This is a genomic window from Acinetobacter sp. ANC 3903 (genome assembly GCF_002135315.1).
Lineage (GTDB): Bacteria > Pseudomonadota > Gammaproteobacteria > Pseudomonadales > Moraxellaceae > Acinetobacter.
Window position 1 is genome coordinate 1 of the sequence record NZ_NEGA01000024.1, and the last position, 57,671, is coordinate 57,671.

Consider the following 57,671-nt stretch of genomic DNA (forward strand, 5'->3'; position numbering starts at 1 on the left):
AATTGCAAATAGGTTGCTTCGAATTTCTGAAAAAAGTCATCGATCATGCAGAAGAAATATGTAAAATCGAACATGGTGGCTGAAGGTGTAGGAGGTGTGGTAACTCCCTAATGGTTTTCAGCCACCTTTTTTTCAAGTTAATTTCTTATCCGCGATTCAGGTTAACTAAAATAATGCCATTAAAATAAAAATTAGTATTTTTAACATTTAGTATTTGTTGTAATGAAATGGAATGATTCAGCACAAATTATTTTAACTTATCAAGTTTAAATAAGCCCCTTCCATATCGAAGAAAAGGCTTATACGGTAGTGTTGTGCCTTGCTTAAGCCGCAACCCAGTGACTTTTGACTTCTTCAGCATCTACATTGAGCATAACCTGATTTTCTTTAATTTCACTCACCCATGAAAGTGGAATAAGGTGATGACTACCTTCTTCATTTCTTGTTAACTTGACTTGATCTGTGCCTTGAAGGTGATCTACTGTTCCTACTTTTTTACCATCTACGGCAATTACGTCAGCATGTTTAGTAATGTCATTTACATTGATAGTAGCCATTTCATACCTCTCCTGTTAGCGGTAATCTTGCACCCTCTAATTTAAGGCATTCTCGAATCTTTGGCGCTATATGTATGCAAAAGGGAACAAATCTTTAAGCAACTTTACTTTAGTGCATAAAGATCATGCTTTAGAAAGAAATTTTTGCGTTATAGCTGTTTAAAAAATTGCAGCAGAATTTAATATTTAATCCTTTTCCTTATTGATGATTTTTATATTTTATATATGCAGATCAATTCTGAATTAAAATGGGATAGCCTTATTAAAATGGGATAGCCTTGTTTTTTTATCATTTTAAATAATAGAAATGCTGTGCTACCAGCAAATAATAAATAATAAATATTAAAGTTGAGTTGCTGCTGTACGATTTTTGGGTACAGCAAGATATTCATCCTGCATTTCAAAGAAGAATTGATTTGCTTCATCAGCGTTGCTATTCAACCAATCCATCCTGGCATTTTCTGGAATGACGATGACCGAGCGCTTTTCATCTTTTGGTGTGTGAAATTGCTTCATAAAGGGATGATGGTCAGCATTGATAGTGAGCAGGCTCATGGATCGAACCGGTTTATTCTCAATGACTGCATTTTCATAAATGGCGGCGAGGGTAAAAGGCAATCCATCTTTGCGGAAAATCGCATACCAGTGCGGTTTGCCATCTATATATTTGGGCTCGAAGATGGCATCGACAGGCACCAGGGCAAACTGATTTTTATGCCATGCATGACGAAAACTGGGTTTGCTTGCCACAGTTTCAGTTCTGGCATTATAGGTGTGACGTGCATATTTCAATTCTTTTGCCCAAAAAGGAATAAGACCAAATTTGGCAATATCCCATTCAGGTTGATCTGCACCATGCATTAAAATAGGGGCATCATATAATGGATAAATATGATCAGGATATTCAAACTGAGGCTCGGAAAGGCCTAGAAGAAATGCTCTATTTCTTTTAATTGCTTCAAAATTTGCGCACATGGAGCTATCTCTGAATTTTTTCTTGATTATCATTACAGCAAAAAAAATTCCTCCTCATGATTAATCTTACAAATTTAGCACCATTCATATTAAAACTAGTAATACGCTGTTTTAAGGTGTGAACAAGTCGGGACGCAAACTGAGCAGCCAGTCATTAAAGCGCTCGGACAGATCAATATGCCTGGTCTAAATTAAGATGAGTCATATTCATATCTATATAAGTCTATTTCGGCATGGATAAATAACTCTCCATAATGCGTACTTAGAAAAGTTTCCGCTTCAGTTTGAGTAATGAAAATTTTTGCCATATTTATATCAGTTGACCAATACCAAGGGCTGGCAAAGGCCAAATCCAGATCCGACATTTGCCAATTATGGCAGTCATCAAATTGATCTCGATAAGCGAGAAAGCTTTGATTTTTTCTAATGCAATAGAGTGTCATGGTATTCACCCCTTTCACGGGTAAATTGTGATTTTAAAGAAGCAGATTCATTGACACTTTTAAAAATTGTGAACAGCGAAAGCACATATCTTAAAAGCCAATGATAATCATGCTGTTATATTTTTTTGTAATGACATTATCCGACAAGCGGTAAAATAGCTCGGCTAGATGTGCCAATGAATCAAATAAAGCCCTCATGAGAGAGCTTTATGAAATTGCAGGATCAATATTTTTTAATGGTGTCTTTTTTTCTTGCCGCCACCATCTTGCTTATTTACGGTAGCCCAAGCAATGCGTTCCGCATCATCTTCGGCAAGTCCACGTTCTTTTTCACTGTCCTCAATATGTTTCGCTTGTCGCTTCTGCTTCTCTGTATAAGCTGATTTATCGCCTCTAGGCATAATGTATCCCTCTTTAGATTTACAGCTTTATTCATTTAAGCAAAAAAAAAATTATGCTGGGTAATAATATGTCGAGCTTTGGTGTGGGATTTGATTCATCATGATTCAAATGATATACAACGTTCTAACTGTTTAAATAGTTCAGCCATTAATAATCGTACCACCATTTACATGAATGACTTGACCTGAAATATAGCTGGCCTCATCCGAAGCAAGAAATAAATAAGCTGGAGCGACTTCGCTGGGTTGTCCCATTCGTCCCATGGGTGTTTTTTTACCAAAATTTTTTAATTGCTCTTCATCAAAACTGCTCGGAATGAGAGGCGTCCAGATTGGACCCGGCGCTACTGCATTGACTCGAATCCCGGTTTTATTTTTCAATAAATTTGTGGATAGGCTGCGGGTAAATGAAGTAATCGCGCCTTTGGTACTGGCATAGTCAATCAGCAGGTCATGGCCATGATAACTGGTGATACTGCTGGTATTGATGATTGAATCACCTTGGGTCATATAAGGGATCACTATCTGAGTTAAGTAAAACATGGATAAAATATTGATTTCAAAAGTTTTAAAAAGCTGTTGGGTGTTGATGTCGGTAATATATTTTTGTGGGTATTGCACGCCGGCATTGTTAATTAAGATATTGATTGTTTTAAATTTTTGAAGTGTTTTTTCGACTATCCTGCTTATTTCATCGTGATGCTGTAAATCGCATTTCAACAGCAGGCAACGGCGACCTTCTTTTTCTACCATTCTCTTGGTTTCTTCGGCATCTTGATCTTCCTCCAAATAGCAGATGGCAATATCTGCACCTTCGCGTGCAAACAACACTGCAATTGATCTGCCAATACCGCTATCACCGCCAGTGATCAGGGCAATTTTGTCTTTTAATTTATTGCTTCCTTGATAGTTGGGTTTGATGACTTCTGGTTGAGGATGCATTTGCGATTGAATACCCGGTTGATGGGCTTGGACTTCTATTGATGGGCTTTTTGGATATTTATACATATTCTTTCTGCTCCACTATTTTTTAAAATGCTTAAAATATATTAGGAGCTTTATAAGAGGGAGTTAGATGGAGCAAACATTAAATAACACAATCCATGAGAAAAATATCAATGCTTATATAAAGTACCTTTTACATTTAAATTCAGTTCAGAAATAGATCTCTTTCATAAATCAAAAAACGAGCACCTTTTTGATTGATATTTGTACTCTAACTTTCTTAGCATTCATGCATAATCTGCGGATGAAATACATTGATTCAAAGATGAAGCTTTCTGAAACACAGTTTAAGCGATATACCGGCATCTCATGGTCAACCTTTTATTTAATGGTTGAGCAATTGCAGAAGCATGTTCCAGCTAAAGGCAGACCACCCAAGTTAAGTGTGGAGGATCAGGTTCTGCTCTGTCTGAGCTATTGGCGGGAATACCGAACTTTATTTCACGTTGCTACGAGTTACGGGGTTTCAGAGTCAACAGCCTCAAGAATTGTACGTCATGTTGAAGATTGCTTGATTCAGTCCAAGCTGTTTAATTTACCGAAGAATTTGCCCGAAGGCGCAGGCATAGACTGGAATGTGGTGATCGTGGATGCCACAGAAATTCCAATTCAAAGGCCTAAAAAAACAGAAGAAAAGCTATAGTGGCAAGAAAAAGACGCATACCTTTAAAGTACAGGCCATCATTCATTATAAAACTCAGCAAATTCTGAGTTTATGCACTGATCGCGGTACGGTGCATGATTTCGAGCTATTCAAACGCAATTTAAAGCAGATTCCTTCATGAGCTTTTATCCTTGCAGATAAAGGCTATCAGGGAATTTATGCTGTGTACCCTAATAGCCTATTGCCGTTAAAAGCCAAAAGACGCTGTAAACTGGATTCTGAACTCAAAATCTATAATCAGGCAATCAACAAAAGAAGAATCGGGATCGAGCATGTATTTGGTCGCCTGAAGACCTTTAAAATTCTTGCTGAACGTTACCGAAATAGAGGTAAAAGGCTGGGTTTGAGATTCAGTTTAATCGCAGGAATCTATAACTCGGAATTGAGTAAAAAATGATTTATGAAAGAGGTCTAATATCATCTATTTAATAACCATTTTAGAGATCAAGTCATATTTTAAGTTTTGGCTTTGCCACTGATCAGGGGAATATCATTTCTAAAATCAAAGACCATTCAAGTTACATTAGAGCTAATAAAGTAAGCCATATATTAACATTTGATTCCTTATGATAGAGATCAAATGATAAGTCAAAGGCTAGAATATTATGATCAGAATTAAAAATCCGGCATCAGGTGAAGAACGAATGATTAACAAGGTTTTGGGAGATAAAGTCACCTTGGCCAAGGCCGAAGATCGTGCAGGTTATTATGATATGGAGAATAATCAGTTTATTCCCCGGCTGAATGAAACCCATGAGCTGATTGGTTTTGTGACACACTCGGATCATGCTGTTTTATGGGAAATTGTGAGATAACTTTTTTAAAATTTTCTAAGAGAATTTTCCAAGATAACTTATCCAGTCTGAGCGCTGTATTGCCTAAAAACGATGCTTTATAATGCTGCGCATGAATAGAGCATACCGAAACAAAGTTGAATTTTCTCTCATCCATTGGACTGTAGAACAGGATGGTTATTTAATAGAAAACCATTCTCTGAGCTTAGCCGAGTTACAAAAACGACTTCCATTTACTGAAGATCAGATCATCCAGCGAAAAGAAAGACTGGGTTTGTTTAGAAGAGAAAGGCAGTTAAAAAGACTTTAATGCTTATCATAAAGCCAATAAATGGAGATGACTGAAAATCTATTTAGTCTATTATTCAATGATCCCGATCATCGGGGTAATCCTCAAACACATAATTTCATTTCTTAAGCCTTTTTACATTTTTGCTGTAAATGTTGAACGGTGAAAATGTGTCATTCTTATATTCTGAATGATCCAACGACACAAGGATAAGACATGAAAAAAAATAGTATTAATAGGGTTGGTCGTCATGGTTGGCTTAACTGCATGTCAACGGGATACCGATAATGATCAGCAAGATCAAACTACATCTACAAGCTCCATGGATAAAGACAAATAAACCTTAAGCCTGCTGACCAAGTGGGCTTTTTACATACCGCTCTGTCGAAATAATAGAATGATTGTAATTTTGCATTTTGATATATTTTGCTAATGTCACGGTGCTTCAATTTATAGAAAATAACGCCCCAGCAATTGGCTGTCGTTTCTACGCTCACTCAGCGTATTCGTATTTTTGCCTACCGATTATGTAGGTATTTTTTTATCTTTTTATTTTGATATTTATCATCTTAGCACCCATATTATTAAGTAGAGATAGTTTTTCTCAACTAAGTGGGTGAGGTTAAATCTATGTTTAATTCTCTTCGTAAAATTTTCTGTCTGCATGTGTATGAGTACAGCTGGGATCATAAGCATGGATATGTTCAGGAATGCCGTAAATGTGGAAAAAATGATTAGCTTCATTTAATCCCAAAGGAACTGTTATGCCTTTTAAAATCTGAAAAAATTTAGATGATAGATTTAGGCTGAAAAAATGCAGTTTATATGTCTAACTTGAACAAAAAGCCAAGTTAGACTGTGTCGAGCTTGGGACTAAATAAAGAAATCATATCGCCTTTTATAAGCGTTGAGTAATCAATGTTAATGTGCTTGAGACTGTCTTTTTATAGATCAACCGCATAGATGAATGCAATTTACATTGAATGAAATTGACACAAAGTTAAGATTGGCTCATAAAAATTAAATAGTAAATTAATTAAATTATATAGACTAAACAGAGGGTGAAAATAAGATGGCTACTCGAGAACCCATGCAATTCAGTCAACATAATCAAGAACGCGAAAAGCCCAATCAGCAGCAACAAGAAAACCCAAAAACCAATCAACAAAATCAGCAACAAAATCCCCAAAAGCAACCCAATCAACAAAACGACCATCAACAAGAACATTTCCGCAGACAACCGAAATAAAATTGAGCTTTCATCTTCCTAAACTTTTGCATAAGAAGAGAAGATGTAGCTTCAATTTTTTGCAGATATTGTCTTATGGCTATTTTCTTTATGTATAAAGGTAACGATTATGGATTCAAGACAAATAAAAATGATCCTGGGTGTGATTGCAGTTATTGTTATTGCTTTAATTCTTTATTCTATGTACGAAAAAAATAAAGATGAAATGGGAGGCATGCCGGACAGACAGGGTAGCTCAATGTTGATTCCTGACAATGAACCACTCATCAATGTGTAAACTAAGATAAGCGTAAAGCAACTCGCAAAACTTTAAATCAATAATAAGCCCTCAACTGAGGGCTTATTTATATCTATTTCACATTCTTAAACTTAAGTACCATACGATGATTGCTATCGAATAACTTTAATTCATGGTCGGTCGCCTCGTAGCTGACAACCTGATTTAGGGCTTGTGCAAACTTTTGCGGTAAGTCGGTTGGATTTAAACAGGCTTTCTCTGTAGTGGCTAAATTGGAAAATTTAATTTGGGTATCTTGTACAGCATAGCCTCCCATAAATTGGTTGCAGCCATCACTACCACTGAGTTGGCTATTATCAAAACTGAGCATTGGAGCGGCAGGTGATAAAGTAGGATCAGCTTTATACTTAACTTGATTGATTTCGGTCATGACCCAGTTTTTGTTTTGCAATTTTGCTAAATGCCTTTCAGTAGAAGGATTTGGCATGGAGGATGTACAACCTGTCAAAACCATAGAGGCAGCTAGGCTGGTTGCTATCATCATTTTACTTAACATTTGCTTTCTCCAATTGATTTACTTTTTGTATTGTGAGGCAAACAACAGATGATGATTTTATAAAAATTTTCTTAATTCATTTGATTATTAACCAATAATCCACACAAATTGATCGAAAAACAAACATGGGTGATTTCAAAATAATCGGCAATAGATAATTAGTTTATTCCTTGAATTTTAATAGGGTATCTGTTTTAGTGATTGAAGCTTTTTGTTTAGATTTCTGCGATAGACATAATTCGCATCTAAGCTTGTTCTTCATATATGATTGAAGATAGCATCTCTCTAAAACTACAATGAGAGTACCCCCACACGATTATCAAAGGAGATAATGTCATTCACAACCTTAGTATTTTTGAACTGACGAGCTTTGATACAGACAACTTTAAGGTTTTGATTATGTTTTTCCATGCTGCCTCTAAGTTGACTTGATAATCTAGTATTCTTCGAATATTCTTTTAGAAACTCATTTTCTAATAACTTTTTTTAGTATGCAATTTGTTCATTACGTTTCTTTCTTAGGTGATCTGAATAATCTCTTATCGCTGAGACCACTCCATATTTAACAATAAAATAATATATGCCACAATAGTTCCTATAATTAGCAAGGCATATATAAGTTTAAAAGCATAGCTTGTTTCTAATATCTTTAGGATAATTTGAGTTGGATCTCATTCCCCATTCAAATTAGCTGCTATTTTATGGTTTCTCTTTTACTTTCAATACATCAGTTGCAGCTTTGACCATCTCTGTTGTGCTTTTCATTTGGTCAGAGATTAGGTTACTCATATCTTTATGAGCAGCTCCATCTATTTCACGCCCAAAGTATTTCAGCGCAAGTTCTTTACGCACTGAAGCAGCTTCTGCTGTTGGTATACTTTCCATAAAACTTGGGTAGGCTTGAAGCTCGACTTGGGTTTGATAGTTTTGGTCGGCAAGACGTTGATAGTGGGTGGATTGCTTTAAGAAATAAGTTATCAACGTAATACCAACTGCAAGGATTGAAAATTTGAAAATCCAAAACTCTATATTTTCTAAGCCCCACATAAATTGAATGGCTGATTTGAATAGGAAAAGATACGTGGCAACACCAAACACTGTAACAATACTGTAATAAAAATAATCTCTATATTGGACTTCTAACGCCCTATATTTGGCTACCGCTTCATTATAAATATCCTCTGTTCTAGCATTATCTGAAATATTTCTTAAGCGTCTGAATTCATTTAATTCCTGCTCAACATCTTTAATTGTATTCTTTAAAGGATCTTGAATAATCGAATTAAATCCACTCTTAATACTTTCAAATTCTTCTAGAAAAACAAAACAAGAATAAATATCTGCTTGTATTTTATCGGGATATTCTGATATGGTTCTTTTGGTATTTTCATCTAAATTTTCTTTTGGATTTTTTACTTTTTCAAGTGCAGTAAATATATATTTTAGCCTATTCTCTATCCCCTTAAGAAGATGAATTTCATCAGCTGATGTTAAGTCGTGTACTCTTTTTTTCATGGATTCAATATATATCTTCAAATTTGTGTCTGGTGTTTTTAGAATTGTTTCCCAATTTTCAATTTCTAACTTTGAAAGATCATTTATAGTTTTTTCTTTTTGGTTTTTAAATAACTCACTCTTCTCCTTTTTTGATTGAGCACTTTCAATTCCAGTTAAATCCACCCCAACCACCATATTTTTTATAAAGTATTGACGTACATATAATATCTGCGTTACTTTAATTTTTCTACAATAAAATCAATACTAAATCTTAACCAGTTATTTGAATGGCATCGAGAAAATCTCTAATACACATTAAAGTAGTCAACAAATCTTATGGAAAAATATTTTTTAGATTTTGTAGACTGTTAAATTGCAACTGGGAATAATTGAATGCAACTAGATGCAACTTTAAATGAATTCAAATTCTTGATAATGCAAGGATATGCAAACTAATGCAAGCTATTGCAATACAGCATAAACTAAGTGGATTCTACTTCTTCTACTATTCCATCGTCGGTACGTTCATGCCTTTTTGGAATTTGTATCTAGAAGATCAGGGCTTTAATTATCAAGAGATCGGATTATTATCTTCAATCGCAATTATTACCCGCTTTTTTGCGCCGTTCATTTGGGGATGGATTGCCGATAAGTCAGGCAAAAGAATGTTGTTGGTACGAATTGCGACATGGATGGAATGCTTTATTTGGTTCATGATTTTTCTGGTTCCAAATAGCTTCCAGTCGGTGGCACTGCTAATGCTGATTTTCAGCTTTTTTCAAAATGCCATTTTGGCGCAATTTGAAGGGGTAACCTTGTTCTGGTTGGGCGACAAGCGCACTCAGCTGTATGGAAAAGTAAGAAAATGGGGCTCTGTTGGTTTTATTGTTGGGGTGTTTGGGATTGGGGCTTTACTCGAAATTGTTCCGATTTCTATGCTTCCCCTGATGTTGTTGTGCATTGCATTTTTGGCTTTCCTCTGGTCTTTTAGCATTAAAGAGCCCAGCAGCGCTCCACAGTCTCAACAGCAATTAGAGCCACTCTTGCCCATATTAAAACGACCCGTAGTCGCTGCATTTTTTGCCATAGAGTTTGTTTTATTATTTTCTCATGCGCCATTTTATAGCTTCTATAGCAACTACTTGCATCAGGTTGGTTATAGCACCACTGAAATTGGCCTGTTGTGGTCAGTTGGGGTGGTGGCAGAAATCATCATGTTTGCCTTTGCGCATATTTTCCTCACTCGATTTTCATGGCGTAGCCTGGTCAGTTTGTGTCTGGTTTTAACGGGTGTGCGTTGGGTTGTGGTGGGATTGTTGCCTGACTTATTTATGGCACAGTTTTTAGCCCAGAGTATTCATGCTTTTAGTTTCGGCCTGTTTCATATGATTGCCATGCGCATTATCTTTCAAAATTTTTCAGCAGGTCAGCAAGGCCGTGGCCAGGCCATGTATAGCACCATGTGGGGCTTGGGGGTCGCCCTGGGAAGTATTTTGGCTGGAAGATATTGGTACGTGATTTCAGGAGAGATGGTGTTTGTGCTCGCCGGGCTTTCAACTGTTGTGGGTTTGCTGTTTGTACGCTGGCTACCGAAATATATTCAGCAAGCCTAAAAAGTCTTTAAAGAAAAGTCAGTATTCTATGCCCATGTTCAAGATGGTTCCCATGATGCCTCCTGTGATGGTTTTAGTCAGCTAGGCAAGGGTTTCATATCAAGAAGCAATGGTGATCTGATTACGCCCCAAAGCTTTTGAGCGATACAGGGCACGATCTGCCAGATTAATAATATTTTGCAAGCTCAGCTCGGTGGGTAAGCTCTGATGGGTAATGCCAATACTGGTGGTAATAAATAATAAATCTCCCTGAGGAAGTTGCATTGGGGTTAATTCAATTTTATTTCGAATTCGTTCAGCAATGGCCTGGGTTTCTTGCAGGGTGGTATTCATCATTAAAATCAGGAATTCTTCACCGCCTACACGTGCAAAAAGTTCATTGGCACGGATATTATCTTCAACCAATTGCGAAAAATGTTTGAGCACCAAATCACCGGTATGATGTCCATATTGGTCATTCATTCTTTTAAAATGATCCAGATCAAGCATGACCAGCGAGACTGAGTGGCTTTTAGCTTCACTCAGATATCGTTCACCTTTTTCAAATAGATGGCGTCGGTTAATGGTATTGGTCAAACTGTCGTGATTGGCCAGATACAACACTTTTTTATACAGTTCACGGCGGTTACTGGTAATAATGCACAGAACGAGTGGGGCAAAACCAAGCATACATAAACCAATACGCACAGAAATAGTGGTTGATAAATATGCCGAGGAGGAATCGGATAAATAAAAATAAGTCAGACTATGATAAGTCACCAAACATACAATGCTGTTAATGACGGCAACGATGAAAATAGGATAACTTAAAGCAGCCCAAATTAAGGCAGCCAGCGGATAAAGCAAGGCACCCGGTCCAGTGAAAATATGGGTAAAAGTCACTGAAATAACAATCGCAATCAGTGGTAGCAATTTGGTCAAATGAAATTGATTCAGCCTAATATCTTTTAAATATTTTCCCATTTCCTTTAATGTGGGGAAAAATAAAATAATCGGCAGAATGGTAATGCAATTGACGATTTCACCCGCCCACCACATGCCAAAATCAACCCCCCAGACGTTGCGTAGACATAAAGGTATCAGAAAGATAAGGAACAGTCGCAATGGCAAACAAGGCACTGGCCAAGCAACCGCCCAAGGCACAAATGGTAAATAAATATAAGAAGGTAAAACCTTGATTATAGTTTCGATAATTTAATTTCCAGTATTGGATAAAAAAGAACGAAATTATCACGTTAATCAGATTTGCGAGGCTAAGAACAAAGGTCAGTAGCAAGAAATTACCAGTCAGCAGATCTGCCAGCATGTAACCACTAAACGCACCTAACCATCCACCTAGGGTTCTTAAATGCTTAAAACGTAAAAATAATCCCAGCAAAACTGCATTTGCAGGCCATAAATAGGCTAAAAAGGTAACAGGTCTGGATAGAATCCCGCACAAACAGCAGCTCAGGACCACAGCGCCAATAATGAAAAAGGCAGGGGTATGTTGCCGTAACGAGGATAATTTAGATGAGGTTAGCAAAGTATGCAAAGATCACGTCCTTGTCACTCTAACATGGCGACTTAGTCAGAAGGATTAAAAAATTATTTTGCTATACTCTTAATTAAATAGAAATATTTTTAAGACGGATGAACATTTATTATACAACTGTATCATTATAAGTGGAGATCGTTATTTCGGTATTAGTCGGAAAGAATTGATTCTTTGCAGCTTGGCCGATGACTTTCTTGGGTAAATTCAGCCTGAAATTATATTGTTGCAATATGGTGATAAATACTGGTTTTTCATAAAAATATGCTAAGTTATAGCAAAGGATTCTTAGCACTGAATTGATGTATGAAAAAAACATATTTTACAATTTTACTTACATTGTGCTCATCTGTTGCGATGGCAAATGATAATCAAGCGGTAGTGGCAACAGAAGAAACGGATCGAGCTGAAAATTCGAATACCATTCGTATTGTGACTCGTCCAGAAATTGTTGGCTTATGGGGAATGCAAGTGGCCAACAATAATAAATGTATTGAATATTATAATTTTAAAAGTAATAACAATGTCATTATCAAAAGTGGTCAAGAGTGGTCATCTGGAATTTATGACTTTCAGCCGGCTCAAGAGGAGCGCTCTTTATTGTCTGCACTGGTTTTGCAGGTAAAGTATGACAATAATGAAAAAGATTGCTCGGGTCTGCAGGAAGACCAAACCGGTGAAATTTCCCAATATTTTGTGCAATGGAAGAATCCATCGACCATTAATTTCTGTAGTAATGACAAGGCAGAACAATGCTTTGCCACATTACACCGTGTGCTGCCTTAATGACTATTTATATTTTTTATACATAACTTTCAGCATATTAAAAAACCGCTCATAAAGAGCGGTTTTTTAGTCTTAAAGCTTTGTTCAAGAAGCTTCTTTATAGGCTTCCAGTTTTTTCAATAAGTGTTTTTCCAGATAATGAATATCCATCGCTTCTTTACAGAAATTCTCATCTTCCAGAATCAAATCTCGATGCAGCGGAATGTTGGTTTTAATTCCGGTCAAGATCATTTCTTCTAATGCCTGTTTCATACGGGCAATGGCAGTCTCACGATCTTTACCATGGGCAATGAGTTTAGCAATCATTGAATCATAGTAAGGTGGAATACTATAGCCTTCGTAAATATGTGAATCTAAACGAATACCGGCACCACCTGGAGTGTAGTAGTGCTCGATTTTGCCTGGAGATGGAAGGAATGTGGTTGGATCTTCCGCATTGATACGGCATTCAATAGCATGACCACGTACTTCCACTTGATCTTGTTGAATTTCAAGGCCAAGTCCGCCAGCAATACGCAATTGCTGCTCAATAATATCAATACCAGTGACCATTTCGGTAACAGGGTGTTCAACCTGAACACGGGTATTCATTTCAATGAAGAAGAATTCACCATCTTCAAACAGGAATTCGAATGTACCCGCACCACGGTATTGCATGAGCTTACATGCATTGACGCAGGCTTCTAAAATTTCAGCGCGTGCTTCTTCTGGTAAGCCTGGTGCAGGTGCTTCTTCCAGTACTTTTTGATGGCGACGTTGCAGTGAACAGTCACGATCATACAAGTGAATCGCATGGCCATTACCATCTGCCAAAACCTGAACTTCGACGTGACGCGGTTTTTGCAGGAAGCGTTCCATATAAACCGTGTCATCACCAAACCACATTTCAGCGTCACGTTGTGCCGCCTGAACGGATTCAAGTAAGGTATCTACACGTTCAACAATACGCATACCACGACCACCACCACCAGAAGCAGCTTTAACAATCAGCGGGAAGCCAATTTCTTTTGCTTCTGCGAGGGCGTTGTGAATAGTCACTGCATGGTCACAGCCTGGTACTGTTGGCACGCCGGCTTTTTTCATGGCAATAATGGCAGAGACTTTATTCCCCATCAGGCGAATATGTTCTGGACGTGGACCAATAAAGATAAAACCAGAATTTTCTACAATTTCTGCAAACTCGGCATTTTCCGACAAGAAGCCATAACCTGGATGGATGGCATCTGCACCGGTAATTTCAGCAGCAGTAATAATTGCCGGGATGTTTAAATAGCTTTCGCTACTTGCACCCGGACCGATACATACAGCTTCATCACAAAAGCGTAAATGCATCAGGTCTTTATCGGCATCGGAATAAATACCTACGGTTTTAATTCCTAAAGTTCTGCAAGCCCGGGTGATGCGTAAGGCAATCTCACCACGGTTTGCAATCAAAACTTTTTGCAACATTGTAAGTCCCCGTGGTCTTAGGCGCGATAGCGGAACAAAGGTTGACCGAATTGAATTACTTCGCCGTTTTTCACCAGAATTTCTTCAATCACGCCGCTTTGAGTTGCTTCAATCGGGTTCATGATTTTCATGGCTTCAATAATACCCAGTGTTTCACCGGCAGAAACGGTCTGACCCACTTTAACGAATGGTGCTTCGCCTGGGTTTGGTGCAGCATAGAACACACCAACCATAGGAGAGTTTTCAACTGCGCCGCGCGGTGTTTTTGCAACCGGTGCTGCAGCTGCGGCTACAGGCATTGCAGGAACAGCTGCTGCTACCACTGGATTGCGACGGGTTAAGGCGATGGATTGATCACCTTCTTTAACTTCAATCGCTTGTAAGTCAGATTCAATCATCAGATCGATGAGTTTCTTGATTTTACGGATATCCATGAGACAGTATTCCTAATTATGGTTGCGTAGAAGGTTGGATTTTGTCGATGGCGAAGTCCAGTGCAGCGGTATAACCTTTTGCACCTAAACCACAAATTACGCCAACGGCTTTATCGGATAAATATGAATGATGTCGAAATGCTTCACGTGCGTGTACATTGGACAAATGAACTTCAATAAAGGGAATGGCAACACCAAGAAGCGCATCACGTACTGCAACCGAGGTATGGGTTAATGCTGCAGGATTGATAATGATGAATTGAACGCCTTCTTTTTGTGCCTGATGAATTCGGTCAACAATGGCACCTTCCCAATTGCTTTGGAAGGTATCTAGAGAAAGAGATGCATTTTGAGCTTGGGCGATGAGCTTTTGATTTATATCATCCAGAGTAAGGTGTCCATAAACTTCAGGTTCACGCATACCTAGTAAATTTAGATTCGGTCCATGAATAACCAAAATGGTTGAGCTCATTCAGCTTGCTCCAATTATAAGTTTGCAAATATACCTTGCAAGATGTCAGCAAAGTTTGCGTATTATGGCATATATTTCCGTATTTCTATTATGAATTGTTTGAATTGAAACGGAAGCTATGTGTCAAAACTGAACTATATAATGAGAACTTTGCAGGTAATTGGCAATGTTAAAAAATGACATTTTTTATAATTATTACTATTTTTTACATTGTAAACTGAATTGACCAAAACAGTTCATTTATTTTGTGTAACATCCAGCGCAGAGTCATTAATCGTAAGCATTTCTTGCCAGCAAGTGGTATAGTGTGGAGAGCGATGGTGCTGTTTCATATGCCAGGCTGGATTGGCAGAATGATAGCCAATTTGTATGCAATCCGAGCCATAGCGTTGTTGCATTTGCAATAGGGTTTTCATTAAACCCTCACGTTGCTGAATCAGTGCTAGGGGTTGCCATAAGTCATGAGTATATTGTTGCTTAACATGCAAGGCACTAAACATCACTTCCACTTTAATGTATTTCTTATTTTCCTTAAATAAAACATCTATTTGCTTTAATGCTACAGCATTTAAAGCCAGTAAGTCATCGCTTGCACATTCCAGACCCAGAGCATGAGAGATACTTTTTTTATAGGGAGGATTGGGGATCTTTTCATAGAGTGAAACATGGACGCAGGCACACAGTTGCTGTTGCTTGATTAAGCGTTTATGGGCACGGTTGATATGAAAAATGACGGCTTGTTTGATAATTGATTTTTCAGTCAATGCTGAAGCAAAACTTCGTGAAGAAAGGATTCTTTTTGCCGGTGTTGCAGGGTCATCCAGTGCAATACAGGATTGACCTTTTAGTTCACGAATGGTCCGTGCAATCGTCACTGAAAATTGTTTGGCAAGATGATGTTCATTGGCAAAAGTTAAGTCATAGCAACTATAAATTTCATAGTCTTGAAGCTGTTTGCTGATTTTACGACCAACGCCCCAAATCTCGCTAGCCGGTGTTTCTAAGAGCAGGCTTTCATAACTGCATAAATCTAAATGAGGTAAATAGCATAGAGAGTTAAAACCACTTCTTTTTTTTGCAAAATGATTGGCCAGTTTGGCTTGGGTTTTGGTTGTGCCAACTCCCATACAGCAGGGCAAGCCAAGCCATTGCTCAATGCGCTGGATTAAGTCTCGACAATATTGTTCTACATCAAAATTTTCTGCATAGCTGTTCAGTTGGATAAAACACTCATCGATGGAATAAGGTTCTAAATCATCTGGATGGAAATGCTGTTCCAGAATCGAAAAAAAGCGCCGTGACATATCTGCATATAAAGCATAATTACTGGAAAATACTTTTACTCCCGCCGCTAAAGCCCATTGCTCAACTTCATACCAAGGAATGGCCATACCGATATTTAAGGCCTTGGCTTCATTGCTTCGGGAAACCACACAGCCATCATTATTGGAGAGTACTACTACTGGCTGGCCATTCAAATGAGGATTGAATACCCGTTCGCAGTTGACATAGCAGTTATTAATATCGATTAAAGCAAAAAGTTGTTGTGCCATTTTTATTCTTGAAATTGTAACGTTTTCAAAATTAGAATAATCAAATCGCTCAGTAATTTCAAATTTAAAAAAATGAAGATAATCAAGAGTGCATTCGATAAAGAGCTTGAGCAGCCTGTAAGCTTCAGTGTAATTACAGTTAATAGCGTAAAGATCAGATTTAATGATGCATTAAAAATCAGTAAATTAATATTTTGATCATTACAATGAATTAAGTCGATACAGTTTGCGGGTTGGTTAAGTAGAAATATCCGTTAGATTAATAAGAGTCGTAATACATACGGCATATCCTAGTAATCTGATTGAGCAATCAGTATCTAGTAATCAATGCAAAGGATGGATATGAAAATGGCTAATCAACAACAATCGAATCCGCAAAGCGAAAATCAAAAGCATCAACAGCAGCAACAACAGCAGCAAGACAATCAACGTCAGCAAAACCAAGGCAATCAACGCCAACAGCAGCAAAAAAACCCTCAACAGCAAAAATAATCCTCAGCCAAGCTAAGGATTCATCACAAAGCCTCAAGTTTACTTGAGGCTTTTTATTGGTCTATTTTGAAAGGTAAAAATTGTGACCTGTTTGGGCTGTGTATTAATCAATAAGGGATACCGGCCATAAGAGGTATTAGCGCAATTTTTTTAAAATACAGGTCACTACACCCCAAATAATCAGCTGTTCTTCACAGTGCAAATAAATATCCGGATATTCCGGATTTTCTGCTTTTAACCAGATATTCAATTCTCCATTTTTCTGTTTTTCTATCATTAATCGTTTAACGGTAAAGTCATTATTGATTAAGGCCAAAACGATATCGCCGTGTTCTGCCTTTAGGCTACGGTCAATTAAAATCTGGTCATCAATGTCTATGCCTGCATTTTTCATCGACAATGAATTCACGCGTAATACAAAGGTACTTGAGGGGTTATGCACCAGATAGCGGTTTAAATCGATAAAGTCTTCCGCATAATCCTGAGCCGGAGAGGGGAAACCGGCAGCGACTGATTCCAGAGGGTAAGGAATATCGAGCTGGGTCTGAATCTGTATAGGATGCAGTTCAATCTTCTGACTGCGGTCATCTGCAGGTTTGGGTTTTAACCAGGACTTGATTTGCAGCACTTTAGACTCTGGTACACGCATCACCACGGTTTTTTCTTGATATTGGGTTTTACGGCCGGCATTTTTGCGTTTGCCGCCGTGACCATGCTCAGTGCTTATTGTGGATTCTTTGGTATCGTGAAGTTTCATTTTAATCTTTTTGATTTTGTAACCTTTTCAAGCCTAGCAAAAAATACTTAAAATAAAAAGTTTAGCCATGCTAAATCGTTCTAAGTTAAACTGTCGCTATTCGGTTTTTATCTGCCAGAGAAGCGCAATGTCAAAAAATTCCCAACTTTCACCCTTAGAAGAACTGATTGCAGAACAAAAGTTATTGTGTGAGGAGTTTGATTCCGCCTATATCCAGGTAAGTGGTGATGATGTGATAGCCATTGCGGTGCAAACTTTAAATAAAGAACCGATTGTCGGAATTCGTAAGAAACCAGAAACTGATGAAAATATTGGCTGGTTTATTTACGGTGGCGAGTTGGAAGCAGGAGAAGACTTTTTCCAGACCATGACGGTTCGCGAGTTACAGGATATTTTACCTGAAGCACTACCATACCTCGCTTTGGCTGTAGGTTTCCGTTTTATGATTGATCGTGAAGACTATGAAGATGTCTGGAAAGAAGAACAGTAATTCATGAGCCACTTCATTAGTGGCTTTTTTTTGACACATAGAATTTAAAACTCCTTGTTCTGAATAAAGGTATTATTCCCCAAATAAGCTCACTGCAAAGCGTTACATTTCTATGTTGGTGTATTTATAGACAATTATTGCGGCTATGTTAATATAATAGGCAAATACACCTTGTGTAACGGGAGTTGTTCCATGACAGCTTATACCATCATGAAAGCAGGCAAATATGAGGATGACATGATTCCTAAACTTGCCATACACGCTTTCCGTCATGCCTTTAACAAAGCATGTGCGGCAGCAACGGTTGTTTACGCAAAAGATCAGCAATTGCTACAACACGAAGTCAATGGACAAGAAACCGTGATAGCTGACTTGCATCAAGCCTATATCAGTGTTGATCATCTTCCTCAGGTTTTAAAACGCAAGAGAAAACAAGAGGCAGCTGTATAACTGAATGCCTCAACCAAGAATAAGGATGTTTGCCGGTCCGAATGGATCTGGAAAAAGTACCGTCAAAGAATATTTATTGCCCCATCATATTGGGGCTTATTTAAATGCCGATGACCTGGAACATAATCTGCGCTCGAGTCAGCGACTGGATTTAATGGCCTATCATCCTGCATTAAAAGCCCAGGCTCTAGTTACTTTCCTTAAGCAGAAAAAACGTCCTCAATCCGGGCAGCTAGTTGCTTTACTGCAACAAGAGCCTAAAGTAGTCGATGACTGGAATATCCAGTTTCATGCATCAGAAATAGATTCTTATCTTTGCGCACGGATTATTGACTATATCCGGCTGGAATTTTTGCGCTTAAAAATCAGTTTTACCTTTGAAACGGTAATGTCGCATATTTCTAAGGTCGAGTTTCTACAACAAGCACAGCGGCAGGGGTTTAAAACCTATTTATATTATGTTTCTACGGTAGACCCGCGAATTAATATTGCCCGGGTTAAATATCGGGTGAGTGTAGGTGGACATCCTGTTCCAGAGCAAAAGATTGTGGAACGTTATTACCGCAGTATGGATTTGCTCATGCAGGCGATCGATGCCAGTGATCGTACCTATCTGTTTGATAACTCATCCAATGGCGAAAAAGCGGCCTTTATTGCCGAGATTGAAGCCGCTGAAACATTGAAAATGAATCCGGCGCTTGAGCAATTGCCGTGGTGGTTTGCAGAAAAAGTACTGCAAGATTTTATGGAATAATTCTTTATCTCAAGATCACTAACAATAAGATAGATTCTAAATTATTGATAGGCAGCTTGATTTTTGGAATTGGTTGGGGGATTGCTGGAATCTGTCCTGCACCCAGTCTGACTTTAATTGGTTTGGGATATTATCAAGCCCTTTACTTTATAGCCGCCATGTTTGCGGGCATGCTGATTCAGCGCCAATTGATGGGAAAATAAGTATGATGCAGCAACCACAAGTTCAGCACTTTTTTGATAAGCAGACCAATACCTTTAGCTATGTGGTGACAGATCCTGTCAGCCAGCGCTGTGCCATCATCGATAGTGTACTGAATTATGATGCGCCGTCAGCAACCATCAAGACCACACAGGCCGATTTAATCATCGACTACGTGCATAAAAATAGCCTAAGCGTAGAGTGGATTTTGGAAACCCATGTTCATGCAGATCACCTTACTGCATCGCAATATTTAAAAGCGCAATTAGGCGGAAAAATTGCAATGAGCAAAAAAATAGCCATTGTGCAGGAGACCTTTAGCGCAATTTATAATCTGGACATCAAACACTTTAATGCCAGTCAAAGCTTTGATCATCTGTTTGAAGATGGAGAAGCATTTAAAATAGGGGAGCTGGCAGCCTATAACATGCCTACACCTGGACACACACCTGCATGCTTAAGCTATGTCATTGGGGATGCGGTATTTGTAGGCGACACCTTGTTTATGCCTGATTACGGCACAGCACGCTGTGATTTCCCCAAGGGCAGTGCAGCTACTTTATTCGATTCCGTTCAAGCGCTTTACCAGCTGGATGATCAAATCCGGGTTTTTCTCTGCCATGATTATTTACCCCAAGGTCGGCAGGAATATCGCTGTGAAAGCAGCATTCAAGAGCAGAAGAACATTAATATTCACCTGAATGAACATACAACCAAAGCAGATTTTGTGGAAATGCGTAACTGCCGTGATGCGACCTTGTCTATGCCTAAACTGATTTTACCTGCCATTCAGGTCAATATGGATGGAGGGCGGTTTCCTGATCCTGAAGCAAACGGCATTCGCTATTTAAAATTGCCACTCAATTATTTTAAATAAGATCAAGCATGGAGTAGAAGTTTAATAATCTAGTGTTATTCCGTATGCCTAAGACACTATTCAAGATTTAAGTTTTTGATTTATTTTAAAATGATTCTGCCATTCTGGTCAGGATTGGAATTCTAATCTCTTTTATTCGATACATCTTAATAAAATACGAGATCTGAACTTATCTATCATTCAAAATAGCCTAAGTAAAAAAATATATACTTAAAATGGCAATTGATTAAATACCTATTATCGTCAAAGATAACCTATCTAAAAAGTTACCAAGGTCATTCCAAAAGCCATGATTTTAAATCACCAAATTCATCACAATGAAAGTACAGCAGAAAAAACACCACTCGTTTTTATTCATGGTCTTTTTGGTAGTTTAAGCAATTTAGGCATGTTGGCTCGTGCATTTTACCCATCACATCCGGTTATTCAGCTGGATGTACGTAATCATGGTCATTCAGCACATTCAGCTGAAATGAATTATGCCGTAATGGCGCAAGATATTTTAGAAACCTTAGATGCATTGAATATTCAAAAATTTTCCCTGATTGGCCATTCAATGGGTGGGAAAATTGCCATGCAACTGGCCAATAGTGCAACGGATCAATTAGAGCAGCTGGTGGTTCTGGATATGGCACCATTTGCGTATCAAGAAAGTCATCATGACCAAATTTTTAAAGCTTTATTTGCAGTAAAAAATGCACAGATTGAAAGCCGACAACAGGCGACCCAAATTATGCGTGAATATTTAAATGAAGAAATGATCATCCAGTTTTTAATGAAGTCCTTCAATAAAGGGCAATGGTTATTTAATGTTGATGCATTATTTCATCATTATTCAGAGATCTTGGATTGGAAGGCAATCCAGCCATGGCAAAAAGAGGTACTGTTTATTCGTGGCGGTAAGTCGGCTTATATCAGTAAAGATGAACATATCAGTGCGATCAAGCAGCAATTTCCACATGCCAAAATTCAGGTGATTGAGGATGCAGGACATTGGCTGCATGCTGAAAAAACTCAACAGGTTCTGGATGAAATGAACCAATATCTAAACTAAGTTCTCATGCACAAAGTAACAGCCAGATTAAAATCTGGCTGTTACTCAAAAGCTTCATTGCCATGCTTAGCTAACAGTTGACCTTCAGTAGTTAACTGTCCAGCCATTGCAGCTGTTTTTCTAAGTCCAGGCATGCGATATTCACTATGTCCATAATCTTGAATGGATGCCCAGCGACCACCCCAAGTTAAACCGACCGATTCAGCAACTGTTCCATAGAGTTGATAACCTTGCATTGCCCAAGGATTACGTTCTGAAATAATTACTTTACCGTTACGCTTAAATGCAATATCGGCAGCTAAACCAAATTGATGATAACTTTGAAAAGCTCTGGCACGGGTAATATGACTATTTCCAGCCAAGGAATTCTGGCGATCTGGACTACGATAACCCTCTAATAAAACCATTTCATAACCATAACGTTCTTGCATGATTTTAAATACCATTAATAAACGTTGTTTATAACGTGGATTCATTTTGTACCATTTACGATCGGCGGATAGCAGATCAGCATAGGAATTTTGCCTATACACATCTTCAATATTAGAGTTAACCCTCTCTGCAGGAATACTGAATTGAGTAGATTCAACATCTACAGCTGCATGCACCGCTTGTTCGATTAATGACTGTTCCACTTCGGCGGGTGGCGAAAGCATTTGCCCATCGAGCAAGGCATAAATTTGCGGATCAACTTCTCTTAAATAATCGGCTTCAATTCTGGTCGGATTTATGGGACGGGTAAAAGCAAAAATCACGATGCTGGAAAATAGCAAAAAACCTGCAACAAGAATCCACCATTGCTGTAAATGCCAATGCGACTGGAGTTGTTCAGGTGCCGCAGCATCATTTAACTGTTGAGCAAACTGCTTGGCCAAATAAATTTTTTTCTTACTTTGTGGAATAAAGACAAAAAAGAAGCCTTGGACTTTAATGCGTAAATCATAAGAAAATAACCATGCCAGACTGCAAGCCAGCAAGATAAAACCAGTAAAAATTGCAATAATCATGGAGATACGGCATTTTCTGGGTGCATGGCTGGTGCTTTAGTCTCAGAAATAATTACAGAATATTGCGATAATTCATCGGCTTCCACATCTTTTACTGCATTTTTTATAGGGATCTTGGGCTGATTCCCCCGTGTAGAATTTGAAGTGGTAGAGATGGGTATTACGATTTTTGTCGTTGCTTTAGCGGTAGTCTGGTTATGGGATGGATACTGCTGTGACCGAACTTGGCTGTGCATAGCATTTGGATGTTTTGTTATGGATTTTAATTGAGTTTGATGGTTAAAAAATTGGCTTAAATCACTCTCTTGTTCAGGCTGATGGATTTGAAGATCAAAGGGGTTGGCAGGTATTTCTAAGTCGGTCGAAATTTGCTGCTTATTTCCATTATTTTCTTTATTTCTCCCTACATCTTGCTCGAAAAGATCTGGGTGACTAGATACAGAATGACGCTGAATTTCTTGATGATCTAAACGGTTTAAATAGCTATATCTTACAGTCGCACTAAAAATAATGGCGGCACCAAAGCCTAAAATTCCATAGCACACTGCTGAATTATATTTATTTTTCGCAGGCTGAAATATTCTTAAAGAAGTGGGTTTTGGATTTGCCATTTGCTGATTTTTCTTTTTTAAATTTTTAGGGTAAATGAATCGTGATATAGGCCTGTTCTTTAGGCTGGCTAATTATATTCTGGTAAAGCGCTATGGATTTATCATTCTGATTTGAAAGCATAAAATTCAAGGATACAAATGACAGCAAAGCAAAAAACACCAAAAATATTAAAATCCAGAAAAATGGCAATTCACGATGAATGATATGTTTAATTTGATCAGGTAAGGCAGCAAAGGGTGAAAAAGAGGCTTTTTTGCCTTTTAAAAAGTCAATTTCATCGCCAACTCGTGCCACCAGATGGTTTAAACTTTGTATAGATTCAATTCGAAATTTACCGTGAAAGCCCAGTAGCATACAATAATGAAAGACTTCTAATGCTGCGAGGCGATCTTTACCCTGACGGCGAAGTGATTCCAAAATTTCAAAAAAACGATAACCTGCCAGTTGAGAGCCAAAAAGGCTTAACTGTAAAGGACTGATCATCCAGTTATTTTGTAACTCAAAAAATTGCACATCCTGTTGCGTTACAATAGTTTCATCCAGTAATGCGCAATACGCATATTGTGCATCATGAATATCTTCTGCTGAAAATTGCAGTTTTCGCGCCTGATTTTCAAAATGATTTAACAGATTTAAAATTTTGTCCCGAAAATCATCTGGATGGGCCGGAATATATTGATTCTTCAATAAAAAAACCACATAGAAACCATCATGCAATAAATCAACAAGATTAGTTGCATTCGTCACTTTAGTTTGAGTTGCCGTTGGGTTTAACCCGAGGCCTATTTGGCCATCATCAAATAGTGAAGGCGCAGGATTATTGACATTCATATATTGGCTCCTTAGCTATTGATCACGGCAATGACATCAACCGAAATATCCTGAAACCCAGCCGGGATATAAATACAAATCGACTCAGCATCCAGCATTCGCTGATACAATTCATTGTTTGGCTCAATTTCAAAATAACTGACCCCAGAACGTACTGGAATCGCGGTTGGAATTTGCATTAAGTGATGTAAAGGAATAACAGGCAGGGCAGCAACAACGCGTTGTTCAACGTCCACGGAATTACCGACTTTAAAACGCAGCGGTACCAATTGAACCAGTTCATGGCTTTGCATCATGCCGCTTGAAACAGCAATATAAAGCCGCGTGTCATGGGTAATTTTGTCGGACTCCAGACTTCCAATCCAGTAGGATGGACGCGCTTCTTTTAAGGCAATACTGATATAGCGATTTGAAATAATGGTATCGAGTAAATCGCGTAAAATGGCATCGAGCTGTGAAAAGCTTTCCTGTAAATGATGATGCTGATAATGAGGCAATTGATCCACTTCATATGCCGTAGAAAAGGTGAGCAGTGATCCAGTTAAGCGGAGCAATTCAAAGAATAATCGTTCCGGATGAATATGTGGATATTGTAAAAGATGATTCAGGGTGGCATATGCGGTATTTAAGGCATTGACTAACCAGAAAGAAACGATATCTCCTGAACGAAATTCAATAAGTTTTTGCTCATTTTCACGATTGTTGCTTTGAATGGTGTTAATTTTCGCCTGTATCACATTTAAGCTACGTTTTAAAACTGACATCAGGCTTGCAGATGCATCAATATGTAAGATGGGTGGAATAAACTTAGCATCGAATTCAAAATTTCCCGAACTTTGACGTTTAACTTTTGCCACCTGTAAATATAAGAAGCCATCTAGCTCATGATTGGGTTCAATATCCGATTCAAGTAGTTTAAATTCTGCACGGCGTCTTAATAAAGTGATATCTGCTGCTGTCGCATCGGTAAATAAATCATGTGTTTCAGTTAAATGTGAGTGATAGCGGCCAGGTTGGTGACTATTGTGACAAGATACATTCGGTTTATTCGGTTGTATCATCGGTAAAGCCAAATAAACCGTCATTTCTCCACGTAAAGTTAAATCATCCAGCTGAATCGGTTCGGGTAATAAGTCACGAGCTGGTGCCTGGTAAATCTCGCCATCTTGCCAGAGCATTTCCACTTTTTCTAAAGCCAGCACATGGGTACTTAATTGCATTTCATCAAATTCAATGGATTGGACACCATAAGCGAAAGGAATGGTGGAGCGTATAGTGTGATTTAAGCGCTGTTCATGATAGGCATCTTGTAATTGAAAATGCTGCGGACGTAAAAATAAACCTTCGCCCCAAAGAATTTTTTCTGCTTTAAACATTAAATTTACCAATCGTTATTTGTGTTATGAATATTGTTTTGTACACCCAAAAGTTCATGTACTATCTCTAAAGGATTTTCGTTTTTAATCACCTGGCTTAGCCATTCATGTAAAGGCATCTGGCTCCACTTAATGGTTTTTTGTAGCAGATAGCTGACCGGACTATGTGGCTCATTAAGCTGAAAATAATCGGCAATCTCTTGTAAAAGCTGCATGGCTTGTTCACGATTAGCCAAATGATTTTGCGCTTGTGGCTGAAATTTCTGTGTACGGGTTATGGCTGTGCTGCCAGTCCCATCAATAGCTGAGTCTATCGTTTCAGGTGAAATGGATATACCAGTGATGGGGGTTGATGGAGTTGTGATTGCTGCTACTGGATTAAGGGCATCAATTTTATAGATTTTTTTCAGACTGCCATGAATAGATTCCAGCTGAGCATCAATAGCTGCAAAACTTGGAGCATCTAGGCCCATTAAACCATCAAGCACATCTTTTAAAATATTCCACTGCTTTAAAATTTCTAAAAAGACTTGGTAATTTTGATATTGAAAAGATTTTGAACTATTCAATAATGCCTGTTCAAACTGCTCTAAGGAGGTGTGAAGATATATTTCACTGTTTTCTTCGCCATGCTTACGGCGTAAATTTTGATGATGCAATATACCGTCATAGTCCATTAAACAATAAAAAGGCGAAGTATCTTCTACAAGTGAGATATTCTTAATCAACACGGGCAGCTGATTAACCAGTCCTTGCAATAAGCCCAGACGTTGTTCCAAATCGCCATCTTCAATTTCAGGATATAACCACACCCAGAAATGACTTAAGCTAAGTTGGGTTAATTCCAAACCTTTGGCTACACCATCAAAACCATACAGCTTGGACCATGCTTCAACCAGCCAGCTATATAATCGAATATCTTTGGTTTTTTCAGTTAATAATTCAGTAGATTGGGTATGTACAAAACCCCAATCGGCCTGTTTGGGTTGAGCAATCCAGTCACCTTGATCTAATCGTGGATCATCCTGAATTTTTGCTTTTTTAATTGCATGAAATTCATTGGAGAGAGAACAGTCCATTCCACAAGGGGCTTCATCTGAAATTGCCTTTAATAATAATTCGAGTTCTAAACTCATGTTCTGCCTTTCTGATTTTTTTTAAAAGTTTTTATAAATTATGTTTCAGTGACTCTGGTTTTTTGAGTACGTTTTTTTGTTGTTTTTGCTACAGGATCGAGCTGATAAACAATGTCATTATCCTGAACTTTAATATAAATCTGCTTCGGTAAGTTTTGCTCTGCTAGGCAAACTAAAATGTGTGTGGCTAAAGCGGGTAATACTGACGCATTGAGGATGTTATCGACATTGCGAGCGCCACTATCCACTTCGGTACAACGGCTGAGCAGTAATTCAATCAGATCTTGGCTATAAGTAACGTGAATAGCGTATTGTTGTTCTAAGCGTGCAGTAATTTTACTCAATTTATGCTTGATAATGCGGATCAGTAAATCATCATGCAAAGGGAAGTAGGGCACGATTCGCATACGACCTAAAAATGCCGGTTTAAATTTTTTGTACAAACTAGGCTTGAGGAGATCAATTAATTTCTCTGCTGTTGGCCATTGCTTAACTGCTGAATTTAAGCAGGCTTGCATAATGCTACTTGAACCAACATTAGAGGTTAACAGGATGGTGGTATTTTTAAAATCAATTAGACGACCTTCACCATCTTCAAGCATGCCTTTATCAAAAACTTGATAAAATAATTCCTGAACATCACTATGGGCTTTTTCAATTTCATCCAATAAGACCACACTGTACGGGTTACGACGTACCGCTTCAGTTAAGATGCCACCTTGGCCATAACCGACATAGCCCGGAGGTGCTCCTTTAAGCGATGAAATGGTGTGGGATTCCTGATATTCAGACATGTTGATGGTAATCAGATGAGATTCACCACCGTATAATTCATGAGCCAGTGCTAAAGCAGTTTCTGTTTTACCTACACCACTTGGACCCACCAATAAGAATACCCCTTGTGGCTTATTGGGATCTTCAAGTTTGGCTTTAGCGGTTTTTATACCTTGAACCAGTTGATGTAAGGCATCATCTTGTCCCATAACTCGTGCTGAAAGTTTATCTTTTAAAGTCAGAATTTGTCTAATCTCATTATTGGCCATTTTTCCCACAGGAATTCCGGTCCAGTCAGAAATAATTTCATGAATAATCTGCGTATTCACGCGTTCAAAAACCAGCGGAGTCGTACCTTGAAGCTGAGCCAGTGCATGACGCAATTGAGCAATATTTGGATTTGAATGACTTGAAGTATCTTGATGTTCAATTTCTTTAATCTTGTTTACCAGCTGCAGTTCTTTTTGCCATTGAACTTGTGTATCACTGATTTCCTGAGCTAATGCAGAAATTTTAGCATTCAGCTCAATGATGCGTTCATGGTGAATCGGCATATTCTGCTGTTCTTGTTCTAGAATATCCTGTTCCAGATTCAGGTTATGCCATTGTGCCTGTAACTGATCTAGCTTAACCGGTTGTGCATTTTGAGTTAAGGCAACACGGGCTGCTGCGGTATCCAGCACACTGATGGCTTTGTCTGGAAGCTGACGCCCATTGATATATCGATGAGAACTATGCACTGCTGCAATAATTGCTTCATCATCAATTTGTACGTTGAAATGTTGGGTCATGACAGGAATCATGGCACGTAACATATCAATAGCGACAGCTTCAGTCGGTTCTTCCACCTTAACTACCTGAAAGCGACGACTGAGTGCTGCATCTTTTTCAAAAAACTGTTTATATTCAGCCCAAGTCGTTGCTGCAATGGTGCGTAATTCGCCACGCGCAAGCGCGGGTTTAAGCAGATTGGCCGCATCGTTTTGTCCAGTTTGACCACCCGCACCAATCAGGCTATGGGCTTCATCAATAAATAAAATAATGGGATGGTTAGAACTCTGAACTTCCTGAATGACCTGCTTTAGACGATTTTCAAATTCACCTTTAACACTGGCACCTGCCTGTAAAAGCCCCATATCAAGGATATGTAAATGAACATTTTTTAAAGCATCTGGAACTTGGTTATTCGCAATTTTCACAGCCAAGCCTTCCACTACTGCTGTTTTACCAACTCCAGGATCACCCGTTAAGATTGGATTGTTTTGGCGACGGCGCATTAAAATATCCAGCATCAATCGAATTTCAAACTCACGGCCAATCACTGGATCAATTTCACCTTTTTTGGCTTTTTCAGTTAAGTCAATGGTGTACTGATCTAAAGCAGGTGTTTTTAATATCTGTTTGGATAACTGCGTGGTTTTTATGGTCTCGGAATGAGTTGCATTCAGTTCCGATGCTTGTTCGATACTTTGTATACATACATCTAAAAAAGTATGTTTCATGTGATCTACTGGAAATAACTCAAATAAGCAAGAGGCACGGATAGCGATTTGATTAAGATCTGATGCTGTTAATAATGCCACCAGAAGATGACCAGTTCGAATCAAAGGTTTTTGTTCTGCCAAGGCTAATAACCAGGCTTGTTCCAATAAATGCTCGATTGATTTTGCGAAAATAGGAGTACGCGTATTGCCCTTAGGCAATTGTGCAATACTTTTCTTTAAATCATCCATCAATCCATGGCGTGATATTTTGTAGTTTTCCAATAGCAGTTGGATATCATGATTTGCATAATTATGTAGAATTTCTAAAAAAAAGTGTTCAATTTCTATTTCATAATTCTGTTGAGCTATGCAGCTATTTGCCGATTTTTCCAGTGCTATACGGGCACAAGAAGATAATTTTGTAATCAAAATTTTTAAATTATTCATATCACACTCAACATCTGTAAAGAACTTCAGTTTTTGTTATGTTTATATACTGAAATATCCTGATTTTATTATTTTTAAATTTTATTTATTTAAAATAATGTTTTATTAATTTTTTATAAAAAATATGTGCACATGATACACATAATTTTTATAAAATTAAAAAAAATATCTGGTGTTTTTTACATAAAAAAACAATAAAAAGTGTTATTTCACATTCCATCCCTGTTGACTTAGGGTGGTTATTTTTTGTTAAATCTGTGCATGGATAAAAAGTCAAAATAATAAATTAAAGACGATAAAATCATTTAATGTGCTTAAACATATACTAATAATTAAATTTATAACTAGAAAAATTAGAGGCATCTTTTGAATAAATATAAGTTTTTTTTACCTTTGCTGGTCATGCTATCGATCAGTCCATTCACATTTGCGAGCGAAAATAATATTGAACTCAAAAAAGCTTGCATTAAGGATTATCCTTTAGTAGGCGATGAAACCGATCCAGAATTATTAAATATTTATCGTCAGATATGTGATAGAAAAAATAAAAAAAATATTGAATTGAAAAATCAATTATCCATTCAAGCTGCTCAAAGATTTCAGGCCTTGGGTAAAAATCTAAAAGTTTTACAATTAGTAGATGACTTGCGTAAACAGAATATTCAGCGTAGAGAATTGACTGATGTGGCTTTTCTGGCTGGGTTAGGAATTGCCGAGAATAATTTACAGCATATGCGTAATCATGAAATGCGTTATCTGAATGAAGAAAGTACTTATCCTGCAGCAAAAGAATTGTCCGATCATATTCATAATGCACTACCAGAACCTGATACATCTAATGCTAAAGCTGTCACTGCAAACCGCATCAGATTAAAATCACGCGTGAAAACCACATTGAATACAAATCGTACAGCAGATAAAGCCACATCATTAAGCCGTCCCAAAAATTTCAATTTACAGAGCAAAATAATTAAAACCTCTGCACGGAATACTATTGCTGCAACAAAACCGCAAAGTAACAATTCTATAACTTCGGGTACAAGCCCATTTGCTTCATTTAATAAGAACTAAAATAGGATAGTCTTCATGGCTAAACGTGAAAGTGTACAAAAAAAATTACAACGCATTCGTCCACCCCGTGTACAACTGACTTATGATGTAGAAGTTGGCGATGGCAAAGAAATAAAAGAGTTGCCTTTTGTGGTTGGTGTGTTGGGTGACTTTTCAGCTGCTTCAGAATTAAAAAAGACCAAATTAAAAGATAAAAAATTTATCAATGTTGATTTGGATAACATTGATGAGGTGATGCAATCGCTGGCACCACGTGCTGCTTTTCAGGTTGAAAATACCTTGACCGAAGAAGGTGGTCGCATGTCCGTGGATTTAACTTTTAATGCAATGCAAGATTTCCGTCCCGAAAATGTCGTACAGCAGGTAGATCCTTTACGGAAGCTGGTTGAAGCACGAGAGCGTTTAACCGATTTGCGTAACAAGATTTCAAATAATGAACGTCTTGAAGACTTGCTGGATGAAATTTTAAAAAATACAGATCAAGTTCGGAAGCTAAGCGTGGAGGCAGAACATGAGTAATTTACAAGCTGCCACTGCCACACATACTGATGTTAAAGAATTTACTTTGCTGGATTCAATTGTTGAGCAAAGTCGTATCGCACGTAATGAGGAAGAACATGATCGTGCAAAAAGCCTGATTGGAGAATTGGCCAAAGAAGTCATGGCTGGAACCATAACCGTTTCCGAAAATATGACCTTGTCGATTGATAAACGAATTGCAGAAATTGATGCACTAATTTCCAAGCAGTTAAGCAAAATAATTCATCATGAACAATTTCAAAAAATTGAATCAACCTGGAGAGGCTTATATTATTTTTGTCAAGAAACACCGTCCCATTCTTTAATTAAAATTCGCATGCTCAATACCAGCAAAAAAGAACTGATTAAAGATTTTCAGGGGGCGACAGATTTTGATCAGAGTACGCTATTTAAAAAAATATACGAAGAAGAATATGGCTCATTTGGTGGTGCACCTTATGCCACATTGGTCGGTGATTTTGAATTTGACCGTACGCCATCCGATATGTATTTGCTGGAGCAGATTTCCCATGTTGCTGCAGCAGCGCATGCACCTTTTATTTCTGCAGCCAGTTCTAGCATGCTGGGCCTAGAGTCATTTACTGATATTGATCGCCCACGTGATGTTTCTAAAATTTTTGAAACTGCTGAATATATTCAGTGGCGTTCATTTCGCGAAAGCGATGATGCCCGTTATGTGGCATTGACCATGCCGCGCGTATTAGGGCGTCTGCCATATCATCCTAAAGATGGCACTGTTACTGAAGGGTTTAACTTTATAGAAGAAGTTACTGGTCAAAACCATGCTGAATATTTATGGATGAATGCAGCATATGCCTTTGCGACACGTTTAACCAATGCTTTTGATATGCATGGGTGGTGCGCAGCCATTCGTGGCGTTGAAGGTGGTGGCCTAGTTGAAGGTTTACCAGTACATACCTTCAAGACCAACGATGGTGAAGTGGTATTCAAGTGCCCAACTGAAATTGCCATTACTGACCGTCGTGAAAAAGAACTCAGTGATTTAGGATTTATCCCTTTAGTACATTGTAAAAATACCGATTATGCCGTTTTCTTTGGTGCCCAATCGGCTCAAAAACCTAAAAAATATGACAGTGATAGCGCAAATGCCAATTCAGTATTATCCAGTCAAATTCAATATATTATGGCCGTTTCACGTATAGCTCATTATTTAAAAGCCATGATGCGCGACAAAGTGGGAAGTTTTGCATCTGCGGGCAATGTGGAAGCATTCTTAAATGAATGGCTATCAAAATACGTTTTGTTAGATGATGGCGCATCACAAGAAGCTAAAGCACAATATCCGCTTCGTGAAGCATCAGTAAAAGTTGTAGAAAACCTGGCTCAACCTGGGCACTACAAGTCAGTGGTCTTTTTGCGACCACATTTTCAATTGGATGAGTTGTCGGTTTCATTGCGACTTGTTACTGAGTTACCTCAGTCTTCTAACTAAATCGCATGTTTAATTAGAATGCAATTTTATAATAATTTAAAAATAAACCAGGAAAATATAAAAAATGAAAGATATATACGTACAATTTCGAGGCAAATATAAAGTTGATGGCGAATCTCGTGATTCCGAGCACAAAGACTGGTTAGAAGTCAATTCTTGGGCACACAATATTCGCCAACCCAAATCTGCGACATCTTCAAGTGTAGGTGGCCATACTGCCGAGCGTGTTGAGCACTCAGATATGCTTTTTGTGAAAGATTTGGATGCAACAAGTCCAAAACTTTGGGAAGCATGTTCTGCTGGTTATACCTTTGACGAAGTTCAAATCGATTTTTACCGTGCCAATGGTGATAAGCGTATTAAATATCTTCAAATTAAATTAAAGCATGTGCTTGTTTCGAGCGTTACGCCAAATGTGAATGAAGAAGGTGTACCCACTGAATCATTAGGTCTGAAATATGCTGCCGTAGAATGGACCTATAACCAGCAAGATATTAATGGCACACAAAAAGGTGCTGTCACCAAGAAATGGTCACTTTCTAATAATACAGCTTCTTACGCTGCATAATGGACTGACCTAAATAGTGGCCAACTGCCGTTGGTCACTATGAGTGATTTTTAATTTTCATTATTAAATAATAAAAAAAACATGAACTTAGACCAATTATATCCGTACGGCTTTAAAAAGACTTTATTCGACCGCTTATTCGATGAAACTGAACAGCATGATAGAGGGATTTCACTTCAGCAATTACGAGAATCTGTAGCCTCGGATCTAGAGGATTTACTGAATAGTCGTATGGCGCTGTTGGATGGTGTAATTGATGATTTTCCTTTAGCAAAACAGTCTGTTTTGCTATTTGGGATTATTGATTTTGTCGGATTATCTACGGCCAATCCCATCGATCGGGATAAAATTTGTCAATCTATCGAACAATCAATTGCTGCGCATGAACCGAGATTAAAACAGGTTAAGGTCACCATGTTATTTGATGGTCATAATATGGGGGCATTGTCTTTAAGTATTCAAGCTTACTTAGACATTCAGCCTTTATTTGAGCCGGTTATTTTAGATGTATTACTGAAACCAACCACACAACAATATGTTATTTCCGCCAGATCTTAAGTGGGTTTGCTGTGATTGAAGAACTGTTACCGTATTATGAAAAGCAATTACAAGAATTTGGGCAACAATCGCGTGAATTTGCACAAAAATATCCAAAAATTGCTCAACGCTTATCCCTCAATCAAGAGCAAGTTGATGATCCGCATATTGAGCGTTTGATTCAGGCTTTTTCCCTAGTAGCTGCGCGTATTGATAAAAAATTAGCCGACAGCTATGAGGTGTTTACCCGCTCATTATTTGAAGTGATGTTTCCTCAGTATCTTAAGCCATTTCCTGCATGTTCAGTGGTCAGTTTTGAAGATACAAACAAGTTAAAACAGCTAACTGAAGTACATGAAATTCCTAAAGCGACTTCGTTAAAGTCACGCAGTTTTAAAGGTGTACAGTGTGAATTTACCACGACACAGCCTGTTCGATTACTACCAATCGCTTTAAATCATTTGGATTTTAAAACCCATCCTAGTGCACACATGCATTTAAATCAGAATGCGACCCTCAGTTTAAGTTTTAAAATTTATCAACCTACTCCCAAGCTGTTGAGCAATGAAAATTTACCGATTTACCTTGATGCTATTGCAAATTTTCCTTTGCAGGTTTTGGATAGTATATTTCATACCAGTACAGGATTTTCATTAAAAATTGGCAACCGTATTATTGAAATTGCTAATCCATTTACAGTCATGGGATTTGCTGAATCTGAAAGCTTATTGCCGATTGATCAGCATACGCATCATGCTTATCGTTTACTGATGGAATATTTTTGTTTTGCTGAAAAATTTAATTATCTCAATCTTGATTTAAGTTTCTTAGAACATTTAGCAGCGAAAGATACCGAATTTGAGATCTTGATTCATTTCAAATTGAATTTAAATGATCAGGCCTGTATTCGAAATTATAGCGAGCTGAATGTTGCAAACTTTAAACTGTTTGCAACACCTGTGGTGAACTTGTTTTATAAACAGGCAGAACCTCAGAAAATAAACCATAAACAATTAGAATATCCATTGCTCACCGATGCACATCATCCTGAATTTTATCAGTTATATTCAATAGTGAAGATGAACATGATTCGGGAAAAAAGTAATCAGGATCAGATTGTTGTTCCAATTTTACCCTTTTTTGCCATGAGCCATTATCAACAGCATAGGGAGCAATATTTTTATAGTTTAAATCCTACACCATTACAGAATAATTCAGTGGGAATCCATTATTCCATTATTTCCAAATTTTTGTCGCCACATAGTACCAAGGCTGATTTCATTAGTGCGCAATTGCTTTGTTGCAATAGAGACTTGCCGCATGAAGCTTTAAGTCAGGCCAAAAATGTTCTGAATTTGAATGATAGTCATCTTGTACGGCGAGCATTGATTCTCAAGCGACCGACCAAGCCTTATTACTTTGAGCAAAATAAAAAAGAACAATGGCGCATAATTTCTCATTTATCTTTAAATACTTTGTCGCTAATGAAAGGGAATGCCATTAGTCATATTAAGGAACTGTTAGCACTTTATAATTTGCCTAAATTGAAAGAAAACCAACAAATTATCGATGCCATTAAAAAGATAGATTTTTCTTTAACCCAAAAATTAGTTGAAGCCCAACCTTTTCCCTTATTTGTCCGTGGCATCAAAGTGAATTTGGTAATAGATTCACAAATTTTTAAAGGCCATAGTTTGTATATTTTCACTCAACTTTTAAGTCATATTTTTAATTTAAAAGTACAAATGAATAGTTATGTTGATCTTGTGATCTACGATTCAAATACCCAACAGGAGTTATACCAATGCGTGCAGAACGTTGGTGGCAAGAAGCTTCTGTAATTGATGATCTGATTACAACCCCAACAGCTTATGAGTTTACTCAGGCGATTCGTTTGTTGCGTCACACGCCATATTCATCTACCACCCAGTACTGGGCGAATGATTTTAAATTTTATAGTTCTTTAAATCTTAATTTTCCCGTGACTGAGATTGAAAGCTTAAGCTTGGATAATAAATATATTCAGATCACTAATCTAATGATGGGTTTAACCGGTATACAAGGCGCTTTACCTTATAGCTACACCCATAAAATTAAACAAAGCCGTCGTCAGCAAAAACAAGAAACGCTTCAATTTTTAGGCTTATTTAATCATAAGCTGACCGCACAATATGTCGATGCGAGTCTGGCCTATTATTTGCCTATACGTTATGAAATTGAAAGGGAAAATGATTATCTGGATATTTTGCATGCCTTAAATGGTTATGTCAAAACACAACAGAATCAGCCTGAATTGGAAGATTATTTTGCTGAATTTTCAGGTTTAATGCAGGGCCAAAATAATACTGCCTATGCTTTAAAAACTATGCTGACTTGTATTTTCAAAACGGAATTTGTCATAAAAGAGTGGGTTGAAGAAAAATTTAAATTAGCGGATGCACAAAAAACAACTTTAGGTGGTTTAAATACCGGTTTACTCGGAATGAATACCTTTTGTGGCGATAGTATTCGTCAAATGGGTGGGAAAATAGAAATTCAGATTGGCCCATTATCTAGAACTGATTATCTCAGCTTTTTACCGCAGCAAAAGATGAGTGAAAAATTAAAGAAAATACTTTCAACCTGGTGTAGCCCAACGATGATGGTGGATTTGCGTTTAATTTTAAAAAAAGAAGACATCCAGCCCCTTTGCCTGGATTCAAGATCAGAACAGGGCTTGGCCCAGGGCACTTTTTTAATACCTAAACATACGGAAGCCAATTCAGAGACATGTTATGCATTATTAGGAGACATGCAATGAATAAACTGATGCTGGGAACTTTTAGCAGTATTTTTCTATTGCTGAGTATGGTCATTATTTATTACTGGCGTGATATCCAATATGATCCTTCAGCTCTAGATTTAGTCTCATACTTTTTTGTTCTACCTGTCCTTTTGTCTTTAATTTTGCTTGCGCCATATTTCATTTATCGGGCTTATCGGTTATATATACGGCGTCATGAACAGCAAAATCAAACCCTATTAGAACAGCAGCAATTGAATAAAGCTCAGACAGATAAGGAGCCCAAAATTGAAGAGATTAAATGGCTTAATTTAAATGTCTTTTCATCATTTGCATGTCATGCATTTGGTGAAAATGAAAAAATTATAGAGGGGCTAAAAAATTTTAAAACGCCGAAATTAGATTATAACTTGGCAAATAGTGTTGGTTTACCTGTTTTGTCATATAGAATTCATCCACTTGATCATGTGGCAGAGCTACAGGAGGATGAGCAGAATAGCGGAGATCAAAAGGGTCGGTTAGCACGTATAAAAGCTTTAATTCAACAACAATTAGAACAACAAACTGAAATCTTATGGCAAGTGGCTGAACATTTAAAGCAATCTGCATTATTTTATGATAGTGAACTAGCCTATCAATATCGGATGCATCCTGCATGGAACAACCCCGATACTACAACCGATGATAAAGATGATCAGGACATTTCAATTGAGCAGGTGCCACGTCTAAATCGACTTAACATTCATCTCTTGTTATCAGACAACTTATTACAGGCTTGGGATGAACATTTAACGCAGGAAATAGTGCTTCATTTTATAGAATCGTTGGGAATTCTTTCGCAGCAAATACATCTGCAGCCTCATTATATTGCCTCGCAAAACGCTTATACATACTGGCTTAAATTATTGGAGCAAATTTCAACCCAAAGTGATGAAGTTTCATTGCTCATCAATGTGGATTCGGAAATTGACCAAACATTGCTGGATGAAAAAATGTGGCAGATGGATAATTATTTGGCAGCAGAATTTGCATCCAGCTGGTGTGTGGCGGCGGCAGAGGTGAAGATCAATAACATAGATGCCATCAAGGTGCTTAAAGTTGCCAGCGATGGAGATGATTTATCTATTTGTCTCAATCAAGTAGTAACTCATCATACAGATCAAATCCAACAAGAACAGCCTTTTGTATTGGTTTTAGATGATGCAACGGATATAAAAAGTATTAAAAAAAATAATCAGAGATTTGCACCCGCCTTAATTGAAACCCATCATCTTTTATATACAAAATCAATGCTGGGTCATACACAACATCTGGCAAAGATTTTTGGCTTTATGTTGGGTATGCACCTGCCAGAGGAAATAACAATAATGATATACAGTAGCGATCAAGCTTCAACCTATGCTTTTTTTCAAACTAAAATTGTAGAAAATTGACTTGAAGTACTCACCATTTAAAGATGAATAAAAATAAATAGAATAACGAGAATCACATGTTTTATACCGTTTTAGCTTATGTCTGGCAATATGTAACCCATCCCAAAGCCATTATTGCACTCTCTTTTTTAGTGGCATTGATTTCTTCCTATAACATCATTCCTCGAAATATTTTTTGGGCGCTCGTTGCAACCTATGTTTTTGCACTTATCGGCTATGGCGTATATCGGCTAATTCAAAAATATCGTCATGCACAACAGGGTGCAGTGCTTGCTGAAGCTATTGAAAATGATACACAAGCTGAATATGGCAAGCAGAAAGATACGCAAGAATTACAGCTGATGAGTCAGCAAATGAAAGAATCGATCCAGCTGATTCGTAAATCAAAGTTGGGAGATAAAAAAGGCAATGCAGCACTATATGAATTACCTTGGTATATGGTGATTGGCAATCCAGCTGCAGGTAAAAGTTCGGCAATTTATCATTCAGGGCTGAAATTTCCCTTTGAGGATTCCCATCAAAAAAGGGTTTCTTCTGGTCTAAGTGGCACTCGAAACTGTGATTGGTTTTTCTCTACCGAAGGGGTGTTACTGGATACTGCCGGGCGCTACTCAGTTTATGCTGAGGATCATTCTAAATGGTTGGGCTTTTTGAATTTATTAAAGAAAAACCGTACTCGAGCACCGGTTAACGGTTTAATTGTGGTGGTCAGCATTGCCGAACTGATCAGCCAAAGCCCCGAGAAATCAATCCAGCTGGCTAAAAATTTAAGAGCGCGCATTCAAGATATTACCGAACGTTTAGAGATATTTGCACCTGTTTATTTAGTATTTTCCAAAATGGATTTAATCGCAGGATTTACTGAATTTTTTGAATGTTATGACGTCGACGAGTTTGATCAGGTGTGGGGAGCGACTTTAAAGTACGAGCCAAATTCCGTCCAGAATGTAATGACGATTTTTGAACAGCATTATGCTGTTTTATATGATGGTTTAAAAGGGCTAAGTACCACGCATCTTAGTCGACGTCATAGCCAGAATATTTCACCCAGTGTGATGACATTTCCTTTAGAGTTCAAAAGTTTAAAACCAGTACTGAAAACTTTTATTGGGACTTTATTTGAAGAAAATCCCTATCAGTTTAAACCCGTATTCCGTGGTTTCTATTTTACCAGTGCCTTACAACAAGGTGTAATTGAAAGTCCAATGACCCAGCAGATTGCACAGGATTTTCATTTATCACAAAACTTAAATAGTGAAAATACTGAACTGGGTAATTCGACTTCACAAAACCATGGCTACTTTCTAAAAGGTTTATTTTCAAATGTGATTTTGAAAGACCAAAATCTGGTTAAACAGCATATTAATCCTGTACGTAAGAAACAACGTTACTTAGCCTTTATCACTGCCTTATTGGGTATATCCATTGTTTTAAGTTTATGGGTCTGGTCATATCGGAATAATCAGCAATTGATTGCCGATGTGCAATCCGATCTGGACAAGGTCGTCCAACTGGAAAAGCAATCCGGACAAGAACTCTCTACGCAACTGAATGCCTTGCTGATTTTACAGGAGCGTATGCAGCAGCTTGATCAATTTGAAGAAACTCAGCCTCTACAGTTTAGCTTTGGACTGTATCAGGGTCATGCGTTGCTAGAAAAATTACAAACTGAATATTTAAAGGGCATTAGACAACTGCTTTTGCAGCCGACACAACAGAATATTGCACAGTATTTACAACGTATAAAAAGCAACGAAGCCACTTTAAAGGCCAATCATGTTAGTGTTGAAATAAAACAAGTCGATAAAAATCAGCAATATTTAGAACCATCTGAAAGCAATCCCCAAGATGCTTACAATGCTTTAAAGGCTTACTTAATGCTGAGTAATCCTCAATATATGGATTCAAGTCATTTAGGTGATCAGTTGACACGTTTCTGGCGTCCTTGGCTGGATTCAAACCGTGGCCTGATGCCACGTGGTGAAATGATCCAGAAAGCGGAGCAAATATTATCCTATAGCATCACGCTGGCACATACTCAAAATTTTCCAATCCTTGAAGCAGACGCTTTGCTGGTTGATCAGACCCGTCAGGTTTTATTGGCTGTCGTTCGGGGGATGCCTGCACGGGACCGTGTGTATAACGAAATCAAAATGCGTGCCGCAGTGCGTTATCCTGCTGTAACTGTAAAGCAGTTAGTGGGGGGAAATGGCCAAAATATAGTACTGGGAAGTTATGCCTTACCTGGCATGTTTACTTATAAAGCATGGACTGAATATGTAGAAAAAGCGATTGATGATGCCGCAAACCGCCCAATAGATAGCAAAGACTGGGTGTTAAATAGCACTCAATCGGATGATCTCACTTTTAGTGGCAGTTCAGACCAGATTCGTAAGCAATTAACAGCACTATATAAGCAGCAATATATCGCTGAGTGGCGTAAATTTTCAAATGGCATTTACTATGCCAAGGCCAGCGATTTTAACCAGCAAACAAAAAATATTGATATCTTGGGCGAGCCAGAAAATTCCCCCATTCGTGCCATTATTCAGCATATTGCTCAAGAAACCAGTTGGGATAACCCAGTGCTTCAGGCAGAACTGGCTACACCGAAAACTGGTCTCATGGCATGGCTTAAAGCTAAAATTTTAACTCAGGATGAGCCTAAAGCGACGAACCTGGCATCGAATCAGGCACAAAGAGTCATTTTAAAAGAATTCCAGATGTTCTATCAATTAATTCGTAAACGCGATGATCAGCAAAACAAATCTTTATTAGATGAATATATGCAATCACTTGCACAGGTCAGGAGTAAATTTAATGATCTGAAGAGTACCGGGGATATTGGTCCGGCAGCCTTTATTTTAGTCAAGCAAACGATTAATGATCAAAACTCTGTTTTTAATAATAGCCAAAAAATAATTGATGAAAAAATGACTGTTGGACTGAATGACCCAGATCAGCAAGTTCTGCAAAAATTATTAATGAGTCCCTTAACTCAATCCTTTGCCTGCTTATTGATTCCAGCACAGCATGAAATGAATAAATTATGGATGATCCAAGCGAATCAGCCATTTAGCGCTAACTTAAGTCAAAAATATCCATTTAACTCTTCTGCAACATTGCAGGCCACTCGCCAAGAAATCAGTCAAATTTTGGGTGAAAATGGCAGTATTGCACGTTTTGTCAAAGACTATCTCGATCCGCTGGTCATTCGTCGTGGCTATCTATTAACCTCCAAAACCTGGAAAGATTTGGGGATTAGTCTGAATCCACAATTTGTAATGAATTTCCAAAGCTATGTGGCCCCCAATAATGGCATGGCAACAGGGGAGTTGAACCAAACAACGGCAATAGCGGCAAGCAATCAATCGAATTTCCAGTTTTATCCTTTAGAAAATTCACAACTTCTGTCTTATACCATTGATATTGATGGCCAAAGAATGGTCTATGAAAATGGCATTCAACAATGGGTGAATTTTGTCTGGCCAAATCAAGGCTCTATTCCGGGTGCACGTATTAGCGCGGTAGATTTGCAAGGACAAATACATACCATCTTGGATGAACCGGGGGAATATGGCATTAATCGCCTGATTGATCATGCACAGCGTACACAACGTGGCGATAGTTTTGAGATGATCTGGAAAGATCAACAAAATCCTGAGCTAGCCGTAAAAGTTAATTTCCGTTTGATTAGTGGTAATTCAGGACGTATTGGTTCGAGTCGTGGGTATGCCGGCATGCAACTGGTTGATCAGGTGGTGAATGATAAATCGGTTCGTGTGGTTGCAGCCCAGACAGTCCCAACACCTGTAGCAGTGGTTAAAACAAATGCCACTCCTGCATTAGCAAGTATGAATAGTGCTGGAGTTAGCCAATGATGAATATAAAGCATCTCATCCGCACATCAAAAAAAGAGGGAGCATATTCATGCATACCATGAAAACTTTCCCGATTTATTATGGTAAATGTCCCGCACATGGTGATTTTTTGAAAACGCGAGGGCAGTCCGCTTTAATTCAACTACTAGATCAATGGATTACTGAGGCACTGGAATATGCCATGCAATCAGCTGATTTTGCTACAAACTATAAACAACTCCCTACGCTGGATTTTTTTATTGCAAATCCACAGGACAGCAGTTTTCTGGTCGCCAATTTAATCAGCAGTGAAGATAGTTCAGGTCGTCAATTTCCGATGTTGCTGAGTCATTTATTAGAAGTTGATTCGCCCGGTGATAATATTTTGTACGCACCCTTGCGTTATAAGCAGACTTTAATTGATTTATTGCAAAAGAATAGGGAATTACAGTCGCTCAGTGAGCCTGATCTTCTACCTGATAAACTGGAAAAATTAAGCAATGAAATTGAAGTGCTTACACGTAATGAAAGTGCTGAGTTTTATCAAGATCATACTATCCATTCATTTGCACAATTAATGAGTTTAAGTGCCAATGAGCTGGCTCAAAATATGATCGGTTTGGGATTATTGTTGCAGCCCGTGATTCAACAAGGAACGGCGCAGATCAAAAAAGTCCTGATTTTACCTATCAATAACACCAATTATAGCCATGAAATAGCCGCTTTTTGGGTCAATTTGATCAGTTATTTTGTTTCAAAACAAAATGTAGAATTATGGACGGGAATTTTGCATCTGAAGCAACCCGTGCTGCTGTTTGGTTTCCAAGGTGCCGATATTATTGCATTAAGCGAGATATTCAATCAAAAAATGGATTCCGGGCATTGGGTTTCACTGCTTCAAGCCAACTGGATTGATCCTTATTTAGAACAAAATGCAGGACTTGCTGCTTTAGAACAAGTTTTAAGTGAGCGCCAACTAAGTCTTATACAAAGTATGAAACTGTTTAAACAAACCTTTATTAATGAATAAAATATTATGAAAAAACAATATATTAAAATTATTATGCAGATCTTTTTTTTAATTTTCAGCTTATCTATAGTGACCCATGCCGAGCCGATTGTCATTGAGGGGGCGGTGCCCAATGAAGCCAGTAAACAAGAGATTTTAAATAAAATGTACACGACTTATGGGCAAGAGAATGTCATCGATAGACTTCAAGTCCGTGCTGTTACTGCTCCTAATGGTTGGAGCGGTGCTGTGAGTAATGTCATTACCGATGACTTAAAGAAAGTAAAACAAGGCAAACTAACCGTACGTGGTACGCAGGTGGATTTATCCGGAAAAATGAGCGATGAAAAGGATCTTCAGCCGACAACTACAAAATTTCACAGTCTTGTAGCAGCTCCTTATCGTTTAAATGCACAATTATCCGTAAACCAAGCTGAGCAACAAATGATTGATGCCACATTAAAGCATCGTATTATTGAATTTGAATCTGGAAGTGCTGTGTTAACTGCATCAGGCACACAAATTTTAGATGAAATGGCGGTAGCATTGAATAAAGTCAGCGGTAAAAAAGTGAAGGTGATTGGCCACACGGATAGCTCTGGTGATGCAAATAAAAACCTGACTTTAAGCCAGCAGCGTGCAACTATAGTGAAAAATTATTTAATTGGGAAAAATATTGCAGCTGTAAATTTAACTGCAGAAGGTTTCGGTTCGAATCAACCTGTTGCTGATAATACCACTGTAGAGGGTCGCAGAAAAAACCGTCGTATTGAGTTTCAAGTTCAATAAGTTATTGCATTTAAAAACGATATTAAATAAGGAAGCATGATGCTTCCTTATTTATTTTTATGATCAAGCATCCTGAATTCTACGCCAGGGTTTTGCCTGTTCAATTTCATAGGCCAATTCAATTAAAGTTTTTTCATCACCAATATTGGCGGAAAGCTGCATGCTAATTGGCAAGCCATCCACTTGCGTTTGTCCCATCGGGATCGACATTCCTGGGGCGCCAACGACATTCTGAATGGGAGTAAAGGTAACGTAATTTTGAATCCGATCAAATAATTGATCAAATGGAAGCCTAGGCGATAGATAACCAATTTGTGGGGTTGTATGTGCTAATACCGGTGAAAGAAGTACATCATATTGGTTAAAAATGTCCTGATATTGTTGCTGCATTTTTTTTAAACGGTACAAAAATAACGGCGTTTTATAAAAGTTCTTTTTATAAAGTCCAGCAAGTCCAACGGTTAAATTATCCAGCTTTTTAGCATTAAATCCGGCCCCAAAAGCCTGTTTGCCAAAGGTTTGCAGCATAAAAGATAAAAAACCCCAATATTCACTAAAATCATCAACAAAGTTTATGGAGATAGGCAGCTTAAACTCTTCAACATGATGACCCAAGTCTGCCAGTAATTTCGCAGTCTGGTTGAGGGTGAATGATGTTTCCTGATCAATTTGACCGGTGATGGATTGGGTAACTAAACCGATTCGTAAACGGCGCTGGTTAGGCTGTTTGATTAAACCAATTTTAGGCAGTTTTTTATTATAAAATCTTTGTTCCATACCAGCATAAAAGTAAGCCGTATCACGAACACTGCGCGTAACTACACCTTCACTGATGATATTAATGGGTAAAGAACGTGCTGCATCACTATCAAAAGTACGACCGCGACTGGGTTTGAGTCCAATCAAACCACAGCAAGCAGCGGGGATTCGAATTGAACCGCCTCCATCATTGGCATGGGCAATAGGCACTACACCCGAGGCAACCATTGCAGCAGAACCACCTGAAGATGCACCGCAAGAATAGGCTGTATGCCAGGGATTAACAGTTGCACTGCCATCTTTAAACTCAGTGGTGGCATTTAAACCAAATTCGGGCAGGGTAGTTTTACCTAAAACCACAAAGCCCTGATCTAAAATTTGTTGACTGATTTTTGGATTAATTAATACGGTTTTACCATGTACCGCTTTAGAGCCATGATGAGTTGTCAGGCCTTGGTAATCGGTATTGTCTTTAAAAAAGAAGGGAACACCGGCAAAAATTCCTGTTTGTTTGAAATGTGGCTTTGATAAGGCACGCTCAAAACAATCAAGCTGAATCGCATTGAGATGCGGATTGACGCGTTGTGCGCGGGCAATCGCGGCTGCTGTGACTTCTTCTACGGAAGCCTGTTTACTGCGAATTAATTGTGCAATACCCACGGCATCTAGATCTGACATTACATCATTATCAAATGCATGAATTCGTTTAGAATTTTGCGATTCCATATAATTTTAGCCCTGTATTTCCGTATATTTTTGTTTTTTCATTTTGTCTTATAGAGATCAGCATAAGAAAACAAAGCTGATCAAAATCATTTTACAACATAGTCATGACAATATTCACTGTCAATTTAAACTATTCATCCATTATAAAACCTTGCAGCGTAGCAATAACCTGATCGAGTGAATGCTGAACTGAATCTGTCCATTCAAATGAACAGTTCATCCTTAAATAATGTTGTTTTTGTGCGGTGATATTGAAAAGTTGACCTGGTGCAATACCTATGTTCTGCTGGATAAGGACTTCATAAACTTGCATGCTGTCTACATTTTTAGGCAGTTTCAGCCATAAAAAATAGCCACTCGGATAATATTCAATTTTACATTCAGGGGGTAAATTCAACTCTAAATATCTATAAAATAATAATTTATTATGCTGTAAATTTTTTCGTAAATTACGAAGATGCTTTTCATAATGAAAATTAGACAAAAATTCCACTAAAGCGGTTTGCAGTAAAGAATTGACCGAAATAGTGCTCATTAACTGCAAATGCTGAATATGCTGCGAGTATTTCCCAGCATGCACCCAACCCACCCGAAACGTTGCACCCAAAGTTTTAGAAAAAGAAGAGCAGTGGAGAATCAAATTATTTTGATCATAATAGGTCATGGGCAAAGGCTTTTTATGTCCAAAGTACATTTTTTCATAGACATCATCTTCAATCATATGAACTTGATATTGATGTAATAATTTTGAAATTTGGAATTTTATATCTTCTGAAACGGTAAAACCTATAGGATTATGGCTATTCAACATGAACCAGCAGAGTTTTACCGGATAGGTTTTTAAGATATGTTCAAAAGCATCCAGGTCAAATCCATGTTTTGGATGCTCTGGAATCGTAACCACTTTAAGGCCTACACGTTCAGCCGCTTGCCAGGCACCATAAAAAACATTTTGCTGCAAAACAATATAGTCACCTGGTTGAGCAATTGCTTGCAGCGCCAGGTTCAGCGCATCCATACCACCGGATGTAATGACAATGTCATCAGGATCGGTTGCTATACCTTGCATACAATAGCGTTGTGCGATCAGTTTGCGTAAAGCAAAATTTCCGGGTGGCAAGCTATCGATAGCATCATAACTTTTTTTATTACGTGCAATTTGTCCCATAATCTGGGTCAGTTTTTTGGAATAGACCAAATCACTGGCCGGAAATGCCGAACCAAACGGAACAATATGTTCACCCTGAATGGATTTCAGATACTTAAAAATTAATGAATTGATCTTAATATTAGAATTGAGAGAAACAATTAAAGGTGTGTTGTGTTCATGGTCGGCATATGTATTTGCAATGTAATAGCCAGATTTTTCCTTCGCATAAATTAACCCTCTAGATTCAAGCTCTTGATAAGCATTCATCACTGTAATCAGGCTAAAACCGGAAAGCTGCACTTGTTCACGTAAAGAAGGAAGTTTTTCATGGGCTTTCAGGGTGCCACTTTCAATCAGTTGTCTTAATTGATGAGCAAGCTGTTCTGACTTATACATGTGGAAGTATGATTTATGAAAAGTAACTGTCTATAAATATAACTGTATTTAGTCAATAAAAAAGTATTTTTATAACAGATTTATCTAAAAATGCAGATCTGTTATAAATTTTATGGCTGATGTTGTATCTATTAAATTCAAAAATATTTGCAATACTAGCGCACACTGAATGCAAACGCATGATGAATGTGCATAAAATGTTGAAATGGAGTGATAAATGTTTGAAATATCGCAACTAAATTTGATCCAGCAGTTGCTTAAAGGACATAAAGTTTCTTCACAGATTGAAGGGTTACTCAAGCAAAAATATTTAAATGTCGAAGCCACATTATTAAGAGCAAAAAAGCTCAGAGAAATAGAGAAGGCAGGGCACATTGTGATCCTGCAAGACCCCATTACAGCGCATATCGAAGATGTAGCTTATTTGTTCTCACCATTTATATTGGCTAATCTGAATCGGAAGGTTATTTATTACACAGCTAAAAATGAACAAATTTTAAGCATTTTGTCGCGGTATTATCAGGCTAGTTATAACAATCTCAGCTTTAATTTTGATGAACTATTGGACAGCCTGGGCTTATCTCTACAATTAAATGATGAAGAAATGACTCGGGAAGAATTATTTTATCTAAATTTAATCAAAGGCTTATGTAATTCAAAAGTATCTAGGATGGTTTGTATTACGCGTCTGAATGTCAATCTGGAATTGATTAATCTAATTGCTGATTTTCTGCATGTGCAGATTCAAGTCATTGCTCTAGAACAGCAATCTGAATACTTAGATATAAATAAAATCAATATGTTACAACTATTGTTTAAGAATAAAAGTGATGAATACATACAACTTTGTACAAAATTTTCTCAAATTAATGCCAAGTTGCTGAAAATATTAGATTTATATAGATTTGATCAAGCCCAATTGCTGGTAGATGATATGTTTTATTCAGAGCATATTTTTGAAAAACTTTCAGTCTATGGTGAATATATGCAAACTAAAATTCAATATCATTAAACTAAAAAAGCAGCATGCTTGACGAAAACATGCTGCTTGATCATAGATTTAGTTATATTGAAATCATGGAAGATATGAATTATCTGCATTAACCACGAATGCGACACCAATACAGAACAATAAAGCATAAATCCCGAACCAAATGATGGCGCGTTTGAAAGCTTTATCTGAAATGCCACTGTCAGCGTATTTTTGCTGTCTTTTTTGCTCTTGATCGTTCATCAGGCTATCTCAATTTGTCTATCTGTTAGCTTGATTATTGACGATGTAAATGAGTATCTATAGATACAAAAAAGTGAAATATTTATATAACAGTTATAGTTTTAAATTTGCAGGGGCATATTGAAAGCGTGCTATGAATAGCTATTATAAATCCAATGCAAAAAATTTAGACCTGGCTTTAAACGGATTTATCTATTTTCCAGAATGGATAAAAATGCTTCGATAAAGTTAGGTAGTCTTTTATGATGAATTTGTCCCACTTTAATGATTTCATAAGTTAAACCATCGGGTTGGAGCTTCTCACTTTCTATTTTTAACAGTTGTTGGGTTGACTGTAAGCCCTTTAACCAATCTTCAAGTGCTTTGATCGGTATATCATTTTTAATATCGCCACCTTGCATCGCTGTTTTAAAATGGCTTAAGGTTGTACTGTCTTTAAAGCAGACTTCAACCCGATGTTCGGTACTGTTAAATAGATCATGCTTGATCACAAACAGAAATTTTCCACTGACAGGTTTTAGGGCAGTGATATAAATATTTTTATGGTTTAGGCTATATCTTTTATTTTTGGCATTATTAAATTCTGAAGTCCATCCTTGAGACTCTAAAAATTTATCCATTTCAATGAAGATCAGATCGGTGACTTGTTCTTCAAGCGTATCTGCAAGCTCCTTAAGTTCATGGCTAATCACGATTAAATTATTTTCCAACTTTGATCGTTGGGATTCCTCATCATCATGCTGTTTGGATTGGGCTAATACGGCTTGGAAGCGTTGTTCAGGCGTCATGATTCTACTCACTTGATATAAAGCCTTATGCGTTAATGATGTGGCTGAATATATATAATTGCAAGTAAGAAGAAGGTACTTAAACCAATCGTTTTCAACAGAATATAGATGAGTGTAAAATTATATATTATTGATATGTAAATATAAATTAATTAATTTTGATATCTGTGATATGTAATAGTGGTTAAAATAAATACACATTTTGTAGCGATTCAACGAAGCAAATTTTTATTGCGCAAATTTCTCACTGGAATCCGAAAAAATTAATGGAATAAGAAGCAACTCAATAGAACATTTCTAATAAGTCACGTTAAGGGAGAATAATACTGTTGGGTAAGTAACAACTCTAATTTTAATATTTAGATAACTTGCAGACTATGAAAAGATGACATACCTAATGACACTTAATTATTTTGATCTAAATTTACTAAGATTGAATAATTATTGCCAAACAATCATTTTTGAATCATTGACGTCCGTAAACAGAGTAACCCCAATCCTGTTTAAGCCAATGATTCCATAATCTGAATGATTGGCTTATTTCGATGGATTAATTGGTATGCACATACCGAAGCATAAATCCCACTTAAAAAGCCCGAAATACTACGAGCTTTACTTGTTACTAAATTGTATTGTCCTTTCAATAGGCTGAATAACGTTTCTATTTTATTGCGCTGTTTTAAGTGATATTCATCAGATTTTGGTAGTTGAACAGACTTCATATTCTTTCGATGATAGGTAATCAAATCAATACCTTGATCTCTTAATCTGCTTTTTAATTCTTGGCTGATATAGCCACGATCTCCATAGAGCTTCGCTTGTAAACCTGTAACTAACTGCTCAACCATTTTAATGTCAGCAATATGCCCATTGGATAATGCTGAGCTAATGATCTCGCCAAATTGATTCATCACGATATGTAATTTACAGCCATAAAACCACCCCATCGAGCTTTTACCGCGAGATGCGATCTTGGCTAATGATTTATGGCGTTGGATGCGTTGATTTTTACAGACAGGTAGAGTCGTTGAGTCAATCCATAAATATTGTTTGTATTGATCTTTCATCAGAGCGACATGTAGAGCGTGTAGTGCCAATTGATGCCTATTAATCAGGTGAATCATGCGATGGTAACAGGGCAAGCTTTTAAATAAATGACTTTTATCCTGTTTCAACCATGAGAAGAATGCTTTGAAATTGTTGAAGTGAGAACACTTATACCAAATGGCGATAAAGGTGATTTCAGAGATACTCAGTTGTGCTTTTCGGATTCTTAAGCAGTGATTGCTTTGCTTTAGAAATTTCCAATAAGTTGCTTCAAATTTAAGAAAGAAATCATCAATTACACAGAATAATTCGGTACTATTGAACATAAGGACTAGAGTTGTGAGTTTGGTGTGGTAACTCAACTGATGGCTCTAGTCCTCCCGTTTTTCAAGTTAAGTCTTATCCGCGATTCGGGTAGAGTAACAAGTTTAGTTAAATGAGTAACGTATAGCGAACATGCTTTATATAAATTACATAGTTAGCATTTCGTATAATATATATTATGTTAAATAAGATATCCGAGATTGCGCCCTACATAACTCAGCCGTTGGCGCAACTTCACTGGAGAGATTCACCAACATATTAATCTCTCCAGTGAAGTATCTTAATGAACATAATATACGTTATGCCGAAATCCGTGAGCTTTGGAAGTTTATATTTTTATTTTGGAAGTTAATTTATAAACGTCCAATTCATTTTACTAAGCAACTCACCTACGGATCACAAAGCAGCTAATAGGATGACATTACAAGCCTAACAATTCAGGAAAAAATAAATACGCCAATCCATAGAATAAAAATGGCTGCAATGCCAATAAAAGCAATGCAAAAATTAAAGCCTTCAAATTGATATTTTTTAACATAAAAGCCCTATTTTGATTCAAATTTAGTCAATCGTAACCCGCATGTTATAAATGGGGGTGGAAAAATCAGTCAGGAGACTCGATTCAGGACTGAAGAAGTGTTGATTTAGGGTACTTTCCCCCGTGTTTTCACGGGTAATGGTGCTTTTTTGATCATTCTTATTTTTCATGATTAACCCCAATTAAAACAAACTGAATAGCCAGAGATAAAACCTAAAACAACACCAAGAGCATATGAAGCTAAATGTAGACCTGACATGTAATCACCCCAAACAACGAGTTAAATGGAATGAAATAAGACCTTTGAACATGATTGAATGACAACGAGGACATTCAGCAAGGTCGATTTGATGAACTGCATTAATTCGCATTAGCAATCCCCCATTTCTTCTTTTAATTCAGCATTTGTTTTCTTATAGAGATCTGCATAAGCATCAATGTATGAATAGTCATAAGCCATTTCACTTGCAACAAGCGCCAAGTGTTCTAAGCACTGCTCTGTAGAGAAAGCAGGTACAAAGTTCTCTAAAGCGCATTGACCATGTTGAGAAACCAGTTCAGCAACTCGGTTAAAGGCTGCTTGGGTGAAATCTTGAGGACTCTTATAATTTAGTTCCATGTAACAACATCACATGCAATGATTTTGACGAAACATAACACAATTACACGTAACAATACAACATGTGACAAAATAATATTGTCACAAGAAACATTGTTGAGTTACTTAAATGAGAAAATCTGATCTTTCAAAAACTTATAGAGTTCGCGGAGAATTTACAGACAAGATCAAAAGCTTATCGTTAGATTTCATTATCGAAACTAAAGAAAGAATAGAAGAAGCGGATATCGTTAATGCTTTGCTTTACAAGCACTTAAACGAATTAAAGGCAAAAGATGTAACTAAATATATAGAGGAAATAAAAAAAGCGGATTAATTTGATTTTCATGGATATTGAGTACTGAACAAAAAGGGCCTTTTATAGGCCCTTCTCTTTTGATACATTTTGCCAATCATAAAAAATAGTGAAAAACATTAAGTTATTGTTTTTTATAAATTACGTTTAGCTAGGGAAAAGCTCTCCGGTTTAACTCGATGTGTAATAAAATGCCAAGCTCTGACGAATGTCGCATAACGTAACTATTATGTTAAATAAGATATCCGAGATTGCGCCCTACATAACTCAGCCGTTGGCGCAACTTCACTGGAGAGATTCACCAACATATTAATCTCTCCAGTGAAGTATCTTAATGAACATAATATACGTTATGCCGAAATCCGTGAGCTTTGGAAGTTTATATTTTTATTTTGGAAGTTAATTTATAAACGTCCAATTCATTTTACTAAGCAACTCACCTACGGATCACAAAGCAGCTAATAGGATGACATTACAAGCCTAACAATTCAGGAAAAAATAAATACGCCAATCCATAGAATAAAAATGGCTGCAATGCCAATAAAAGCAATGCAAAAATTAAAGCCTTCAAATTGATATTTTTTAACATAAAAGCCCTATTTTGATTCAAATTTAGTCAATCGTAACCCGCATGTTATAAGCCGCTATAATCTGCCAATCGTATGATCCAACTTAATAAAAAGTACCTTTAATTGATCAATCTCTCGAGATAAATCATCATTCGATAACTGTATGTTTTCTAAATGTTTTTCTAAACATTCACGGATAAAAATATAATCTTCTTTAAGTAAAACTCCCTTATTTCTATTGTAGCCAACTGTTCTATATAGATGTCTATTAATCATTCAGTGTAAAATCCGATTTTTATCACATACTTAGATTAACCATGCTAGAAAATCTATTTAATAAAAACAGATATATTTCAAACACCAATCTACTGTATAAAATTGCCAAAGATGCGTTACTTGAAAAGCATGTCATTAAACGCGGAAATCAAATTTTAGTATATGAAATCAGCAGCTTAAGACAGAAAGGAAAATTCATCAAAAGTCTGGAAATCAATAAATTACCTATCACATTAAAATCAAAAAAATCAATCAAATATGCAAAAGTACCTAAACGTTCAGAAATCATTAAAGATTTTATTTAATCAGTTCGGGCGGAACACGCCCTCTGTTATGCCCTATTAGATTCATTCTCCCGGATTTTGTAATCAGAGAGAAGATGTTTCAGTATTTTGATTTTCCGGTTCACTCGTAGACACTCGCTCTGTAGATTGTTGATTAGAGTGTGATTGATTTGTTGAAGAATTACCCTGAGCAAAATAATTAAATGGTCTGTAACCATCTAACCACCTTCTACAATCCTTTTCAGACACTGAGAGCATATAGTTACCCTGCTGATCCACAGCAACAAGCTTACCACTGGAGAGCTTTATCACACCTGACATTCTAGGAAAGTCATTTGGATTTACTTCCTCAGGCACATATTCAAAATCATAAGGTTTTGAAGGATCATAAACATACTTCTTAACCTCTCCAGCTGAAGAAACCGATAAGCCACCTTTTGAAATATCATCAAACCATTTTGTGCATTCAGGTGTTTCAATATTTACAGCTTTTCTACAGATATTAGATAAATCTTGAATCTGCTGTTGTTGGGGTTGCTGTTGTGTCTGAGCCTTAGTCTGTTGTGGAGAAGCCGAAGACGTTGAAACAGTTTCAGCTTGAGCAGAATTCTTAAAGAATCCAAATTCAGAGGAATAAGCTCGATAGCCAGAATAAACAATTAAACAAAGAAAAAGTAAAACTGGGATTTTCAAACCCCAAGGCAATGAAGCTTTAGCTGTATGCTGTTCTGCTGAAATGTAATACTTAAAAAGCCGTTTAGGGAAAAACCATATTTTCCAAGAAAGAGCATTTTTACGAGTAGCATTACCGAAACTATCCTGAATCTCAGAATAACTATAAATAATCGCCAACTGCATCTTAAAAAGACGACGAAGAATTAAATGCTCAGAGGTTGCAGCCTTAACAAAGGAATTTAAAAGGTCAGGCTTTTGAGTAACAAGAACAATGTCAAAGCCAAAATGACGATGCATAGTTAAAGCACGGCCAATATCTAAAATATCCTCTTTAGCTCTCTCAAGTGCTACCTTTTGAAGATTGCGAACATTTTGAATTAACTGTTCTTGTTCTTTAACCTTTAAAGATAAAGGCAATTCTGTATAAACAAAACCATGCTTATTTAAAAGATCAATTTTTAAAGGAGTTGGAAGATTTGCATAATCTAGAATTTTAGTAACTTGATTATTATAGAGTTCATTAATATATCGAGGTAACTGATAATTTTTAAGCAAATCAGTCTTAGAAAAAGCTGGGTGTTCATGGGCTTCATCAAAAACAATTAAAGAACCATCTGGAAGATCTCGCCAGTCAAAAGGATTATTTGTTGAAGATGTAATAGGCAAAACACCTGGAATATTAATTCCAATGATGTTTGTAAAAATCATACGGTTAGGATTTTTTCTAACCGTTGTTTCTAATAGTTCAACACACCAAAGTGACTTACCTGATCCAGGTGGTGCTGATATGGCTGTAAGCATTTTATACCCCTTTTGTTCGATCTCCCCACGCGCACACTAAGCAGGAATCACAGGCTCATCCCGCCCAGCGCGCGCGCATAGCGATCCCACAAATGTGTTAAGACTTCCCTACCCAAATACGCGCACACTTGATAAATATGACAAGCTGTATCGTGGATAGAATCATTGATAAACATAGGTCAAGCGTTAAAAGCTTAGAGAATGAAAGTGCAAGTTCAGGAAGATTATCTAAGGAATTTTGAGCTTCAATAATTAATCCATCTAAAATATCTTTGACCCAGTTATAAGTAACTAAAGTCAGACCCGCACCCATAAGAATACGAGCAATAACACTAGAAATTAATGAAGTTAAAACAAGGGCCAACAACTTAGACATATCAGACCCTCAATAAAATAAAGCCGCAGAAAACTAAAGTCATAAGCTGAAAAACATATTTAAGAGGCTCAATCGTGTTACAGATCGGCTGCATTTGAACGGCTTTATTTACTTGAATACCGAAAGGCAAATCTTGTACATCAAATATAATATCAGCAGGACACGCCCTAACATTGGCTGTAATAAGATCTTTTTTAATTTCCTGTTTATCAAGCTCTTTTTCCGGAACATCAATAGGTTCAGGGGTTTCTGGAGGCTCTTTAGTCCAATCAAACCATTCCTTAACTTTTGTAAAGAAAGATTCATTTTGTTTTAAATCAGTTTTTTGATTTTCTTTAATTTCTATGTTGTCTTGTTTTTGAACTTTAAAAAAATCACAAACAGAAGGTGCCCAAGTACAAAAATTAGGTAAAGTAAATTTACTACCTGCATCTGGTTTTGATGGATCATAAGTATCCGGTATACCATCACCATTTGTATCAGAATTGGGATTTGGCGTTGTAGAACCATTAGGCTCAGTGCCAGGTTGAGGAGTAGCAGAATCTAAAGCAGCAGCTGTTTTTGCTTTTGGAGCACTTTCAGGGATAGGACTATTTGGATCGTAAATATCAGTAATAACAGAAGGCAATGGAGACTTATTTTGACCTTCACCTAAAATTTCATTACCGAGTTCTGTATCAGACAAAAGTTCATACTCTTTAGGCTTAGGAGCATAAAGTGGGTTTGGCTCACTATAAATATCTTGATAAGTATTATTGCCATATTTAATATTATAGCCAAAACATCTCATTGATTTTGCGCCAGTAATCGTACAAGAAGTAAATTTAATTTTATTATTAACATTACCAAACTGACTATTATTTAAATCAGATGAAAATTTAGTTAAAGCACCAGGACAATCAGAAACGGTATAACAAGTAACTGAAAAACCATTATTTGAAAGAATATAACGATTGGAATATTGAGTAGGATCAGCAGGATCTACAGGCTTTTCTCTTTTAATAACTTGAGAACCCTCATCAATAAGCCAGCCCAAACCCTCAAGCATTACAGTAACAGATGTAAAAGCGGCAACACCAAAAATACCAGCCCTAGCAGCAGAACCCAATTCAGAAGCAGCAACAGGCACACGAGCTTTATAAATAGGATCATTTGCAGCAGTAGCACCAACTTTTCGTGCAGTTAATTCAACATTTTTAGAAGCTGAATCATAGACTTTTTCTACAATTTCCCACTTTTCAGCGGCACCTGCATATAATTCAGTAATAGAGAAAAGAAACAAAAAGGATAATAAAATAGAAATTCTCATCATTTTAAAATCCTATAGAGAGCGACGCAGATCACGACGAGAATGAAATAATTTAAAAAAGACTCAACTGACATGATCTGCACCTAAAACACTTATGGAAAGGATTATTTCTTTTTAATTACAGAAACAACCAAACCAAAAATAACGATACCCACAACAATAGTAAGCACCCAAATACCAGTAGAACTTAGAACTTCTTCACCACCCGCAGCCGTAGTTGCTGTTGTGACATCAGCAGCTTTAATAAAAGCGTTAGAAGAAGTTGAAACAGCTAGAGCGATAGTCGCACCAGCAGCAGCACCCATTTTGTATTTGAAACGCTGAAACCATGATTTTTCATGAATCTCTTGAGTTTCAATTTTTTCTACATTTTGTAATCCCATAGGATTCTCCTTTTTAAGTTAAGTTAGCGTGCTTTTTTTACTATCTGGAGAACACGCGTAATTATGAAAACTCCAGCAAACATTTTTAGAACATACTTAATGAGTTCATCTCTGGCCTCATCAGTAAGTTCTGGAAGAAATGGAGTGAAAAGAACCCACTGATCACACGCCTGAGTTGCAGCATTAACGACTTCACAAACGTATGCCATTTCTTAAAATCCTTAACTAGCTGACTTTGGCTGAACCTTTTCAGGCACCAAATCAACAAGAAGTGTTTTTGAATCAACGCCATTGTTTACGACATTAAAGATCGCTCTAGCTTTAAATGGCGGTTCAAATTTTTCAATGAGGTCATAATTCGAAGAAAGCCCCCAAGTGTATTGAGTGCTGACAATGCCCTTAGAACGCTCACCAGATTGCATATCAGTTTCAATATAGACCTTGGTTGAATCGTAAGGCTTTCCGTTCATTTCACCCTTAGAGGCTTTAAAAGCGGTAACTACAACATCAGATTGCATTAGCATGAGTAAATTCCTTATATGAGGAGTTATTGACACCAGCCACGCCTACAAATAAAGGCATTTCATCGAGAGAACTTGTTGGTTTACAAGCATCAAGCGAAGATTTAATTGGCTGTTTTAAACGGATTGACTGCATCACAGCAGCATGAGAAAACTTGAGACGCTTCGGCACTTCATCTTTTGGGGATGAAAGCATTGCGATTAATGCATCAGACTCAATAACTTTTGAGTATTGACGGATATATTTTCCGAATTGTTCACGGACAATTTCGATTGAACAATCCCAGTTAATTTGAGACGTTTTTTTAACAACTTGAGTCTTTTCAGGCGTTACAAAGTCTTTTTCTAATTGCTTGGCAAGCCATTCAAAACAAGGATATGCACCCAAAAAGTACTGTGAAGGAGACAGCAGAATATCAAGCGGAATATAACGATCCTTAGATTTAAACTCGACTTCTGCACGTGTCCAAGGACTTAAAGGACTGCCCTCCTTTTTGCCACGTTCATAGAAACGGCAATACTTGCCACTAGTACGATCACCAACACAGAATGAACGACCCTTACCATTTGGACGCTTCCAAGCACCCGGCTTTTCAATTTTCGGAGCACGACCACCACACCAGAAACCGTCAAGATCATCCCAGTGATCGGCAATATCTACAGATATATACTTGCCTTCAAAGTCATCATAAGCCAAGTCACAGCGGGTAATTTTTGGATTAACACAACCCTTAACTATTTCAATGCCAGTTGAAGAATCAAAGAAACGCTCATAAGAAGTAAGCCATTTGTATAAACGGAGCTGCCAGCCTTTACGGGCCAAAGCACAGCCCGAACCGTTGATTTGTACAGATATTTTCTTAGAGCTATGGCCGTAAAGCACCATGCCGAGCATGTCTTGAAGTTCATATGCAAACTTGTAGTTATGCATACCACGATCACGTTTTTTTTCTAAGCCAAAGCCAAAAATCTCATAAAGATGGTGATCTAAGAAAGTTTCAATGCCGTAGGTTAATGAAGATTCGGCATTATCAGGATCAATAGAAAAATATTCTTTGCCTAGGGTAGATTGGCAAAAGCTAAAAGTTAGCCAGTCATGTGAAGCAATACCGTATTCATCACAAGGAACTGAATGCAGAATTGGCACATTGCCCTTTTCTGTTAGAACCATTTTTACGTTGTCGAGCTTCCGCGGGAAGGTGAACTCATCGCACTTCAGGCGAGGATCAACTGCCGTAACCCCCATATTATAAATGGGGGTGGAAAAATCAGTCAGGAGACTCGATTCAGGACTGAAGAAGTGTTGAT

At 37.4% G+C, this 57,671-nt stretch carries 57 protein-coding genes and 3 pseudogenes (1 of these 60 running past the window's edge); 28 read left to right on the top strand and 32 right to left on the bottom strand.

All coding sequences use genetic code 11. The features are described 5' to 3' along the window. Nucleotides 1-323: 323 nt before the first annotated feature. The 5 genes from B9T29_RS15290 to B9T29_RS15310 all read right to left on the bottom strand — a co-directional run bounded on the left by B9T29_RS15290 (nt 324) and on the right by B9T29_RS15310 (nt 3,384). Nucleotides 324-557: a DUF2171 domain-containing protein gene (locus B9T29_RS15290; RefSeq protein ID WP_086176742.1), complete on the bottom strand. Its 234-nt coding sequence runs from the start codon at nt 555-557 to the stop codon at nt 324-326. Nucleotides 558-899: 342 nt separating this feature from the next. After that, entirely contained in the window at nt 900-1,532 is a 633-nt protein-coding gene (locus tag B9T29_RS15295; protein WP_086176743.1) for an SOS response-associated peptidase, read from the bottom strand. Between the two features lie 191 nt (nt 1,533-1,723). After that, a complete protein-coding gene (locus tag B9T29_RS15300) occupies nt 1,724-1,975 on the bottom strand; it encodes a hypothetical protein (protein WP_086176744.1) in 252 nt (83 codons plus the stop codon). 233 nt (nt 1,976-2,208) lie between these two features. Beyond that, the gene (locus B9T29_RS16335; RefSeq protein WP_086176745.1) at nt 2,209-2,376 is read right to left on the bottom strand and encodes a hypothetical protein; all 168 of its coding nucleotides are present in this window, start codon (nt 2,374-2,376) and stop codon (nt 2,209-2,211) included. A 141-nt stretch (nt 2,377-2,517) separates the two neighbouring features. Continuing rightward, a complete protein-coding gene (locus tag B9T29_RS15310; RefSeq protein ID WP_086176746.1) occupies nt 2,518-3,384 on the bottom strand; it encodes a glucose 1-dehydrogenase in 867 nt (288 codons plus the stop codon). Between the two features lie 262 nt (nt 3,385-3,646). Between B9T29_RS15310 and B9T29_RS15315 the strand changes: the two genes are divergently transcribed. From B9T29_RS15315 to B9T29_RS16215, 5 genes and pseudogenes are all read left to right on the top strand, one after another. Next, nucleotides 3,647-4,024, top strand: a complete 378-nt coding sequence (locus tag B9T29_RS15315; protein WP_171264071.1) for a transposase family protein — start codon at nt 3,647-3,649, stop codon at nt 4,022-4,024. Beyond that, a pseudogene (locus B9T29_RS16670) lies at nt 3,972-4,442 on the top strand (transposase family protein). The gene B9T29_RS15315 and the pseudogene B9T29_RS16670 overlap by 53 nt, the downstream one beginning before the upstream one ends. Before the next feature lie 208 nt (nt 4,443-4,650). After that, nucleotides 4,651-4,860: a hypothetical protein gene (locus B9T29_RS15325; protein WP_086176748.1), complete on the top strand. Its 210-nt coding sequence runs from the start codon at nt 4,651-4,653 to the stop codon at nt 4,858-4,860. 1,340 nt (nt 4,861-6,200) lie between these two features. Next, nucleotides 6,201-6,377, top strand: a complete 177-nt coding sequence (locus B9T29_RS16340; RefSeq protein WP_171264072.1) for a hypothetical protein — start codon at nt 6,201-6,203, stop codon at nt 6,375-6,377. Between the two features lie 109 nt (nt 6,378-6,486). Then, nucleotides 6,487-6,654 carry a hypothetical protein gene (locus B9T29_RS16215; protein ID WP_143223905.1) on the top strand — a complete coding sequence of 56 codons (168 nt, stop codon included), beginning with the start codon at nt 6,487-6,489 and terminating at the stop codon, nt 6,652-6,654. 73 nt (nt 6,655-6,727) lie between these two features. Here B9T29_RS16215 and B9T29_RS15335 read toward each other — a convergent pair whose 3' ends face one another. Then, a complete protein-coding gene (locus B9T29_RS15335; RefSeq protein ID WP_086176749.1) occupies nt 6,728-7,171 on the bottom strand; it encodes an META domain-containing protein in 444 nt (147 codons plus the stop codon). A 699-nt stretch (nt 7,172-7,870) separates the two neighbouring features. Further along, entirely contained in the window at nt 7,871-8,851 is a 981-nt protein-coding gene (locus B9T29_RS16685) for a hypothetical protein (RefSeq protein WP_228146631.1), read from the bottom strand. A gap of 272 nt (nt 8,852-9,123) precedes the next feature. Here B9T29_RS16685 and B9T29_RS15345 point away from each other — a divergent pair, with 272 nt between their 5' ends. Next, nucleotides 9,124-10,281: an MFS transporter gene (locus tag B9T29_RS15345; RefSeq protein WP_086176750.1), complete on the top strand. Its 1,158-nt coding sequence runs from the start codon at nt 9,124-9,126 to the stop codon at nt 10,279-10,281. Between the two features lie 99 nt (nt 10,282-10,380). On the opposite strand, the pseudogene B9T29_RS15350 reads toward B9T29_RS15345, so the two are convergent. After that, nucleotides 10,381-11,806, bottom strand: a pseudogene (locus B9T29_RS15350) (diguanylate cyclase). Nucleotides 11,807-12,121: 315 nt separating this feature from the next. On the opposite strand from B9T29_RS15350, the gene B9T29_RS15355 reads away from it, so the two are divergent. Further along, nucleotides 12,122-12,601: a hypothetical protein gene (locus B9T29_RS15355; RefSeq protein WP_086176751.1), complete on the top strand. Its 480-nt coding sequence runs from the start codon at nt 12,122-12,124 to the stop codon at nt 12,599-12,601. Nucleotides 12,602-12,685: 84 nt separating this feature from the next. Here B9T29_RS15355 and accC read toward each other — a convergent pair whose 3' ends face one another. The 4 genes from accC to B9T29_RS15375 form a co-directional block, all read right to left on the bottom strand. Further along, nucleotides 12,686-14,050, bottom strand: coding sequence for an acetyl-CoA carboxylase biotin carboxylase subunit (accC, locus tag B9T29_RS15360; RefSeq protein WP_086176752.1), 1,365 nt, complete (start codon nt 14,048-14,050; stop codon nt 12,686-12,688). A 17-nt stretch (nt 14,051-14,067) separates the two neighbouring features. Then, on the bottom strand, nt 14,068-14,484 hold the full coding sequence (gene accB / locus B9T29_RS15365) for an acetyl-CoA carboxylase biotin carboxyl carrier protein (protein ID WP_086176753.1): 417 nt from the start codon (nt 14,482-14,484) through the stop codon (nt 14,068-14,070). 16 nt (nt 14,485-14,500) lie between these two features. Next, entirely contained in the window at nt 14,501-14,956 is a 456-nt protein-coding gene (gene aroQ, locus B9T29_RS15370) for a type II 3-dehydroquinate dehydratase (protein ID WP_086176754.1), read from the bottom strand. A 236-nt stretch (nt 14,957-15,192) separates the two neighbouring features. Next, on the bottom strand, nt 15,193-16,509 hold the full coding sequence (locus B9T29_RS15375) for a Y-family DNA polymerase (RefSeq protein WP_086176755.1): 1,317 nt from the start codon (nt 16,507-16,509) through the stop codon (nt 15,193-15,195). Between the two features lie 348 nt (nt 16,510-16,857). Between B9T29_RS15375 and B9T29_RS16345 the strand changes: the two genes are divergently transcribed. Further along, nucleotides 16,858-17,001, top strand: coding sequence for a hypothetical protein (locus B9T29_RS16345; RefSeq protein WP_171262914.1), 144 nt, complete (start codon nt 16,858-16,860; stop codon nt 16,999-17,001). A 136-nt stretch (nt 17,002-17,137) separates the two neighbouring features. Here B9T29_RS16345 and B9T29_RS15380 read toward each other — a convergent pair whose 3' ends face one another. Further along, the gene (locus B9T29_RS15380) at nt 17,138-17,758 is read right to left on the bottom strand and encodes a LexA family protein (protein WP_086176756.1); all 621 of its coding nucleotides are present in this window, start codon (nt 17,756-17,758) and stop codon (nt 17,138-17,140) included. A 127-nt stretch (nt 17,759-17,885) separates the two neighbouring features. On the opposite strand from B9T29_RS15380, the gene B9T29_RS15385 reads away from it, so the two are divergent. The 6 genes and pseudogenes from B9T29_RS15385 (at nt 17,886) to B9T29_RS15410 (ending at nt 21,584) form a co-directional block, all read left to right on the top strand. Then, on the top strand, nt 17,886-18,248 hold the full coding sequence (locus tag B9T29_RS15385) for a hypothetical protein (protein WP_086176757.1): 363 nt from the start codon (nt 17,886-17,888) through the stop codon (nt 18,246-18,248). 192 nt (nt 18,249-18,440) lie between these two features. Next, nucleotides 18,441-18,698: a hypothetical protein gene (locus B9T29_RS15390; protein WP_086176758.1), complete on the top strand. Its 258-nt coding sequence runs from the start codon at nt 18,441-18,443 to the stop codon at nt 18,696-18,698. Between the two features lie 4 nt (nt 18,699-18,702). Next, nucleotides 18,703-19,452 carry a zeta toxin gene (locus tag B9T29_RS15395; protein WP_086176759.1) on the top strand — a complete coding sequence of 250 codons (750 nt, stop codon included), beginning with the start codon at nt 18,703-18,705 and terminating at the stop codon, nt 19,450-19,452. Further along, nucleotides 19,440-19,655, top strand: a pseudogene (locus B9T29_RS15400) (DUF6691 family protein); the annotation flags it as partial. The gene B9T29_RS15395 and the pseudogene B9T29_RS15400, both read left to right, overlap by 13 nt. 5 nt (nt 19,656-19,660) lie before the next feature. Continuing rightward, nucleotides 19,661-20,530, top strand: coding sequence for an MBL fold metallo-hydrolase (locus B9T29_RS15405; RefSeq protein WP_086176794.1), 870 nt, complete (start codon nt 19,661-19,663; stop codon nt 20,528-20,530). Between the two features lie 289 nt (nt 20,531-20,819). Beyond that, the gene (locus B9T29_RS15410; protein ID WP_086176760.1) at nt 20,820-21,584 is read left to right on the top strand and encodes an alpha/beta fold hydrolase; all 765 of its coding nucleotides are present in this window, start codon (nt 20,820-20,822) and stop codon (nt 21,582-21,584) included. A 41-nt stretch (nt 21,585-21,625) separates the two neighbouring features. Here the strand turns inward: B9T29_RS15410 and B9T29_RS15415 are convergent, their stop codons facing one another. From B9T29_RS15415 to tssH, 6 genes are read right to left on the bottom strand one after another with little or no spacing between them, the layout of a single operon-like run. Then, a complete protein-coding gene (locus tag B9T29_RS15415) occupies nt 21,626-22,591 on the bottom strand; it encodes a M15 family metallopeptidase (RefSeq protein ID WP_086176761.1) in 966 nt (321 codons plus the stop codon). Then, complete coding sequence (locus B9T29_RS15420; protein ID WP_086176762.1) at nt 22,588-23,202, bottom strand: hypothetical protein; 615 nt, start codon at nt 23,200-23,202, stop codon at nt 22,588-22,590. Before B9T29_RS15420 ends, B9T29_RS15415 begins: the two co-directional genes overlap by 4 nt. Before the next feature lie 25 nt (nt 23,203-23,227). Continuing rightward, nucleotides 23,228-24,034: a type IVB secretion system protein IcmH/DotU gene (gene icmH / locus B9T29_RS15425; RefSeq protein ID WP_086176763.1), complete on the bottom strand. Its 807-nt coding sequence runs from the start codon at nt 24,032-24,034 to the stop codon at nt 23,228-23,230. An 11-nt stretch (nt 24,035-24,045) separates the two neighbouring features. After that, nucleotides 24,046-25,410, bottom strand: coding sequence for a type VI secretion system baseplate subunit TssK (gene tssK, locus B9T29_RS15430; protein WP_086176764.1), 1,365 nt, complete (start codon nt 25,408-25,410; stop codon nt 24,046-24,048). Nucleotides 25,411-25,415: 5 nt separating this feature from the next. Continuing rightward, nucleotides 25,416-26,546 carry a type VI secretion system protein TssA gene (gene tssA / locus B9T29_RS15435; protein WP_086176765.1) on the bottom strand — a complete coding sequence of 377 codons (1,131 nt, stop codon included), beginning with the start codon at nt 26,544-26,546 and terminating at the stop codon, nt 25,416-25,418. A 38-nt stretch (nt 26,547-26,584) separates the two neighbouring features. Further along, nucleotides 26,585-29,251 (bottom strand): type VI secretion system ATPase TssH, encoded by a 2,667-nt coding sequence (gene tssH / locus B9T29_RS15440; protein WP_086176766.1) that lies wholly within the window; start codon nt 29,249-29,251, stop codon nt 26,585-26,587. A 366-nt stretch (nt 29,252-29,617) separates the two neighbouring features. Here tssH and B9T29_RS15445 point away from each other — a divergent pair, with 366 nt between their 5' ends. The 11 genes from B9T29_RS15445 (at nt 29,618) to B9T29_RS15495 (ending at nt 43,293) form a co-directional block, all read left to right on the top strand. Continuing rightward, the gene (locus B9T29_RS15445; RefSeq protein ID WP_228146632.1) at nt 29,618-30,322 is read left to right on the top strand and encodes a hypothetical protein; all 705 of its coding nucleotides are present in this window, start codon (nt 29,618-29,620) and stop codon (nt 30,320-30,322) included. A gap of 15 nt (nt 30,323-30,337) precedes the next feature. Further along, the gene (gene tssB / locus B9T29_RS15450; protein WP_086176767.1) at nt 30,338-30,841 is read left to right on the top strand and encodes a type VI secretion system contractile sheath small subunit; all 504 of its coding nucleotides are present in this window, start codon (nt 30,338-30,340) and stop codon (nt 30,839-30,841) included. After that, nucleotides 30,834-32,315, top strand: a complete 1,482-nt coding sequence (gene tssC, locus B9T29_RS15455; protein ID WP_086176768.1) for a type VI secretion system contractile sheath large subunit — start codon at nt 30,834-30,836, stop codon at nt 32,313-32,315. Before tssB ends, tssC begins: the two co-directional genes overlap by 8 nt. 64 nt (nt 32,316-32,379) lie before the next feature. Continuing rightward, nucleotides 32,380-32,883 (top strand): Hcp family type VI secretion system effector, encoded by a 504-nt coding sequence (locus B9T29_RS15460; RefSeq protein ID WP_086176769.1) that lies wholly within the window; start codon nt 32,380-32,382, stop codon nt 32,881-32,883. Nucleotides 32,884-32,964: 81 nt separating this feature from the next. After that, nucleotides 32,965-33,441, top strand: coding sequence for a type VI secretion system baseplate subunit TssE (gene tssE / locus B9T29_RS15465; protein WP_086176770.1), 477 nt, complete (start codon nt 32,965-32,967; stop codon nt 33,439-33,441). Between the two features lie 11 nt (nt 33,442-33,452). After that, nucleotides 33,453-35,261, top strand: coding sequence for a type VI secretion system baseplate subunit TssF (gene tssF / locus B9T29_RS15470; RefSeq protein ID WP_086176771.1), 1,809 nt, complete (start codon nt 33,453-33,455; stop codon nt 35,259-35,261). Beyond that, nucleotides 35,225-36,220 carry a type VI secretion system baseplate subunit TssG gene (gene tssG / locus B9T29_RS15475; RefSeq protein ID WP_086176772.1) on the top strand — a complete coding sequence of 332 codons (996 nt, stop codon included), beginning with the start codon at nt 35,225-35,227 and terminating at the stop codon, nt 36,218-36,220. Before tssF ends, tssG begins: the two co-directional genes overlap by 37 nt. Beyond that, nucleotides 36,217-37,635 carry a hypothetical protein gene (locus tag B9T29_RS15480; RefSeq protein WP_086176773.1) on the top strand — a complete coding sequence of 473 codons (1,419 nt, stop codon included), beginning with the start codon at nt 36,217-36,219 and terminating at the stop codon, nt 37,633-37,635. The genes tssG and B9T29_RS15480 overlap by 4 nt, the downstream gene beginning before the upstream one ends. 56 nt (nt 37,636-37,691) lie before the next feature. After that, nucleotides 37,692-41,516 carry a type VI secretion system membrane subunit TssM gene (gene tssM, locus B9T29_RS15485; protein WP_086176774.1) on the top strand — a complete coding sequence of 1,275 codons (3,825 nt, stop codon included), beginning with the start codon at nt 37,692-37,694 and terminating at the stop codon, nt 41,514-41,516. Nucleotides 41,517-41,565: 49 nt separating this feature from the next. After that, nucleotides 41,566-42,525, top strand: coding sequence for a type VI secretion system-associated protein TagF (tagF, locus tag B9T29_RS15490; protein WP_086176775.1), 960 nt, complete (start codon nt 41,566-41,568; stop codon nt 42,523-42,525). A 33-nt stretch (nt 42,526-42,558) separates the two neighbouring features. Then, nucleotides 42,559-43,293, top strand: coding sequence for an OmpA family protein (locus tag B9T29_RS15495; protein ID WP_228146634.1), 735 nt, complete (start codon nt 42,559-42,561; stop codon nt 43,291-43,293). A gap of 63 nt (nt 43,294-43,356) precedes the next feature. On the opposite strand, the gene B9T29_RS15500 is transcribed toward B9T29_RS15495, so the two are convergent. Both B9T29_RS15500 and B9T29_RS15505 read right to left on the bottom strand, forming a co-directional pair. Next, nucleotides 43,357-44,778, bottom strand: coding sequence for an amidase (locus B9T29_RS15500; RefSeq protein WP_086176777.1), 1,422 nt, complete (start codon nt 44,776-44,778; stop codon nt 43,357-43,359). Nucleotides 44,779-44,908: 130 nt separating this feature from the next. Continuing rightward, nucleotides 44,909-46,324: a PLP-dependent aminotransferase family protein gene (locus tag B9T29_RS15505; protein ID WP_086176778.1), complete on the bottom strand. Its 1,416-nt coding sequence runs from the start codon at nt 46,322-46,324 to the stop codon at nt 44,909-44,911. A 217-nt stretch (nt 46,325-46,541) separates the two neighbouring features. Here B9T29_RS15505 and B9T29_RS15510 point away from each other — a divergent pair, with 217 nt between their 5' ends. Continuing rightward, the gene (locus B9T29_RS15510; protein ID WP_086176779.1) at nt 46,542-47,336 is read left to right on the top strand and encodes a hypothetical protein; all 795 of its coding nucleotides are present in this window, start codon (nt 46,542-46,544) and stop codon (nt 47,334-47,336) included. Between the two features lie 63 nt (nt 47,337-47,399). On the opposite strand, the gene B9T29_RS16350 is transcribed toward B9T29_RS15510, so the two are convergent. The 5 genes from B9T29_RS16350 to B9T29_RS15525 form a co-directional block, all read right to left on the bottom strand. Next, complete coding sequence (locus B9T29_RS16350; RefSeq protein ID WP_171262915.1) at nt 47,400-47,558, bottom strand: hypothetical protein; 159 nt, start codon at nt 47,556-47,558, stop codon at nt 47,400-47,402. Nucleotides 47,559-47,746: 188 nt separating this feature from the next. Further along, nucleotides 47,747-48,358, bottom strand: a complete 612-nt coding sequence (locus B9T29_RS15515) for a hypothetical protein (protein ID WP_143222984.1) — start codon at nt 48,356-48,358, stop codon at nt 47,747-47,749. Nucleotides 48,359-48,849: 491 nt separating this feature from the next. Continuing rightward, entirely contained in the window at nt 48,850-49,719 is an 870-nt protein-coding gene (locus B9T29_RS15520) for an IS982 family transposase (RefSeq protein ID WP_086176781.1), read from the bottom strand. Nucleotides 49,720-50,278: 559 nt separating this feature from the next. Next, nucleotides 50,279-50,425: a hypothetical protein gene (locus B9T29_RS16355; RefSeq protein WP_171264073.1), complete on the bottom strand. Its 147-nt coding sequence runs from the start codon at nt 50,423-50,425 to the stop codon at nt 50,279-50,281. A 200-nt stretch (nt 50,426-50,625) separates the two neighbouring features. Beyond that, the gene (locus B9T29_RS15525; protein ID WP_086176782.1) at nt 50,626-50,874 is read right to left on the bottom strand and encodes a hypothetical protein; all 249 of its coding nucleotides are present in this window, start codon (nt 50,872-50,874) and stop codon (nt 50,626-50,628) included. Nucleotides 50,875-50,983: 109 nt separating this feature from the next. Here B9T29_RS15525 and B9T29_RS15530 point away from each other — a divergent pair, with 109 nt between their 5' ends. Together B9T29_RS15530 and B9T29_RS15540 are read left to right on the top strand one after the other, a co-directional pair. Then, entirely contained in the window at nt 50,984-51,190 is a 207-nt protein-coding gene (locus B9T29_RS15530; RefSeq protein ID WP_086176783.1) for a hypothetical protein, read from the top strand. A gap of 865 nt (nt 51,191-52,055) precedes the next feature. Next, nucleotides 52,056-52,319: a hypothetical protein gene (locus B9T29_RS15540; RefSeq protein ID WP_086176785.1), complete on the top strand. Its 264-nt coding sequence runs from the start codon at nt 52,056-52,058 to the stop codon at nt 52,317-52,319. Nucleotides 52,320-52,382: 63 nt separating this feature from the next. On the opposite strand, the gene B9T29_RS15545 is transcribed toward B9T29_RS15540, so the two are convergent. The 6 genes from B9T29_RS15545 to B9T29_RS15575 all read right to left on the bottom strand — a co-directional run. Further along, nucleotides 52,383-53,774 carry a zonular occludens toxin domain-containing protein gene (locus B9T29_RS15545; protein ID WP_086176786.1) on the bottom strand — a complete coding sequence of 464 codons (1,392 nt, stop codon included), beginning with the start codon at nt 53,772-53,774 and terminating at the stop codon, nt 52,383-52,385. Nucleotides 53,775-53,871: 97 nt separating this feature from the next. After that, nucleotides 53,872-54,150 carry a DUF2523 family protein gene (locus B9T29_RS15550; protein WP_086176787.1) on the bottom strand — a complete coding sequence of 93 codons (279 nt, stop codon included), beginning with the start codon at nt 54,148-54,150 and terminating at the stop codon, nt 53,872-53,874. Nucleotide 54,151: 1 nt separating this feature from the next. Then, on the bottom strand, nt 54,152-55,462 hold the full coding sequence (locus tag B9T29_RS15555) for a virulence factor TspB C-terminal domain-related protein (protein WP_086176788.1): 1,311 nt from the start codon (nt 55,460-55,462) through the stop codon (nt 54,152-54,154). A 101-nt stretch (nt 55,463-55,563) separates the two neighbouring features. Then, on the bottom strand, nt 55,564-55,842 hold the full coding sequence (locus B9T29_RS15560) for a hypothetical protein (protein WP_086176789.1): 279 nt from the start codon (nt 55,840-55,842) through the stop codon (nt 55,564-55,566). A gap of 221 nt (nt 55,843-56,063) precedes the next feature. Next, nucleotides 56,064-56,366 (bottom strand): hypothetical protein, encoded by a 303-nt coding sequence (locus B9T29_RS15570; RefSeq protein ID WP_086176791.1) that lies wholly within the window; start codon nt 56,364-56,366, stop codon nt 56,064-56,066. Further along, nucleotides 56,350-57,671: the 3' portion of a replication initiation factor domain-containing protein gene (locus B9T29_RS15575; protein WP_086176792.1), read on the bottom strand. The gene runs 64 nt beyond the window's last position; the window shows 1,322 of its 1,386 coding nt (coding positions 65-1,386); its start codon lies beyond the right edge, outside the window; it ends in the stop codon at nt 56,350-56,352. The genes B9T29_RS15570 and B9T29_RS15575 overlap by 17 nt, the downstream gene beginning before the upstream one ends.

What these genes read in the sequence shown, in the direction of transcription:
- B9T29_RS15290 (WP_086176742.1), bottom strand. Translation starts at nt 557, where the DNA reads ATGGCTACTATCAATGTAAATGACATTACTAAACATGCTGACGTAATT.
- B9T29_RS15300 (WP_086176744.1), bottom strand. Translation starts at nt 1,975, where the DNA reads ATGACACTCTATTGCATTAGAAAAAATCAAAGCTTTCTCGCTTATCGA.
- B9T29_RS15505 (WP_086176778.1), bottom strand. Translation starts at nt 46,324, where the DNA reads ATGTATAAGTCAGAACAGCTTGCTCATCAATTAAGACAACTGATTGAA.
- tssM (WP_086176774.1), top strand. Translation starts at nt 37,692, where the DNA reads ATGTTTTATACCGTTTTAGCTTATGTCTGGCAATATGTAACCCATCCC.
- B9T29_RS15325 (WP_086176748.1), top strand. Translation starts at nt 4,651, where the DNA reads ATGATCAGAATTAAAAATCCGGCATCAGGTGAAGAACGAATGATTAAC.
- B9T29_RS15520 (WP_086176781.1), bottom strand. Translation starts at nt 49,719, where the DNA reads ATGTTCAATAGTACCGAATTATTCTGTGTAATTGATGATTTCTTTCTT.
- B9T29_RS15395 (WP_086176759.1), top strand. Translation starts at nt 18,703, where the DNA reads ATGCCTCAACCAAGAATAAGGATGTTTGCCGGTCCGAATGGATCTGGA.
- B9T29_RS15335 (WP_086176749.1), bottom strand. Translation starts at nt 7,171, where the DNA reads ATGTTAAGTAAAATGATGATAGCAACCAGCCTAGCTGCCTCTATGGTT.
- tssG (WP_086176772.1), top strand. Translation starts at nt 35,225, where the DNA reads ATGCGTGCAGAACGTTGGTGGCAAGAAGCTTCTGTAATTGATGATCTG.
- tssK (WP_086176764.1), bottom strand. Translation starts at nt 25,410, where the DNA reads ATGTTTAAAGCAGAAAAAATTCTTTGGGGCGAAGGTTTATTTTTACGT.
- aroQ (WP_086176754.1), bottom strand. Translation starts at nt 14,956, where the DNA reads ATGAGCTCAACCATTTTGGTTATTCATGGACCGAATCTAAATTTACTA.
- B9T29_RS15480 (WP_086176773.1), top strand. Translation starts at nt 36,217, where the DNA reads ATGAATAAACTGATGCTGGGAACTTTTAGCAGTATTTTTCTATTGCTG.
- tagF (WP_086176775.1), top strand. Translation starts at nt 41,566, where the DNA reads ATGCATACCATGAAAACTTTCCCGATTTATTATGGTAAATGTCCCGCA.
- B9T29_RS15560 (WP_086176789.1), bottom strand. Translation starts at nt 55,842, where the DNA reads ATGGGATTACAAAATGTAGAAAAAATTGAAACTCAAGAGATTCATGAA.
- B9T29_RS15495 (WP_228146634.1), top strand. Translation starts at nt 42,559, where the DNA reads ATGCAGATCTTTTTTTTAATTTTCAGCTTATCTATAGTGACCCATGCC.
- B9T29_RS15295 (WP_086176743.1), bottom strand. Translation starts at nt 1,532, where the DNA reads ATGTGCGCAAATTTTGAAGCAATTAAAAGAAATAGAGCATTTCTTCTA.
- tssA (WP_086176765.1), bottom strand. Translation starts at nt 26,546, where the DNA reads ATGAGTTTAGAACTCGAATTATTATTAAAGGCAATTTCAGATGAAGCC.
- B9T29_RS15405 (WP_086176794.1), top strand. Translation starts at nt 19,661, where the DNA reads ATGCAGCAACCACAAGTTCAGCACTTTTTTGATAAGCAGACCAATACC.
- tssH (WP_086176766.1), bottom strand. Translation starts at nt 29,251, where the DNA reads ATGAATAATTTAAAAATTTTGATTACAAAATTATCTTCTTGTGCCCGT.
- B9T29_RS15315 (WP_171264071.1), top strand. Translation starts at nt 3,647, where the DNA reads ATGAAGCTTTCTGAAACACAGTTTAAGCGATATACCGGCATCTCATGG.
- accB (WP_086176753.1), bottom strand. Translation starts at nt 14,484, where the DNA reads ATGGATATCCGTAAAATCAAGAAACTCATCGATCTGATGATTGAATCT.
- tssE (WP_086176770.1), top strand. Translation starts at nt 32,965, where the DNA reads ATGAACTTAGACCAATTATATCCGTACGGCTTTAAAAAGACTTTATTC.
- B9T29_RS15555 (WP_086176788.1), bottom strand. Translation starts at nt 55,462, where the DNA reads ATGATGAGAATTTCTATTTTATTATCCTTTTTGTTTCTTTTCTCTATT.
- B9T29_RS15390 (WP_086176758.1), top strand. Translation starts at nt 18,441, where the DNA reads ATGACAGCTTATACCATCATGAAAGCAGGCAAATATGAGGATGACATG.
- icmH (WP_086176763.1), bottom strand. Translation starts at nt 24,034, where the DNA reads ATGAATGTCAATAATCCTGCGCCTTCACTATTTGATGATGGCCAAATA.
- B9T29_RS15510 (WP_086176779.1), top strand. Translation starts at nt 46,542, where the DNA reads ATGTTTGAAATATCGCAACTAAATTTGATCCAGCAGTTGCTTAAAGGA.
- B9T29_RS15310 (WP_086176746.1), bottom strand. Translation starts at nt 3,384, where the DNA reads ATGTATAAATATCCAAAAAGCCCATCAATAGAAGTCCAAGCCCATCAA.
- B9T29_RS16345 (WP_171262914.1), top strand. Translation starts at nt 16,858, where the DNA reads ATGGCTAATCAACAACAATCGAATCCGCAAAGCGAAAATCAAAAGCAT.
- B9T29_RS16355 (WP_171264073.1), bottom strand. Translation starts at nt 50,425, where the DNA reads ATGAAAAATAAGAATGATCAAAAAAGCACCATTACCCGTGAAAACACG.
- B9T29_RS16350 (WP_171262915.1), bottom strand. Translation starts at nt 47,558, where the DNA reads ATGAACGATCAAGAGCAAAAAAGACAGCAAAAATACGCTGACAGTGGC.
- B9T29_RS15545 (WP_086176786.1), bottom strand. Translation starts at nt 53,774, where the DNA reads ATGCTTACAGCCATATCAGCACCACCTGGATCAGGTAAGTCACTTTGG.
- tssB (WP_086176767.1), top strand. Translation starts at nt 30,338, where the DNA reads ATGGCTAAACGTGAAAGTGTACAAAAAAAATTACAACGCATTCGTCCA.
- B9T29_RS15525 (WP_086176782.1), bottom strand. Translation starts at nt 50,874, where the DNA reads ATGGAACTAAATTATAAGAGTCCTCAAGATTTCACCCAAGCAGCCTTT.
- B9T29_RS15355 (WP_086176751.1), top strand. Translation starts at nt 12,122, where the DNA reads ATGAAAAAAACATATTTTACAATTTTACTTACATTGTGCTCATCTGTT.
- tssC (WP_086176768.1), top strand. Translation starts at nt 30,834, where the DNA reads ATGAGTAATTTACAAGCTGCCACTGCCACACATACTGATGTTAAAGAA.
- accC (WP_086176752.1), bottom strand. Translation starts at nt 14,050, where the DNA reads ATGTTGCAAAAAGTTTTGATTGCAAACCGTGGTGAGATTGCCTTACGC.
- B9T29_RS15570 (WP_086176791.1), bottom strand. Translation starts at nt 56,366, where the DNA reads ATGCTAATGCAATCTGATGTTGTAGTTACCGCTTTTAAAGCCTCTAAG.
- B9T29_RS15460 (WP_086176769.1), top strand. Translation starts at nt 32,380, where the DNA reads ATGAAAGATATATACGTACAATTTCGAGGCAAATATAAAGTTGATGGC.
- B9T29_RS16215 (WP_143223905.1), top strand. Translation starts at nt 6,487, where the DNA reads ATGGATTCAAGACAAATAAAAATGATCCTGGGTGTGATTGCAGTTATT.
- B9T29_RS15375 (WP_086176755.1), bottom strand. Translation starts at nt 16,509, where the DNA reads ATGGCACAACAACTTTTTGCTTTAATCGATATTAATAACTGCTATGTC.
- B9T29_RS15540 (WP_086176785.1), top strand. Translation starts at nt 52,056, where the DNA reads ATGCTAGAAAATCTATTTAATAAAAACAGATATATTTCAAACACCAAT.
- B9T29_RS16335 (WP_086176745.1), bottom strand. Translation starts at nt 2,376, where the DNA reads ATGCCTAGAGGCGATAAATCAGCTTATACAGAGAAGCAGAAGCGACAA.
- B9T29_RS15420 (WP_086176762.1), bottom strand. Translation starts at nt 23,202, where the DNA reads ATGGCAAATCCAAAACCCACTTCTTTAAGAATATTTCAGCCTGCGAAA.
- B9T29_RS15415 (WP_086176761.1), bottom strand. Translation starts at nt 22,591, where the DNA reads ATGATTATTGCAATTTTTACTGGTTTTATCTTGCTGGCTTGCAGTCTG.
- B9T29_RS15500 (WP_086176777.1), bottom strand. Translation starts at nt 44,778, where the DNA reads ATGGAATCGCAAAATTCTAAACGAATTCATGCATTTGATAATGATGTA.
- B9T29_RS15345 (WP_086176750.1), top strand. Translation starts at nt 9,124, where the DNA reads ATGCAAGCTATTGCAATACAGCATAAACTAAGTGGATTCTACTTCTTC.
- B9T29_RS15380 (WP_086176756.1), bottom strand. Translation starts at nt 17,758, where the DNA reads ATGAAACTTCACGATACCAAAGAATCCACAATAAGCACTGAGCATGGT.
- B9T29_RS16340 (WP_171264072.1), top strand. Translation starts at nt 6,201, where the DNA reads ATGGCTACTCGAGAACCCATGCAATTCAGTCAACATAATCAAGAACGC.
- B9T29_RS15550 (WP_086176787.1), bottom strand. Translation starts at nt 54,150, where the DNA reads ATGTCTAAGTTGTTGGCCCTTGTTTTAACTTCATTAATTTCTAGTGTT.
- B9T29_RS15385 (WP_086176757.1), top strand. Translation starts at nt 17,886, where the DNA reads ATGTCAAAAAATTCCCAACTTTCACCCTTAGAAGAACTGATTGCAGAA.
- B9T29_RS15410 (WP_086176760.1), top strand. Translation starts at nt 20,820, where the DNA reads ATGATTTTAAATCACCAAATTCATCACAATGAAAGTACAGCAGAAAAA.
- B9T29_RS15530 (WP_086176783.1), top strand. Translation starts at nt 50,984, where the DNA reads ATGAGAAAATCTGATCTTTCAAAAACTTATAGAGTTCGCGGAGAATTT.